The organism is Leifsonia sp. NPDC056665, assembly GCF_042791795.1.
In the GTDB taxonomy this organism is placed as follows: domain Bacteria; phylum Actinomycetota; class Actinomycetes; order Actinomycetales; family Microbacteriaceae; genus Leifsonia.
In genome coordinates, this window is sequence record NZ_JBHTXK010000014.1 from 57154 (window position 1) to 102248 (window position 45095).

A 45095-nucleotide genomic window follows, 5' to 3' on the forward strand; every position below is an offset into this window, starting at 1 on the left:
GAGGCCTCGGCCCCGGCAGGGCGCTTCGTCCGCGCTCCAAGGTCCTCCCGGAGCACGCCCGCAGCCACAACCGCTCGCTCGTGCTCCAGACGCTCTACCGCTCCGGGCAGCGTAGCCGGGCCGACCTCGCCCGCGACACCGGCCTGACCCGCGTCACAGTCTCCGACCTCGTCGCCGAGCTGCTGGCCGAAGGCCTCGTGGTGGAGCTTGGGCAGCGGGAGTCCGCACGCCCGGGCAAGCCCGCGGTCCTCCTGGACATCAACCGCACAGCTCACCAGATCATCGGCGTCGACCTCAGCGACCACGACCGCTTCCGCGGCGCGGTCATGGACCTCGACGGCGCACTGCTCGCCACGGCGGAGGTTCCGCTCGAAGACGGCGCCGGGGAGTCGGCAACAGGGGAGTCAGCGACAGGGGAGCCCGCCACCGGCGAGGCCGCTGTCGCCAAGGTCCGCGCGCTCGTCCTGCGGCTCGTCGGCGCCGCCACCGCCCCGATCCTGGGGATCGGCGTCGGCTCGCCGGGCGTCGTCGACCTGTCCGGCACCATCCTCACCGCACCCAACCTCGGCTGGACGGACGTGCGGCTGCAGGACGACCTCCACACGCTGACCGGCCTCCCCGTCGTCGTCGCGAACGACGCCAACGCCGCAGTGCTCGCCGAGCACAGCTACGGGGGCGCGACCGGCGACATGATGCTCATCCGCGTCGGTCACGGCATCGGCGCCGGCCTCATCATCGCCGGCACGCTCGTCTACGGCAGCCACTTCGCCGCGGGCGAGATCGGCCAGGTCATGGTCGGCACCGACCTCGGACTGGACGCGACCTACACCCGCGAGCAGGTGCTCGAGCACTGGCTCAGCGTGCCGCAGCTCCGGCGCGGCATCCGGGAGGCCGAGGCCGCAGGCCGCGACGCCACCCCTGTCCTCCGGGAGGCGGGCCAGCGGCTCGGCATCTCCCTGGCGCCGGTCGTCGGCGCCCTCAACCTGTCGGAGCTCGTGCTGAGCGGCCCGACCGATCTGCTCGATGGCCCCCTCGCCGAGGCGACCATCCACACGCTCCGGAACCGGACGATGGCGGAGAACCACGCCGACCTCGCGGTCCGGATGACCACGCAGGGGCAGGACATCGTCCTGCGCGGCGCGGCCGTACTCGTCCTCTCCGGACAACTCGGGGTCTCGTAACACAGCACCGTGCACTCCACGACCCCTGCACCGACGGTGTGATGCGACCGCACACACTGACCCACTCAAGAAAGCCCGAACGAATGAAGGGAACAGCAATGAAGAGAAAGCTCGTCGGCCTCGCCGCTGTGGCTACGGCTTCCGCTCTCGTGCTCGCCGGATGCGCCTCTGGCGGAGCCCAGGCTCCGAGCACCGATGGGAAGGGCAAGACGGTCACCCTGTGGCTCGTCGGCTCCGACACCCCGGACGCGCTGCGCAACTACCTGAAGACCGAGTTCAACAAGGAGACCGGGGCGACGCTCAAGATCGAGCAGCAGGACTGGGGAGACATCGTCACCAAGCTCACCACCTCGCTGCCGGACGCCAACAACACGCCGGACGTGACGGAGATGGGCAACACCCAGTCCCCGACCTTCACCAACGTCGGCGCCTTCCTCGACGTCTCCGACATGTACCAGGAGCTCGGCGGGAGCAAGCTGCTCCCGTCCTTCGTCGAGGCCGGCAAGGTGGACGGCAAGAACTACACGCTGCCGTACTACTTCGGCTCGCGCTACATGTTCTACCGCAAGGACGTCTACAGCGCGGCCGGCGCCTCGGTGCCGACCACGCTCGACCAGTTCAACAGCACCGTCGCCGACATCACGGCGAAGAACCCGAAGGGGATCCCGAACTTCTCCGGCTTCTTCCTCGGCGGTCAGGACTGGCGCGACGGCATCTCCTGGATCTTCGCGAACGGCGGTGACATCGCCAAGAAGGAAGGCTCCAAGTGGGTCGCCACGCTCGACTCGGCGAACTCGCTGAAGGGCCTCCAGCAGCTTCAGGGCATCTACAAGAACGCGTCCAAGGCGCCGAACGACGCCAAGGACTCGAACCAGTACATCTACCTGAACGACACCGACCAGACGGTGGACGCCAACGGCAACAAGACCGGTGACACCTCGCTGGCCGCCGCCACCATCATGGCTCCGGGCTGGGCGCACTGGTCGATCGGCGACCTGTCCACCCAGAACGGCAAGGCCGTGCGCACCTGGAACGACAACACCTTCGGCACGTACGTGCTGCCGGGCAACAACGGCAAGCCGGCTCCGGTCTTCGCCGGCGGCTCCAACATCGGCATCTCGGCCAAGTCCAAGAACCCGGGCCTGTCCAAGACGCTGCTGAAGATCATCTTCAGCAAGCAGTACCAGGAGATGCTCGGCAAGAACGGCCTGGGCCCGGCGAACTCGGACTACATGTCCTCGCTCGGCAACGACCAGTTCGCGAAGGCGCTCATCGAGTCGGCCTCCAACTCGAAGCTGACCCCGGCGGCGCCGGGCTGGGCTTCGGTCGAGGCGGCCAACGTGATGGAGGAGTTCTTCTCCAAGATCCGCGACTCGTCCGACCTGAAGGGCCTCGCCCAGCAGTACGACACCAAGATCGACGCTCTCCTCAACGTGAAGAACGGCTGATCGGCACCACCTAGCATCACCCGCAGGCGAGGGCGCGGAAGCAGCACCACCCTTCCGCGCCCTTGCTCCTGCCCCCAGACTTCTCCTAGACACACCGCTTCTCACAACACCTGCTTTGCCCACCACCACCCGGAAGGAGGACCGCCGTGACGACGACCCGCGAACCCGCGACCGCCGCGCCGACCGCGAGCGCACCCGCTCCGTCCGCGCCACGCAAGCGCCGAGGCCGGCTCACCCCCTACGCCCTGCTGCTGCCGGCCATCCTCATCCTGCTGCTCGCCCTCGGTTACCCGATCGTCTGGCAGCTCATCACGTCGATGCAGCACTTCGGACTCGCCCAGCAGTTCGGCCGGCCCGCGCCGTTCGTCTGGTTCGACAACTACGTCACGCTGTTCTCCGACCCCTACATGTGGACCGTGGTCGGCCGCTCCATCGTCTTCTGCCTGACCACCGCTGCCATGACCGTCGTGATCGGCGTCGGCCTCGCCCTGCTGATGTCGGGCATCTCGCGCTTCCCGCGGATCTTCCTCCAGATCACGCTCCTGCTCGCCTGGGCCATGCCCGTCGTCGCCGCCATGACCGTCTGGAACTGGCTGTTCGACTGGCGCCGCGGCGTGATCAACAACGTCCTGACCTCCTGGGGCCTGGACTTCCAGAACCACAACTGGCTGCAGAACCCGCTCTCGTTCTTCTTCGTCGCCGGCATCATCGTCACCTGGATGAGCGTCCCGTTCGTGGCGTTCTCGGTCTACGCCGGGCTCACCCAGGTCTCCACCGAGGTGCTGGAGGCCGCCCAGATGGACGGCGCGAAGGGTCCCCAGCGACTGCGGTACATCATCCTGCCGCTGATCCGCCCGGTGCTCGGGATCGTGCTGCTGCTCCAGATCATCTGGGACCTGCGGGTGTTCACCCAGATCAAGCTGCTGCAGGACAAGGGCTCCATCGCGAGCGAGACCAACCTGCTCGGCACCTACATCTACCAGCTCGGCGTCGGGTCGAGCGACTTCGCGATGGCCAGCGCCGTCTCGGTGTTCGTGCTCATCCTGACCATCGCCCTGAGCTGGTTCTACGTCCGCCACCTGCTCAAGGAGGACCAGTCATGACCACCGTCGCCGGCGACCGCAAGCTGAAGCAGAAGGTCCGCCCCGGTCGCATCCTCCTCGGCGTCCTCGCCGTGGTGCTTGGGCTCATCTGGGTGTTCCCGGTCTACTGGATGCTCAACTCCTCGCTGCTTCCGAACGTCGTGCTGCAGAGCTCCACCCCGACCTGGCTGCCGTTCGGCGGCTCGTTCGACAACTTCACGGCCGTCGTCAACGGCGGGACGTTCTTCCCCGCGCTCGGGATGAGCGTGGTCATCGCGCTGGTCACCGTCGTGTTCTGCCTGGCGTTCGCGTTCCTCGCGGCGCTCGCGATCAGCCGGTTCAAGTTCCGCGGGCGCACCTCGTTCGTGCTGGCCGTGCTGCTCATCCAGATGCTGCCCGCCGAGGGCCTGTTCATCGCGCAGTACAAGCTGATGGGCTCCCTCGGTCTCCTGAACACGGTGGTCGGCGTCAGCATCATCTACATCGCTGCCGTGGTGCCGTTCACGATCTGGATGCTGCGCGGCTTCGTCGCGGGCATCCCGGCCGACCTCGAAGAGGCCGCAATGGTGGACGGGCTGAGCCGCACGCAGGCCTTCCTGCGCATCACCTTCCCGCTGCTCGCACCGGGCCTCGTCGCCTCGGGCGTCTACGCCTTCCTCCAGGCCTGGAACGAGTTCACGGTCGCGCTGGTCATCCTGCAGGACAACAGCAGCCAGACGCTGCCGCTGTGGCTGCGCGGCTTCATCCAGCAGTCCGCGTCGCGGGCGACCGACTGGGGCCAGGTGATGGCGGCCTCCACCCTGGTTGCCGTGCCGGTCATCATCTTCTTCCTCATCGTCCAGGGCCGCATGACCAGCGGGCTGGTCAGCGGGGCGGTCAAGGGGTGAGCGGGATGTCGGTCACCCAGCCGTCCCCGACCGACACCGCCCTCCGCCGCAGCATCGCGGCGACCCTCCTCCCCGGTTTCCTGGGGACCACGCTGCCCGCGTGGCTGGAGGAGCGCCTGCGGAACGGCCTCGGCGGAGTGTGCGTGTTCGGTCAGAACGTGGAGTCCGTCGCGCAGCTTCGCGAGCTCACGGACGCGATCTACGCCGCCAACCCGGACGCCATCGTCGCGATCGACGAGGAGGGCGGCGACGTCACCCGGCTGTACTACGAGACGGGCTCGCCGTTCCCCGGCAACGCCGTCCTCGGCCGGCTCGGGGACGACGCGTACACCGAAGGCATCGCGCGCCGGGTGGGGGAGGAGCTCCACGCCGCCGGCGTGAACCTCGACTTCGCGCCGGATGTCGACATCAACTCCAACGCGGACAACCCGGTGATCGGGGTGCGCAGCTTCGGCTCGCTGCCCGCGGTGGTCGCCGAGCAGGGCGCCGCCTGGACGCGCGGCCTCCAGTCCGCAGGCGTCGCGGTGTGCGCCAAGCACTTCCCGGGACACGGCGACACGGCGGCCGACTCGCACCTGGAGCTGCCGGTCGTCGAGTTGACGCTGGAGGAGCTGCGCGAGCGCGAGCTGGAGCCGTTCCGCGCCGTCATCGACGCGGGCGCGCGCACGGTGATGACCTCCCACATCCTGCTGCCGCGGATCGACCCCGACCTGCCCGCGACCTTCAGCAGCACCATCGTGGAGGGACTCCTCCGCGGCGAGCTGGGCTTCGGCGGCGTGGTCGTCACCGACGCGCTCGACATGCACGGGGCGAGCGGGGAGCGCGGCATCCCGGAGGCCGCGGTGCTGGCGCTCGCGGCGGGCTGCGACCTGCTCTGCATCGGGACCGAGAACACCGACGCGCAGCTCGCGGAGATCGAGGACGCAGTCGTCGCGGCGGTCGTGGACGGACGCATCGGCGTGACCCGGATCGAGGAGGCCGCCGGGCGCGTGCTCGCGCTCGCCGAAGCGGTGCGGGCGGACGGCGCCGCGCACGAGACCGCCTCGCACGGCGGGGCCGGGGTCATCGACCCCGCCGACGTGCGTCGCGCCGTGGAGGCCTTCGACATCTCCGAGCACGCGTCGTCGTGGCTGCGGTCTCACCACGGCCGGTACTCCGTCGTCCGGGTCGACACGGTCGCGAACATCGCGATCGGCGAGGCGCCGTGGGGTCCGTTCGCGGAGGTCGCGGCCGAGGCGGACGGCGAGACGTCGGCCTTCGCGGCCAACCCGCTGGTGGTGTTCACCGAGGGCGACCATCCCGACCTCGTGCTCGCCGCGCAGTCCCCGGTGCTCGTGGTCGGAAAGGACAACCACCGGCACGCCTTCGCCCGCGCGGCGATCGACCGGCTGCGCGCCGAGCGGGACGTGCTCGTGGTGGACATGGGCTGGCCGAGCGACGACCGCCGCTACGCGGACATCGCGACCTTCGGCGCCTCCCGGCTCGTCGGGCGCACGTTGATCGAGCTGCTCGACGGCGAACAGGGGCGCACCCCGTGAGGCTCGGCATCGACATCGGCGGCACCAAGACCGACGCCGTCGCCGTCGACGAGCTGGGCGGGCTCACGCAGCGGGTCCGGCTGGCGACCGGGTTCGGTCACGCGGCGGTCGTGGAGACCGCCGTCACCGCGGTCGCCAGGATCGGCGAGCTCACCGGGCTGCCGGCCGGCGGGTTCACCTCCATCGGCATCGGCATCCCCGGGATGGTGGACAGGGCCTCCGGGCACGTCACCCACGCGGTCAACCTGGGTGTCGAGCGCCTCGCGCTCGGCGGCGAGCTGGCCGGGCGGCTGGGCGTCGGCGTGCGCGTCGAGAACGACGTGAAGGCGGCCGCGCTCGGCGCCTTCCACGTGCTCGGCCTCGGCGGCACGATGGCATACCTCAACCTCGGCACCGGGATGGCCGCAGGCATCGTCGTGGACGGCCGGCTCTGGCGCGGTGCGTCCGGCGTCGCGGGCGAGATCGGGCACCTCCCGGTCGATCCGGCCGGCGCGCTCTGCGCCTGCGGTCAGCGCGGCTGCCTGGAGACCGTCGCGAGCGGTTCCGGCATCGCCCGGCAGTGGCGCACGGACGACCCGCTCCCGGCGCGAGCGCTGTTCGCGGCGGCGGCGGTCGGTGACCGCGAGGCGAGGGCGATCACGGCTAGGCTTGCTGAGGGCATCGCCGCAGCGGTGCGGGTCCTCGTGCTGACCGTGGACGTCGACACCGTGGTGATCGGCGGCGGCCTGAGTCATCTCGGGGACCGGCTGCTCTGCGACGTCCACGAGGTGCTCGACGGATGGGCGGGGACGTCCCCGTTCCTCGCGTCGCTCGCGCTGTCCCGGCGGGTGCGCCTCGTTCCCGAAGGAACACCCGTTGCCGCGCTGGGTGCGGCGCTCGTTGGAGGAGCAGATGGCTGAAGTCGTGGTGGTGGCGGACAAGGACGCGGCGGGCGAGCTCGCGGCGGAGTCGATCCAGGCGCTGATCGCCGCCAAGCCGGACGCGGTGCTGGGGCTCGCGACCGGGTCCACCCCGCTGCCGGTGTACCGCGCGCTGGCCCGCCGGGTCGCGGAGGCCGGAACCGATGTCTCGCACGTGCGCGGCTACGCGCTGGACGAGTACGTCGGCCTGCCCGCGGGCCACCCGGAGTCGTACCGCTCGGTCATCACCCGCGAGGTCGTGGAGCCGCTCGGCCTCACCCCCGCGCTCATCCATGTGCCGAACGGCGCCTTCGCGACGATCGAGCACGCCGGGGCCGACTACGAGAAGGCGATCGCGGAGTCCGGTGGTGTGGATGTGCAGCTCCTCGGCATCGGCACGGACGGCCACATCGGCTTCAACGAGCCGGGGTCGTCGTTCGCGTCGGTCACGCGCGTGAAGACGCTGACCGAGCAGACCCGTCGCGACAACGCCCGGTTCTTCGCCAGCGAGGACGACGTGCCCATGCACTGCATCACCCAGGGGCTGTCGACCATCCTGCGGGCGCGGCACCTGCTGCTGCTCGCGTTCGGCGAGGGAAAGGCGGAGGCGCTTGCCGGTGCGGTGGAGGGCCCGGTTTCGGCCTCCAACCCCGGCTCGGCCATCCAGCTCCACCCGCACGTCACCGTGCTCGTGGACGAGGCCGCCGCCTCCAAGCTGCGCAACATCGACTACTACCGCTACGCCTACGACCACAAGCCCGCCTGGCAGAAGCTGTAACCCCCCCGCCCCCGCGCCCCCTCGTCGCGAACGGAGGACATCCCGCCCCCAGGGCCCCGGATCTCCTCCGTTCACTGCTTTTCGGGGCTGCCACGACGCGAAACTCCTCCGTTACCGACGTCTGTCGGTAACGGAGGAGATCGAGGGTTGCGGGTGCCGGGATGGCGGTTACCGGAGGAGATTCGAGGGTGCGGCGGGGTGGATGTCCTCCGTTGCCCGCAAAAGTAGGAGAGGGGGAGGGGGCTACAGGAGCCTGCCGGCGGCCAGGACGCGGTGGACGTGCCAGTCGTGGTCGAGGAGGACCGCGTCGGCGGCGTAGCCGGCGTGGAGGCGGCCGAGGCGGGATTCTCCGAGGGCCTTCGCGGGGGTCGCGGTGAGCGCGGTGACGGCGGTGACGGGATCGAGCCCGACGCGGGTGATCGCGTTGCGGAGGGCGGCGTCCTGGGTGAGGGTCGATCCCGCGATCGTGGTGGTGCCGGAGAGCACGGCCAGGCCGTCGCGGACGCTGACGTTCAGGCCGCCCAGGCGGTAGTCGCCGTCCGTGGCGCCGGCCGCGGCCATTGCGTCGGTGACCAGGGCGACGCGACCCGGCGCCTCCCGGAACAGCAGGCCCGCAACCGACGGGTGGACGTGGAGGCCGTCGAGGATGAGCTCGAGCGTCACCTCCGGGTTCTCGATCGCCGCCATGACCGGGCCGGGAGCGCGGTGGTGGATGCCGTTCATGGCGTTGAACGCGTGCACCAGCAGCCGTGCGCCGACCTCGAACGCCCGCTGCGCCTGCTCGTAGTCGGCCGCCGTGTGGCCGATGCCGACGACGACGCCGGCCTCGATGAGCACGCCGATCGCCTCCAGGGCGTTGGGCAGCTCTGGCGCGATGGTCGCGGTCCGGAGGGTGCCGCGCGCGGCGCCGATCAGCTCCTCCACCATCTCGGGCCCGGGGTCGCGCAGGAAGGCGTCGTCGTGCGCGCCGCGCCGCTCGCGGTTGAGGAACGGCCCCTCCAGGTGCGAGCCGAGCACCATCGGGTCGACTCTCGTCAGGTCGGCCACGACCCCGAGGCTCTCGCGCAGGGAGGCAAGCGGATTCGCGACGTGCGAGACGAGCGCGCGCGTGGTGCCGTGGGCGCGGTGCGTCGCGAGGGCCGCGAGCATCTCCTCCGGGCCGTCGTCGTACGGGTGGCCGCCGCCGCCGTGGCAGTGCAGGTCGATGAAGCCGGGGGTCAGCCAGTGGCCTCCGGCGTCGATCACCTCGCGGCCGGGGACGCGGGCGGCCTCGTGCCAGCCCGTGCCGGAGCCGGTCGCGACGATCGTGTCGCCGTCGGCGACCAGCCAGAACTCGTCGACCCGTCCGCTCGCATCCACTTTGCGGGCGTCATGGACGACGACGCCGGTCATGCGAACTCGCGCCGCCCGTTGATCACGCCGCTCACGGTCGCCACGACCGCGAACACCAGCGCGACGATCGGCTGCCCCAGACTCCACCAGGCGAAGGCGGCGCAGCCCATCACGACGATCTCCACGAGCGCCTTCACCAACGCGTCGACGTGGAGCACGGCCTTGGGGGAGCGGAACAGCGCCCACAGCAGGATCGCGAGCGCGGGAGCGCCGATGCCGACGACGATGTTCCACGGCAGCGGCCACGCGGCGAAGCCCCAGATGCCCAGCGAGACGATGGCGAACAGCTCCAGCACGAAGCGGAGGATGTCGTTGGGCCCGACCTTGATCGGGGTCTGCTGGTCGTGCGTGGAGGTCACCGGCCCAGTCTACCGATCCGGGTCGGCCGTGGCTGAGCGCCGGCCGATCCCGCTCAGCGGAAGATGATGGTGCGCGCCCCGTCGAGCAGCACGCGGTCCTCCGCGAACCACTTGACCGCTTGCGTGAGGGTGCGCGACTCCTCGTCCTGGCCGATCGCGACCAGCTCCTGGACGCTGCGGGTGTGGTCAACGCGCACGACGTTCTGCTCGATGATCGGGCCCTCGTCCAGGTCGCTGGTGACGAAGTGCGCGGTCGCGCCGATCAGCTTGACGCCGCGGGCGTGCGCCTGCCGGTAGGGGTTGGCGCCCTTGAAGCCGGGCAGGAACGAGTGGTGGATGTTGATCGCCCGGCCGGCCAGCTTCTCGCACAGCGCGGGGGAGAGGATCTGCATGTAGCGCGCGAGCACGACCAGCTCGATGTCGTGCTCCTCGACGGCCTCCAGGACCCGCGCCTCGAACGCGGCCTTCGACTCGGGGTCGCTCACCTGGTGCGACTCGAACGGGACGCCGTAGAAGCCGGCGAGGTCGCCGAGCGCAGGATGGTTGGACAGCACGAGCGGGATCTCGACCGGGAGCTGGCCGGCGCGCTGGCGGAACAGCAGGTCGTTGAGGCAGTGCGCCGCGGTCGACACGAGCACGAGCGTGCGCAGCGGGCGCCCGACGTTGTCGACGCGGTGCGTCATCCCGAACCGCTCCACCACCGGAGCGAGCGCGCGCTCGAACTCGGCGCGGTCGGCCGCTGACTCCACCTGCAGACGCATGAAGAAGCGCCCGGTGTCCGTGCTCGCGAACTGCTGGCTCTCGGTGATGTTCCCGCGGGCGGCCACGATCGCGCCGGAGACGGCGTGGACGATGCCGGGACGGTCGGCGCAGCTGAAGGTCAGCACCCAGTGGTTGGAGGTGACGGTCGCGGGGGCGGAGTCCATCCGTCCAGGGTAGCGGCCCCGCGGGTGAGCTGTTCGACGTCCTAACGCGGGACCGGCGCCCCCGCCGTCCAGACCTGCAGCACCCGGAAGTCGTCGTCCAGCAGCACTGCGTCCGCCGCGTACCCCGGCGCGAGACGGCCCAGGTCGGCGCCGCGGCCGATCGCGGCGGCCGGTGTCTCGGTGAGCGCGCGGACGGCCTCCTCGACGGTCACGCCGACCTCGCGCACCGCGCCGCGCAGCGCGTCGTCCTGGGTCAGCGTGGAGCCGGCGATCGAGCCGCCCCCGGCCAGGCGGGCGACGCCGTCGCGCACCTCCACGCGCAGGGTGCCCAGCAGGTAGTCGCCGTCGGCCTCGCCGGCCGCCGCCATCGCGTCGGTGATCAGGGCGACGCGGCCGGGAGCGGAGGCGAACGCCATCCTGACCACCTCGGGGTGCACGTGGATGCCGTCGTTGATGACCTCCACCGTCACCCCCGCTGTGCGCGTCGCAGCCGCCACGGGGCCGGGCGCGCGGTGGTGGATGCCGTCCATGCCGTTGAAGGCATGCGTCAGGATCGTGGCGCCGGCGTCGAACGCGGCGCGGGTCTGGTCGTAGTCCGCTCCGGTGTGGCCGACCGCGACGGCGACCCCGGCGGCGGCGAAGGCGCGCACCGCGTCCATGCCGCCGGGCAGCTCGGGCGCGAGGGTGACCTGGCGGAGGGTGCCGCCGGCGGCCTCCACCAGCAGCGCGATGTCGGCGGGCGTCGCCGAGCGCAGCAGGGCCGGGTCGTGCGCGCCCTTGTGCGCGATGTCGAGGAAGGGGCCCTCCAGGTGCGAGCCGAGGACGCGCGGGTCGTCCGCCGCCAGCGCGGCCACGCCGCGCACGCGCTCGGCCAGCTCGGGGACCGTCGCCGTCACCAGCGAGACCACGAAGCGCGTCGTGCCGTGGTGCTGGTGCAGGGACATCGCCGTGCGGATCGCGTCCGCGCCGTCGTCGAACGCCGCTCCGCCGCCGCCGTGGCCGTGCAGGTCGATGAAGCCGGGGGTCAGCCAGCCGCCGTGGGCGTCCGTGACGACGGCGGAGGGATCGCCGGCGACCGCGGCGACCCAGTCGTCCCCGACGCCGGTCGCGGCGACGCGCTCGCCGTCGAACAGCACCCAGGCGTCGCGGGTCGTGCGGCCCTCGCTGACGAGGCGGGCGGAGTGGATTACGTGCGCGGACATCCTCACCACACTACGAGACAGCAGGCCGGCTCACGCGACGATGACCTCGAAGCCGGCCTCCACGAACGCCGCCCGCTGCTCGGCCGTGATGCCGTCGTCGGTGATGAGCGTGGTGAGCAGCTTCGGGCCGCCGAGGGTCGCGAACGCCTTGCGGCCGATCTTGCTGGAGTCCGCGACGACGACGGCCCTGGTCGCCCGGCGGGCCATCAGCGAGTTGACGCTGGCCTCGCCCTCGTCGTGCACCGTCGCGCCGACCAGCGGGTCGATCCCGTTGACGCCGATGAAGGCGATGTCCATCGTGATCTTCTCCAGCACGACGTCGCTGTACGGGCCGACCAGCTCGTACGAGCGCGCGTGCACGACGCCGCCCGTGACGACCGTCTTGATCTGCGGGCGCATCACGAGCTGGGCTGCGATGTTGATGGCGTTGGTGACCACGGTGAGGTTGGGATGCGGCGACGGCTCCATGAGGTCGGGCCGCGACCCGAGCACGGTCGCCACGGCGGTGCTCGTCGTGCCGCCGCAGAGCCCCACGACCGCTCCGCGCGGCACGAGCGCGCTCGCCGCCTGGGCGATCCGCAGCTTTTGGGGCGCATGCTGCTCGCGCTTGTAGCGGATCGGGAGGTCGTAGGCGACCGACTGGCCGACTGCGCCGCCGCGGGTGCGCGTCAGCAGCTGCTGGGACGCCAGGGCGTCCAGGTCGCGCCGCGCGGTCGCCGCCGACACGTCGAGCTTCGCCACGATGTCCTCGACCTCCACCTGGCCCGACTCGGCCAGGAGGTCGAGGACGGCGTTCAGCCGTTCCGCTCTGTTCATCTCTGTGCAGTCTCCGTTCCGCTCGCCGCGCCGGTGGCGACGTCGAACAGGGTCATCAGGCGCGCCGCCTCCGCCGCCACGGCCGCACGCCCCTCCCGCACGTACCGCCGGGAGTCCACGACCTCCGGATTCGCGCGCAGGTAGGCGCGGATCGCGTCGGTGAAGAAGCGGTTCAGGTGGGTGGAGACGTTGACCTTGGTTATGCCGGAGCGGATCGCCGCCTCGATCGTCTCATCCGCGACCCCGCTGGAGCCGTGCAGGACCAGCGGAACGTGCACGGCGTGTCGGAGCGAGCCGATGAGGTCGAGGTCGAGCTGGGCGGTCCGTTCGGTCATCGCGTGCGAGCTGCCGACCGCGACGGCCAGCGCGTCGACGCCCGTCTCGGTCACGAACCGGCGCGCCTCCACGGGGTCGGTGCGGACGCCCGGAGCGTGCGCGCCGTCCTTGCCGCCGATCTCGCCGAGCTCGGCCTCCACCGAGACCTCGTTGGCGTGCGCGTACTCGACGACCCGCACGGTGGCGGCGACGTTGTCGTCGTAGGGGAGTTTCGAGCCGTCGAACATGACGGAGCCGAAACCGAGGTCGACGGCCTGCCGCGTCAGTTCGGCGTCCTCCGCGTGGTCGAGGTGGACGGCGACATGGGCGGACGAGTCAGCGGCGAGGGCGAGCGTGCCCCGCGCGATCGGGTCGAGCCCGCCGTGGTAGTCGGCGCAGTTCTGCGAGAGCTGCAGGATGACGGGGCGGCGGGTCTCCTCGGCGGCCGCCACCAGTGCTTCCGCGGTCTCCAGGTGGATGACGTTGAAGGCGGCGACGCCGGTGTGCGCGGCGACCGCTCCGTGCAGGAGGTCGAGCGTGGGGACGAGAGGCATGAGGGGCTCCGGGCGTGTTGGTCGGGGTGGGTCGGGTCGGTTCAGGAGGTCACGAGGCGGGCCTCGTACTCCGGGTAGGCGGGGTCGAGCTCGCCCGCGAGCGGGGCGACGACGGCGGCGGCCGACCAGGCGGTGGCCCGGCGGACGAGGACGGCGGGATCGTTCGTGCCGGCCGCCAGCGCCGTCGCGATGGCGGCGACGGCCGCGTCTCCCGCTCCGGTCGCGTTGCCGGCGAGGGGCCGGGGCAGCCGGGCGGACCAGGTCCGGCTCTCGCCGACGGCGAGCATCCCGTCGGCGCCGAGCGACACGAGCACGAGCCCGGCGCCGGCCGACAGCAGCACGCGGGCGCCCGCGATCGGGTCGTCCGAGCCGACCGTGTCGGCCAGCTCGCGGCGGTTGGGCTTGAGCACGTCGGCTCCCGCCTCGGCGGCGGCGAGGAGGGCCGTCCCGCTCGCGTCGACGACGCTCGGGACGCCGCGCCGCTTGGCGGCCTCCACGAGGTCGGCGTAGAAGCCCTCGGGGGCGCCCGGCGGCAGGCTGCCCGACCCGACGATCGCGGTGGCCGGCACGGCGAGACGCTCGACGGCCTCCCGCAGCGCGGTCCACTCGGCGGGAGAGAGACCGGCGCCGGTCTCGTTGAAGATCGTCGCGACGCCCGAGCCGTCGTCCACGATCGCGACGCTGCTGCGGGTCGGCGCGGCCACCGGGATCAGCTCGGACGGCAGGCCGCTGGCCTCCAGGTCGTCGGCCAGCCGCAGCCCGGACGGGCCGCCCGCCGTGGTCAGGACGAACGAAGCACCGCCGGTCTGCGCGATCACCCGGGCGACGTTCAGGCCCTTGCCGCCCGCGCGCGCCGAAGGAGGCGCGACCCGGTGCGTCTCGCCGGGCTCCAGCGCGGCGACGCGATAGGTGAGGTCGATCGCGGGATTCGGGGTGACGGTGAGGATCATCGGACGGCCTTCAGGACATCGGACGCCGGGGCCAGGAGCTCCCGCGCGCGCAGGGCGGCGCCGATCACCCCGGCGTCCTCGCCGATGCGCGCCGGGATCAGCTTCGGCCGGCGGTGGTAGGTGAGGATTGCGTCGAGGCGCTGGGCCAGCGGCACGAAGAGCTCGTCGCCGGCCTGCGAGAGGCCGCCGCCGATCACGATGGCCTCCGGGGCGAGCAGTGCGACGGTGTGCGACAGGTCGAGCGCGAGGGCGTCGAGGGCGGAGTCCCAGATCCGTTGCGCGGCGGGATCGCCGGAGCGCGCCCGCTCCAGCACCTCCCGCGACCCGGCCACCGGGACGCCGCTCACCGCCGTGTACCGGCGCGCGATCGCCGCGGCGGAGGCCACGGCCTCCAGGCAGCCGCGCCCGCCGCAGGCGCAGTCCGGGCCCTCGGCGACGCGGGAGTGGCCCATCTCGCCGGCCATGCCGCCGCCGGTGAACAACGTGCCGTCGATGAAGATGGCGCCGGCGATCCCGGTGCCGATCGCCATCACGACGACGTCGCGGAAGCCCGCGGCGGCGCCCAGCCGGTACTCCGCCTCGCCCGCGGCGCGCACGTCGTGACTGAACGACACCGGCAGCCCGTACGCCTCCGTGGCGCGGTCCCTGAACGGGAAGTCGTGCCAGCCGAGGTTCTCCGAGAACACGCCGACTCCGGTCTCCTCGTCGACGTGCCCCGGAACGACCAGTCCCGCCGCGACGGGGACCACCTCGGGATGCGCACGCCGGAACCCGGCGGCCAGCTCCGCGGTCGCGGCGATGACCGCCTCGCCTGTGCGCTCGCCGTCGAGCGGGGTGGGGCGGCGGATCAGCTCGACGATGCGGCCGGAGGAGTCCACCAGCGCGGCCTTCAGATCGGTGCCGCCGACGTCGAAGGCGAGCACCGCGACCCCGGAGCCGAGCCGGTCGTCGGTGGCAGTGTGCGCGTTCACGAAGCCAGGATGACAGAGCGGGTCAGGTTGCGGGGACGGTCGGGCTCGAGTCCCGCGCGCCGGGCGCGCTCCAGGGCGACGCGCTGCGCACGGACCAGGTCGGCGAGGCCGTCGATCGGCGCGTCCTCGTAGCGCGCGCCGGTGGCGGCGACGTCTTGGGCGAGGCCGGCGGGGGCCTGGCCCAGCATCCACGTGACACGACCGGGAGCCGCGATCGCGATCGGGCCGTGCCGGTACTCCTTCGCCGGGTAGGACTCCGTCCACGACTGCGACGCCTCGCGCATCTTGAGGGCGGCCTCGTGCGCGAGGCCGACGGTCCAGCCGGCGCCGAGGAAGCTGTACTGATCGGCCGAGACGAGGGCGTCGTCCAGGTCTTCGTCGATCGCGGCGGCGGCCTGCTCGATGGCGGAGCCCAGGTCGTGGCCGAGGGAGGCGCGCATCAGCGCCAGCGCGGTCGTCGCGAAGCGCGTCTGCACCACGGAGGTCTCGTCGGCGAAGGGCAGCAGCACGGTGTCGTCCACGAGGTCGGGCAATGGGGTGCCCGCCGCGCCGACGACCGCGATCGTCCGCGGCCGGCGCGAGCGGCCGCGCAGGCCGTCGACCAGTTCGATGACCTCGGTCGTCGTGCCGGAGCGGCTGATCGCGACGATCGCGTCGTAGTCGCGATCGATCACCGCCTCGGAGGCCGCGTACGCGTCGGTGAGGCCGTGGCCGGCGGACTCGCGCAGCACGGCGTACGACTGCGCCATGAACCAGGAGGTGCCGCAGCCGACGACCGCGATGCGCTCGCCGGACGCGGGGAGCAGCGCCTGCTCCTCGCGGAGGGCGGCCGCGCGGGCCCAGGTCTCCGGCTGCGACCGCAGCTCGGCCTCCATGTGCGCTCCGAGAGGGATGTCCGTCACTGCTCGCTCCTGTTCGCCGTTGATTCGGTCATGACAATGATTGCTTATGAGCGTTAGGTCTGTCTACTGATCAGTTTCAATCGTTATGCCCCGAATATTGCCCGGCTGAGACGGCCTGTGTAAATCCCATGTAACGATCTCCCCGTTGTTCCTTGACGCGCGCCCTGGGTATGCGCAATTATTCGACCATCAATGAGTGCATGTGATCGTTTCTGCACGAAACAAATCACGAAGCATCATCCAGATACGCACCGTCGCGCACCTGCAGTACCTTCAGCGACGGTCCGGAATCCTTGACGAGAGTGAGGAAAGTCGATGAAGAAGTCTCTGCGGTGGGGAGCCGCCGTCGCCTCGGCGGCGGTCGCGACACTGATGCTCGCGTCCTGCGGCTTCAGTGGAGGCTCGGGGGGCTCGGCAAGCGGAAGCAGCCAGCTCAACCTGATGGTCGCCAGCTACTCGGACAACACCAAGGCCGAGTGGCAGCAGATCATCAAGGACTTCGAGGCGGCCAACAAGGGCATCACGGTCAACCTCGACGTCGAGTCGTGGACGGACATCAACAACGTCATCAAGACGCGCATCCAGGGCGGCAAGCAGCCGGACATCCTGAACATCGACGCGTTCGCCGGCTTCGCGGCCGACGACCTGCTCTACCCGGCGAAGGACATCGTCTCGGCCAAGACGCTGGACGACTTCCAGCCCGCGTTCAACAAGAACGCGAGCATCGACGGCACCCAGTGGGGCCTCCCGTTCATCGCCTCAGCACGCGCCCTGTTCTACAACAAGGACGACTTCGCCAAGGCCGGGATCACGGATCCGCCCAAGACCTGGGCGGACTTCGAGGCGGACGCCGCCAAGCTGAAGGCCGCCGGCGTCACGCCGTACGGCATGCCGCTCGGCGCCGAGGAGGCCCAGGCCGAGACCGCGATCTGGTTCTACGGAGCCGGCGGCGGCTACGGCGACGCCAAGACGCTGACGATCGACAGCGCCGAGAACGTCACCGGCGCCACCGAGATGCAGAAGATCATCAACCAGGGCCTGACGGAGGCGAACCCCGGTTCGACCAACCGCACCCCGCTGATGAACGTCTTCATCCAGGGCCAGCTCGGCATGCAGGTCGGCCTGCCGCCGATCGTCGGCCAGATCAAGGACAAGAACCCGTCGCTCAAGTACGGGATCGCCCCGATTCCGACCAAGGACGGCTCCTCGTTCACGCTGGGCGTCGCCGACCACCTGATGGCGTTCAAGAACAAGACGGACAAGAAGGACGCGATCAAGAAGTTCCTCGACTACTTCTACACGCCGGCCGTCTACACCAAGTGGGTCGGTGCGGAGGGCTTCCTGCCCACGACCAAGTCCGGCGCGGACACGATGGGCTCGAACGCGGACATCAAGCCGTTCCTCGACCTGCTGCCGAACGCCAAGTTCTACCCGTCCACGAACCCGAACTGGTCGGCCGCCCAGGGCGCCATCCAGAGCCAGATCGGTCAGCTCGGGCAGGGCGCCAACCCGTCCGACCTGCTGAAGGGCATCCAGTCGAAGGCTTCGGGCCAGTAACAGCGGCATGACTTCGACGATCGAAACGACCACGACGGGGGCGGCCACCGGCCGTCCCCGTCGCGGGGCGCCTCGCGCCAGGCACGGCAACTCCACCACGCTGTGGAACGCCGTGCCGTGGACGCTTCCGGCGCTCATCCTCATCTTCGGCATCGTGCTGTTCCCCGCGGGCTACATGATCTTCAATTCGACGCGGAAGATCTCGGTCGCCGGCGTCGACCACGGATCGGTCGGCCTGCAGAACTACGTCACGGTGCTCTCGCGCCCGGAGATCCCGGGCATCCTCCTCAACACGGTCGTCTGGGTCGTCTCGGTGGTGGTCATCACCGTGGTGATCTCGCTGGCGCTGGCGCAGTTCCTCGACAAGAACTTCCCCGGCAGGCGCTGGGTGCGCATGGCGATCATCGTCCCGTGGGCGGCGAGCGTGGTGATGACCACGACGGTCTTCGTCTACGGGCTCGACCCGTTCTACGGGATCATCAACACGTTCCTGGTCGACATCCACGTGCTCGCGCAGCCGTTCGGGTTCACCAAGGAGCCGGTGCCGGCGTTCCTGTCGTCCATCGCCATCGCGGTGTTCGTGTCGCTGCCGTTCACGACCTACACGATCCTGGCCGGCCTCGCCGGCATCCCGGGAGACATGCTGGAGGCCGCGAAGGTCGACGGCGCGGGCGCGGTGCGCTCCTACTTCGGGGTGACGCTGCCCAACCTGCGGCCCGCGATCGCGCTGGCCAGCCTCATCAACATCATCAACGTCTTCAACTCGCTGCCGATCCTCAAGCTGATGACCGGATCGATCCCCGGCTACAAGGCCGACACGACGACCACCTACGTGTTCAAGCTGCTGCAGAACGAGCAGCGTATCGACCTGTCGAGCGCGCTCAGCGTGATCAACTTCCTGATCGTGCTGGTGGTCGTGGCGCTCTACCTGTGGATCGTGAAGCCGATGAAGGAGGTCTCGTGACCGCGCCCGCCCCCGCCGCGCTCGCCGGAGTGCGCGCCTCCGTCTCGGCTCCCCGCCGGCGGCGCTCCGGATTCTCGTGGCGCATCGCCGGCAAGGTGATCGCGGGCGTCGTCATCGCGCTCGTCTTCATCGCCCCGTACCTGATCATGCTGGTCGGCTCGTTCAAGAGCCGGGACAACATCCTCGCCGTCCCGCCGACCTACCTCCCGACGCAGTGGCACCCGGAGAACTACATCACCATGTGGTCCACTCCGGAGACCCCGCTGCCGCTCAACCTGATCTCGACGATCGTCATCTCGGTGTTCGCGACGGTGCTCGTGCTCCTGGTCTGCGTCCCGGCGGCGTACTACACGGCGCGGTTCCGGTTCCCGGGCCGTGGGGTCTTCCTCTTCCTGGTGATCGTCACGCAGATGCTGCAGCCGACCGTGCTCGCGACCGGACTGTTCAAGGAGATGGTGGCGCTCGGGATCAACGACACCTGGCTGGCGATGATCCTGGTCAACGCGGCGTTCAACCTGGCGTTCGCGATCTGGATCATGCACACGTTCTTCGCGGGCGTGCCCAAGGAGGTCGACGAGGCCGCCCAGCTCGACGGCGCGGGGAAGTGGACGGTGCTGCTGCGCGTCCAGCTCCCGCTGGTCTGGCCGGGCATCGTCACGGCGATCATCTACACGTTCGTCGCCTCCTGGAACGAGTTCGCGGCGAGCCTCGTCATCCTCTCCACGGACGCCAACCAGCCGCTCTCGGTGGCGCTGACCAAGTTCGTCGGCCAGTACGACGCGGCCTGGCAGTACGTGTTCGCGGTGTCGGTCGTCGCGATCATCCCGGTGGTCATCCTGTTCGCGCTGATCGAGAAGCGCCTGGTCGGAGGCCTCACGGCGGGCAGCGTCAAGTAGCGGCGTCGGCCGCCGCCCCGAGCTGGGGCGCCCGCGCGTGTGGCGCGACGCGGGCGCCCCGATGCACCACTGCATCGGCGCGCGGTAGCATCGAGACGATGACGGCCGGTATCACGAGTTCGCTGCACCCGGCGGATCCCGCCGGGCCCGTGATCGAGGCCGCCCGGGTGCGGCTGTTCCGCTGGGAGCTGCCTTGGTGGGCCGGTGTTCTCGGCGTGTACGCGGCCTCCCGGGTGCTGACGACGCTGCTCATGCTCGCGCTGTACCTCGTCGCGGGCGCGATGCACTGGGAGGGCGGCAGCCCGCAGACGCACCCGACCTTCCTCGGCTTCGCGGGCACCTGGGACGCCTCCTACTACTGGCGCATCGTCGAGCATGGCTATCCGTCGGCCCTGCCCGTCGACGCGGACGGCGACGTGCAGCAGAACGAGTGGGCGTTCCTGCCGCTGTACCCGCTGATCGTGCGCGCGCTCATGTCGGCGACCGGGCTCGGGTTCCCGCCGGCGGGCGTGCTGGTCGCGGTGCTCTGCGGGGCGGCGGCCAGCCTCGTGCTCTACCGGCTCGTGGCGTCGCGCGTCGGCGCGGTCAGCGGGCTCTGGGCGGCCGTGTTCTTCTGTTTCGGTCCGCTCTCGTTCGTCCTGCAGATCGCCTACGCCGAGAGCCTGTTCTTCCTCCTGCTGTTCGCGGCGCTGCTGGCGACCATGACGCGGCGGTACTGGACGGTCATCCCGTTCGGGGTCGCGGCCGCCTTCACCCGCCCAGGGGAGCTCGCCCTCCCGCTCGCCCTCGGGATCGTCTACGTGATCCGCGCGGTGCGGGCGCGCCGGGGGCGGGAGACCTTCGGCGTCCGGGAGCGGGTCGCGATGGTCGTCGCCGGGGCGGTGACCGCGGTGGCGGGGCTGGCCTGGCCGCTGATCGCGGCCACCGTCACCGGGACGCCGGGGGCCTACGTGGAGACCGAGCTGTCCTGGTGGACGGGCTTCATCGGACGGGTCGCCTTCGTGCCGCTGACGCCGTGGTTCCTCTTCACCTGGCGGTATGCGAGCGTCGCGGGCGCCCTCCTCGTCGTGGCGGCGATCGGCGGCTACGCCTGGCTGCTGAACCGGCCGGGCATCCGCGCGCTCGGCACCGAGGTCGTCGCTTACGCGGCCAGTTACGCGCTCTACCTGTTCGCCGTCTTCCTGCCGCAGCAGAGCCTCTTCCGGCTGCTCATGCCGCTGGCCCCGCTCGCGGGGGCGCCGGGGTTGACCCACAACCGGCGTGCGCGCACGATCGTCCTGTCGGCGGGGATCGCGCTGCAGCCCGTGGCGCTCGTGCTGTTGTGGTTCATCGGCTACCCGTGACCTGACCTCGCTCACGGCGCGAGCCGGAGGGCGACGGCGACGAGCTCGCCGCGGTTGGCCGCCGAGGTCTTGCGCATCACCCTGCTGACGTGGCTCTCGACGGTGCGGACGCTGAGGACGAGCCGGGACGCGATCTCCGGGTTGCTGAGTCCGGCGGCCACGAGCCGGGTGATCTCGCGCTCGCGCTCCGTCAGCGCGATCGGCGTCGAGAAGAACCCGCCGCCGCCGTCGGAGCCGTCGCCCGCAGGGTGTCGGAGCGCGGCGGCCGGGCCGGCCCGCCCGGTCGAGGCGAGACGCTCCGCGAGCGCCCCCAGGTCCGCGTCGCCGGGCTCGGCGCGGGCCGCGACGAAGGCGAGGTGCGCGTCGTGGAGCTCGGACTGCTGAGGCTCGAGGAGCGCGCGTGCCTCCACCAGCCCGGCGTCGTCGATCGCGTGCTCGAGCGACGTGAGCAGCGCGAGTGCGGCCGTGGGCAGCTCGCCGTGCGCCGTGAGGGTCGAGGCGAGCCGGCGGAGCAGCCCGGCGGCCTCGTCCGGTCGCCCCCTGCCCGCGGCGAGCTGGGCGTCGATCCAGCGCACGCCTGCGCCGACCGCGGACAGGGCGTCCCCGTCCGAGGACGCAGGGAGCCCGGCGGCGAGCTCGTCGCGGACGCGCTCGGCGAGGGCGGTGTCGCCCCGGCGCACCGCGATGACGGCGGAGAGGACGTGGAGCGCGACCTGGACGGCGGCGCCGGGCACCGCGGGTGTGCCGAGCGCCGACGCCGTCGCGATCGCGCAGGCGGCGTCGGCGGGGCGGTCGGCGAGCAGGTGGCACAGCCCGAGCGCGACGCTGTGCGCGCGCACCGCTCCGGCGTCGAGCCGGTCGCGCGCCGACGCGGCGCCGCGTTCGGCCCAGGCGACGGCCTCGGCGTGCCGGCCGACGCCGAGGAGCGCGAAGGCGTGCGCGGCCCCTTCGGTCGCGGGCGCCGACGCGCCGGGCAGGGCGGCGAGCTCGTCGAGGAGACGGACGGCGTCCTTGAAGCGCCCGCAGCGGAGGGCGACGGCCCGGGCGGCCTCCAGCAGCCGTGACCGCACGGGCGGCGGGAGGGCGCTGTCGTCGCGCAGGCGCTCCTCGGGAACGGCAGGCTCGGCCCCGACCTCGACGGCGAGCATCACCGCGGCGGCGTCCGCGAGCCGTGCGAAGGGGCCGAGCCCGGCGACCTCCGTGCGCAAGGCCGCGAGGGCGGCGGCGAGCCCGTCACCGGCGGCCAGCGATCGGCGCGCGCGGAGCACGGCGAGCTCGGCCGCGTCCATCGGGTCGCCCGGCAGGCCGGCGGACGCGGCCAGCATCCGGTCGAGCTCGGCGGCCGAACCCGGCGCCATCCCCGTGTCGGCCATCAGGGCGCGCGCGAGGCCGAGCGCGGATCCCGGCGACGGCGCGGCGTTCCACGCCCGCGACGCCTCCTCGCGGCGGGAGTCGGCCGCCGCGTGCACGAGCTGCACGAAGGCGGCGTCGGTGGGCGGGGCGTCCACCTGGGCGCGGTCCCGGAGGTGATCGGCGAGGACCGGGGGATCGAGGGCGATGAGCCTGCGCCCGCGGTGCGGCACGATCCGGAGGACCCCGGCCGCGGCGAGCCCGTCCAGGGCCGCGGGGTCGACCAGGCCGCGCGTCGACGCCACGTCGCCGACGCCGGTCACGGCGATCCTCTCCAGCGCGATGCGCTCGGCCGGCCCGAGCCCGGAGAGCTGCGCTTCGAGGGCGCCGCGGAGCGCCCTGCTCCACAGCTCTCCGGTCGCGGACCACGCGCCGGAGCCCCTGACCAGCCGGCCCTCCAGCACTGCGAGCTCCGCGAGCGCGAGCGCGAGTCCGACGTTGCCGCCGCACAGCGCGTACACGCGGCTCATCGCGCCCGCGTCGACCGGACCGCCGAGCCGCTCGGCCACGACCGACCGGAGCTCCTCGTACTCGAGCGGCACGAGCTCCACCACGTATGCCGTCGACGGCCCATCGTCCCGGTGTGCGCGGGTGCGCAGCAGTGGCGTGCGCGTCGCGCGGCGCACCGCGTCGATGGCTCCGGTGGACGCGTCGTCGAGGAGGTCGGCGTCGTCCACCAGGAGCGCGGCCGCGCCGGACCCGATCGCGGTCGCCAGGGCGTCGATCGCCTGCTGAAGGGCGGACGCCGTGCGGCGCTCCGGTGACGCCAGCACCCCGATCCCCGCCGCGTGGAGGGCGGCGAGCGGGCTCTCGCGCAGCGACCGGACGCCGTTCACGCGCACGACCGTCCGGCGCGCGTCGGCCGCGGAGGACGCCACCGCGTCGACGACGGTCGAACGCCCGCTCAGGCGCGGACCGACGAGGTCGACGTCCGCGTCGCTGGAGAACAGGAGCTCGCGCACGAGCGTCAGGACACGGTCCCTTCCTGCGAGCGGAACGGAGTCCGCGGCGCGGGGATCGATCATCGGCTGGCTCCAGGGGACGAGGGTGAACTGCTGGAATCCAACGGTAATACGCAAGATGTAAGGCGCTCCACGTAAGGTCGGGCGAACCGCACGGAACATCGACCGATCCGCACGTAAATCCCCGGATCGACGATGGGCCGCCCCGATACCGACGACAACATGGGTCCCAATGTCGAAGGGAGTCGGGGCCTATGAGCGGTCGATCGCGCCGCCGTGCGAGAGCGGCCGAGCGCGCACGCGTCACGCGTGTCGTGCTGATCTCGCTCGGCGCCGTCGCCCTCGTCGTCGTGGTGTGCGCCGCCTGGGTGGGCGTCAGAGCGGCCATCTCCTACGGTCAGGTGTCGGCCGCCCGCGCCGAGGCCAAAGCGACCGTCGCCGCCGTCGCGGCGGACCCGGTGTCGGCCGCCTCCCGCGCCGACCGGCTCCGTGTGGTGGGCGACCGCCTGGACGACGCCAGGAACTTGACGGGCGATGTCGTCTGGCGCGCGTGCGAGTACATCCCGTTCGCCGGGGCCAACCTCCGCTCCTACAGGCTGACCGTCGAAGCGCTGCACGAGACCGTCGGCGGGGGACTGGCGCCCGTTGTCGCCGACCTCGCCAAGCTGGAGACCGCCGTGTCGCTCGCGGACCGGACGGTCGACACCGCGGCCGTCGCGAGCACGGCCACCCACCTCCGCACGGTGGAGCGCGCGCTCGAGCTCGGCCGCACCACGCTGCGCGAGGCCTCGACCGGCCCGCTCGTGCCGCCGCTCGCCTCCGGCGTCACGGAGGCCCAAAGTCTGGTCGACAGCCTCCACCGGACCGTCTCCTCGCTCTCGGTCGCCGCGCGCGTGCTCCCGGCCGCGATCGGCGCGAGCGGTGCGAAGAACTATGCGCTGCTGTTCAACAACAACGCCGAGCTCCGGACCACCGGCGGGATCGCGGGCGCCATCTCGGAGCTGACCGCCGACGGAGGGCGCATCGAGCTGGGACAGCAGCTCATCCCCGATCAGGTCAACCCCGCCGAGGGGGCCGGGCTCCCGGTGAGTCCGGAGGAACGGGCGCTGTACGGGCCCCAGCTGGGCGAGTACATCCAGAACGTCAACCTCACGCCCGACTTCGTCCGGAGCGGCGAGCTCACGGCCGCCCACTGGCGCGCGGCGCTCGGTCAGGAGCTCGACGGGGTGGTCTCGATCGACACCGCGACGATCGGGCTGCTGCTGTCGGCAACCGGCCCGATCACCGTCGCCGGGCGCGAGCTGAACAGCGAGAACGCGTCCCGTGTCCTGCTGCGGGACGTCTATCTCGAGATCGAGAGCCGCGACGAGCAGGACGTGTTCTTCGGCGAACTCACGCGCGCCATGTTCGACAAGCTCTTCGGCTCGGGGACCGGCACCGTCCCTGTGCTGAAGGCGCTGGGCACGGCCGTGGATCAGGGCCGCATCTCGCTCTGGTTCGCCGACGCCGCGCTGCAGCGCGAGATCGCGGGCGGCCCGCTCGCCGGACCGCTCGCTCAGCTCACCGACCGCGGTGCGCCCGTCGGCGTGTTCCTGGCCGACGGGACCGCCGGCAAGATGGACAGCTACCTCGAGGGTTCCGTCACCGCCACCTGCCACGCCCCGGCGAAGAGGGACGCGAAGAAACCCGCGAAGGTCGGCAGCACCGTCACGGCCACCGCGACGCTCGCCTCCACGGCGCCGGCGGACATCGCCTCGTTCCCCTGGGTCGTGACCGGGTACGGCGTCCCCGACCTGCCGGCCGGACACATCCGGACCCTGGTGCAGTTCGCCGCGACCGACAGCCTCCGTCCGCAACGTGTGAAGGTCGACGGCGCGGAGGTCACCGCGCTCTCCCGGATGATCGACGGCCATCCCGTGTCCGTCGTCCAGGTCGACCTCGCCCCGGGGGCCGTCTCGGTCGTCGTCGCCGAGTTCGCCGCCCTGCCCACCCGGTCGCCGACCGTCGACCGCGTCGTCGCGACCCCCACCGCCACCGAGTTCGAGCACTTCGCCGAACCCGGGACCTGTGGCTGACCGAACCGCTCCGGTCGGCCAGTGACACCCATCCCCTACGAAGGAGAACCCATGAAGAAGAAACTGTTCGGAGGCCTCGTCGCCCTGGCGCTGGCGCTCGCGCCCGCGGCGGCAGCCCACGCGGACTACCCGCCGGTCGTGGGGCCGCACGGCTCACTCGACAAGTACACCGCAGCCCCGGGCGAGACGGTCACGTACACCGCTCCAGCGAGCGCCTACCTTCCGGGCGAGACCCTGACGCACACCCTCACCGGCGTGAACGGGCACACCGCGACCACCGCCTCGCTGCGCACGGCCCCGGTCACGCCGACGGTCGGGCAGTTCACCGCGACGGCGGAGGACGACGGCTCGCACACGTTCGCGTTCGTCATCCCGGCCCAGGCGGGCGCCAGCTACACCTACCAGGTCCTCCGCGCCGACAGCTCGGTCTGGGACACGTTCGACATCTCGGTCGTGAACCCGGTCATCCCCCCGGGCGGTGGGGGCGGCGACACCGGTGACGGCTCGACGGGTGGTGCCGGCAACGGCTCGACCGGTGGCTCCGGAAGCAACGGCGGCCTCGCGATGACCGGTTCGGACATCGCGATCACGAGCATCGCCGGCGCGGCCGTGCTCCTGGTCGGCGCGGGCGTCGTCCTGCTGGTCGTCCGCCGTCGCCGCCGCAGCGCGGAGACCGCTGCCGCGTGATGATCGCGACCCGGTGAGCCTGACACTCGCCGGATGAAAGGAGCCGGTGGCCTCGCGGGGTCACCGGCTCCTTTCGCGTTCGCCTTATGGGGTCGGTCGGGCCGCGGAGGCTCAGCGCGTCGCGTCCTCCGGCCACGGCACCTCTGCGACGCGGCGATAGGAGGTTCCCAGCGCGTCCCAGTGCTCGGCGAGCCGGGCGACCCTGGCCGCGAACTCGTCGAAGTCGCGCATGGACGCCACCTCGGCCGTGTCCGCGGGAGCCTCCGACCAAGCGATCTCGGCGACGGCGGCGAGCCGGGGGAACACCATCCGCTCGACCTGCTCGATCGTCGCGATGGTCTCCGTCCACACCGGAGCCTCGACGCCGAGGATGTGCGCGTCGCCCAGACCCGGCACGATCCGCGCCGGGTCCCACTCGTAGGCGCTGCGCAGGTCCGTCGGGCCGTCGGCCCAGTCCTGACCGATCGGGTCGCCCTCCTCGTACACGATGTCGAGGTAGGCGACGTCGGCCGGGGACATGATCACGGCGCCACCGCCGCGGACGAACGCCAGCGTCTCCTCGGCCGCGTCGTCGCGCGGGACGCGGAACGACCAGTACTGCCCGACCGTCCCCTCGGGGAGGCTCGCCGCACGGCCCATCTCGTGCCAGCCGACCGGGATCTTGCCGGCCTCGGCGACGAGCTGCGCCGCCCGCCGCACGAAGGCCTGGAAGTCCGCCTCCGGGGTGCTGAGGCACTCGTCGCCGCCGATGTGGAGGTACGGGCCGGGCGTGAGCGCCGCGACCTCGTGGACCACGTCGCGCACGAAGCCGTCCGTGACCGGGTCGCCGGTCCGCAGCGTGCTGAAGCCGACCTCCGACCCGGTGTAGAGCGCGGGTGCGACGCCGTCCGAGTTGAGCTCGGGGTAGGAGGCGAGCGCCGCGTTCGTGTGCCCGGGCATGTCGAGCTCGGGGACGATCGTGACGTGCCGCTCGGCCGCGTAGGCGACCAGCTCGCGGAAGTCGTCCGCGGTGTACCAGCCGCCCCGGCTGCCGTCGCTGCCCGCGGAGCCGCCGATGCGCGTCAGCTCCGGCCAGGAGGGGATCTCCAGGCGCCAGCCCTGGTCGTCGGTCAGGTGGAGGTGGAGGTGGTTGACCTTCAGCAGGACGATCGCGTCGATGAACCGCTTGACGTCCGCGACCGGGAAGAAGTGCCGCGCGACGTCCAGCATGGCGCCCCGGTAGGCGAATCGCGGGTGGTCGGTGATCCGGACCGCGTCGACCGTCAGCGGGTCGCCCTCGCACTCGGCCGGGACGAGCTGGCGCAGCGTCTGAACGCCCCAGAACGCGCCGGCCGCCGTGGCCGCGCCGATCCGCACGCCCTCCGCCGCGACCTCCAGCGTGTAGCCCTCGGCCGGGTGCCCGGCAGGACCTTCGTCGTCCGCGATCACGATGGCGATGTCGCCGAACGCCGGAGGCTCGTGGACGACGGCCAGCTCGCGCCGGCAGTCCGTGGCGAGCTCGACGTGGAGCAGTCGGCCGACCGCGTCGGCGCCCGGTCCCGCGACGATGATCCTGGCGCCAGGGAGCAGCGTGAAGGGCGCGTCGCCCGTGTTCTCGAGCTGGGCGGGGCGAGGCACGACCACGGATGTTCCTAACCACGTCAGGGGGATTCTCGGGGTTCGGCCGACGCTGCCCACCCGCGGGACGGCCATGAGCGAGTATCGCAGCCCTCCTAACTAATCAGCAAGGCCTCCAGCGGATGAGCGCGGGCCTGTCCGTCACCCCTTTGCTATGCTTGCTCACGTCGCGACTGGCGCTCAGATGGTCACCATCGGGGAGCGACAACGGTTACCTCGAACGAACGGATGGATTCGGCCGCGCGCCTGGGTCGATGCACGACGATTGTCCATCCCTGTTTTCAAGGAGCCGATAGTGACCGACACCCTTCCCTCCACCTTCACCGCCCCCCTGGCGGAGGTCGATCCCGAGATCGCGGAGGTGCTGCAGCTCGAGCTCGGCCGCCAGCGCGACTACCTCGAGATGATCGCCTCCGAGAACTTCGTGCCGCGCGCCGTTCTCGAAGCCGTCGGCTCGGTGCTGACGAACAAGTACGCCGAGGGCTACCCCGGCCGCCGCTACTACGGCGGCTGCGAGTACGTCGACATCGCCGAGCAGCTGGCGATCGACCGGGCCAAGAGCCTGTTCGGCGCCGAGTACGCCAACGTCCAGCCGCACTCCGGCGCGTCCGCGAATGCGGCCGTCCTGTCGGCCATCGCCACCCCCGGCGACACCATCCTCGGTCTGGAGCTCGCGCACGGCGGCCACCTGACCCACGGGATGAAGCTCAACTTCTCCGGCAAGCTCTACAACGCGGTCGCCTACGGCGTCGACCCGGAGTCCTTTACCGTCGACATGAACGTCGTGCGCGACAAGGCCATCGAGCACAAGCCGCAGGTCATCATCGCCGGCTGGTCGGCGTACCCGCGCCAGCTCGACTTCGCCGCGTTCCGCGAGATCGCGGACGAGGTGGGCGCCAAGCTCTGGGTGGACATGGCGCACTTCGCCGGCCTCGTGGCCGCCGGCCTGCACCCGTCGCCCGTTCCGTACGCCGACGTCGTCAGCTCGACCGTGCACAAGACCATCGGCGGCCCGCGCTCCGGCTTCATCGTCAGCCGCGACATGGAGCTCGCCAAGAAGCTCAACTCCAACGTGTTCCCCGGCCAGCAGGGCGGCCCGCTCATGCACGTGATCGCCGCCAAGGCGACCGCGTTCAAGCTCGCCGCGACCGAGGAGTTCAAGGACCGTCAGGAGCGCACCATCCGCGGCGCGAAGCTGCTCGCCGAGCGCCTCACCGCCGACGACTCGCGCGCGGTGGGCGTCGACGTGCTCACGGGCGGCACCGACGTGCACCTCGTGCTCGCCGACCTCCGCCACTCCGAGCTCGACGGCCAGCAGGCGGAGGACGTCCTCCACGAGGTCGGCATCACCGTCAACCGCAACGCGGTGCCGTTCGACCCGCGTCCGCCGATGGTGACCTCCGGCCTCCGCATCGGCACGCCGGCGCTCGCGACCCGCGGCTTCGACGACACCGAGTTCACCGAGGTGGCCGACATCATCGCGCTCGCGCTGCGTCCCGGCGCCGACACCAAGGCGCTGCGTGCCCGCGTCGACACGCTGACCGCCGCGTTCCCGCTCTACCCCGGCCTCACCCCGTCCGGCCAGGAGGGCTTCCCCGTCGAGCTCCCGTCCTCGATCTGACCCCGCCGAAACGGCGCAAAATCAGGCAAAACCCGCGAGCGGGCGGATTATCCGCCCACTCGCGGGTGCGAAGCGAGTGTGGAGGCCGGCGTGACGGCGAAGATTCTGGATGGCAAGGCGACGGCCGGCGAGATCAAGGCGGAGCTGAAGGAGCGGGTGGCGCGGCTGCGCGAGCAGGGCGTCGTGCCGGGGCTCGGCACGATCCTGGTCGGTGACGACCCGGGCTCGCAATGGTACGTCGCGGGCAAGCACCGCGACTGCGCGGAGGTCGGCATCGCCTCCATCCGCCGCGACCTGCCCGCTGACATCTCGCAGGCCGAGCTGGAGGCCGTGATCGAGGACCTCAACGGCGACCCGGACTGCACCGGCTTCATCGTGCAGCTCCCGCTGCCGTCGCACATCGACACCGACGCGATCCTGGAGCTGGTCGACCCGGGCAAGGACGCCGACGGCCTCCACCCGACGAACCTGGGCCGGCTGGTCCTCAACGTCAACCGCCCGATCACCACCCCGCTGCCGTGCACCCCGCGCGGCGTCATCGAGCTGATGCTGCGGCACGGGATCAAGCTGAACGGCAAGCACGTCGTGGTCGTCGGCCGCGGAGTGACCGTGGGCCGCGCGATCGGCTCGCTGCTCACCCGCCGCGAGTACAACGCCACGGTGACCCTCACCCACACTGGAACGGTCGACCTCGACGGCATCCTGCGCAGCGCCGACGTGATCGTGGCCGCTGCGGGCGTCGCGGGCCTCGTGACCGCCGACAACATCAAGCCGGGCGCCATCGTGCTCGACGTGGGCGTGAGCCGCGTGGAGGACCCGGTCACCGGCAAGAGCAAGGTCGCCGGCGACGTGGCGGACGACGTCGCTGAAGTCGCCGCGTGGGTCTCGCCGAACCCGGGCGGCGTCGGCCCGATGACCCGCGCGCTGCTGCTGCAGAACGTGGTGGAGTCCGCGGAGCGTGCGCTGGCATGACCGCCGAGGACCGCACGCATCCCGCGGTCGAGCGGGTGGAGGCGGCGCTGCTGGAGGCCGGGATCGAGCCACGCGTGCGCTGGTTCGAGTCCGCGACCCCGACCGCGGTCTCGGCCGCGGCCGAGCTGGGCGTAGAGGTCGGCGCGATCGCCAACTCCCTGGTCTTCACCATCGACGGCGAGCCGCTGCTGGTGATGACCTCCGGCGCGCACCGCGTCGACACCGCCTTCCTCGGCGAACGGCTGGGCGGCCGCATCCGCCGCGCGGACGCCGAGACGGTGAAGGCGGCGACCGGCCAGACCATCGGCGGCGTCGCTCCGCTCGGGCATCCGGAGCGCCTGCGCACCGTCGTGGACGTCGCGCTCGCCGGCTACCCCGAGGTCTGGGCCGCCGCCGGCCACGCGCACACGGTCTTCCCGACGACCTTCGCCGAGCTCGTCCGCATCACCGGCGGCACCCCCGCCCCCGTCGAACCCACCCCCACCGAGTCCTGACACCGCCGAGGGGCACGTTGTTGTCACTTTTCGAGCCTGAAAGTGACAACGACGTGCCCCTCGGCGCGCGGGTCACCCGGCCGGGTGCTCGGTGACGTGGGTGAGGTAGGCCTCGGCGTTGTGGAGGATGCCGGCGCGCTCCTCCTCGGTCAGCTCGCGGCGCACTTTGCCCGGCACCCCGGCGACCAGCGACCCGGGCGGGATGACCGCGCCCTCCAGCACGACCGTTCCGGCGGCGAGCAGCGAGCCCGCGCCGACGACCGCGCCGTTGAGCACAGTCGCGTGCATCCCGACCAGCACGCCGTCCTCGATCGTGCAGCCGTGCAGCACGGCGTTGTGCCCGACCGATACTTCAGCGCCGATGGTCAGCGGGTAGCCGTGGTCGACGTGGCAGGACACGTTGTCCTGGAGGTTGCTGCGCTCGCCGAGGACGATGTCCTCCGCCTCCGCCCGCAGCACAGCGTTGTACCAGACGCTGGAGCCGGCGAGCAGTCGAACGCGCCCCGCGAGCACGGCGCCGGCCGCCACGAAGGCATCGTCCGCGACGCTGGGGGTGGACCCGTCCGTGAGCGTGATAATCGTCATACCCACCACCCTAGAGCGCCCGTTCGCCCCTCGGAGGCCGGGTCCGCTCAGTCAGCGGCGACGACGAATCTCCTGCGGACGACCCGCTCGCCGGGCTCGCCGCGGAACTCGTCCAGCGCCGCCAGCACCCGGTCGAGGATGCGCGGCGGGAGCGGCAGCGGCAGCTCGTCGGGCTGGTCGACCGTCCCCGGCGGGTAGATCACGCCTGGCGTGTGCGACATCTCGACGTGCGCGCCGCGCAGCTCGCGCACCGGAGCGGTCGGCGCATCCCTGAAGCGGATCAGCCGCTCGATCGTCGCCCGGTACTGCGCGCGGTCGCGCACATAGAGGTGGCCGGGCAGCACGGTGTCGCCGCTGAACAGGATGCCGGTCTCGCGGTCGAAGAACGCCACCGCGGAGGGCTCGTGGCCCGGGCCGCCGATGACGTCGATAGTGCGGCGCCCGAGCGAGAACTCCACCGTCTCGTCCGGCCAGGAGTGGAAGCCGAAGAAGGAGATCACCTGCGCGGGGGTGGTCCCGACCAGCGTCGTCCCCGGCCGGCCCGCCAGGAGCGGGTCGCCCGCGATGTGGTCGCGGTGCGCGTGGCTGTGCGCCACGACGAGCGGATACGGCCGGGTGAAGACGGCGCGATTGCGGCGCAGCCAGTCCTCGGTGAGCGCGTCGATCGCCGCCCGGAGCGGGAACACCTGCTCGTCGTTCGTCGCCCCGGTGTCGATGAGCAGCGCGCGCTCCCGCCCGAAGAGCAGGAACAGGAACGGCGCCTCCCAGTGCGACGACTTCGGCTGACGGAGCTGGACCGTGTCGGGACTCAGCCAGGTGATCTCCGGTTCGCTCATCGTCCCATTCTGGCGGAGTCCGGTGACGCGGGGATGAACTCGCCTCAGCTCTCCCGCAGCGCGCCCTCCGACGCGTTCACCGTGAACAGCTCGGGCTGGCCGAAACCGTGCTCGGCGAAGGCCCCGTCGAGCGCGACCTGCACGCGGCTGAGCGCGTCGACCGGCACGAGTGCGATGGCCGAGCCGCCGAAGCCGCCGCCGGTCATCCGCGCGCCGATCGCGCCGTTGGCCTGCGCCGTCTCGACCGCGAGGTCGAGCTCCGGGACCGAGATCTCGAAGTCGTCGCGCATGGAGACGTGGGAGGCGTCGAGCAGGTCGCCGATCGCCGTCGGGCCGCTCTCCCGGAGGAGGCGGACGGTGTCGAGGACGCGCTGGTCCTCGGTCACCACGTGCCGAACCCGCCGGAAGGTCACGTCGTCGAGGATCTCCCTGGCGCGCGGGAGGTCGTCCACGCTCACATCCCGCAGCGACTCGACCCCGAGGGCCGCAGCTCCGGCCTCGCACGACGCCCGCCGCTCGGCGTAGCCGCCGGTCGCGTGCGCGTGGGTGACACCGGTGTCCACGATGAGGACGGCGAGGCCGGCCTCCTCGAGCCCGAGCGGCACGATCTGCGACTCGAGCGAGCGGCAGTCGAGGAACACCGCGGAGTCCTGCCGGCCGAGCAGCGATGCGGACTGGTCCATGATGCCGGTCGGGGCGCCGACGACGATGTTCTCGCTGCGCTGGCCGACGCGGGCCAGCGTCTGGCGGTCGAGGCCCAGCTGCCACACGTCGTTGAGCGCGAGCGCGGTCGCGCCCTCGATCGCCGCGGACGACGACAGGCCGGCGCCGACCGGGACGTTCGAGTCGAGCAGGAGGTCGAAGCCGGGCACCGCGGCGAGGTCGGCGCCGAACTCGCCCAGCGCCCAGGCGACGCCGAGCGGGTAGGCCGACCAGCCGTCGAGCGCGTCGGGGGAGAGCCGGTCGAGGTCGATCTCCACCAGCTCGTCGGCGAACGTGCTGCCCACCCGGATAGTCCGGTCCTCGCGCAGCCCCAGCGCGGCCACGGTGCGGCGGTTGATCGCGAACGGCAGCACGAAGCCGAGGTTGTAGTCGGTGTGCTCGCCGATGAGGTTCACCCGACCGGGGCTCGACCAGACGCCGTCGGGCTCCCGGCCGAAGATCGAGACGAAGTCGTCGCGGACGCCGGTGCGCAGGTCGGTCATGCGGGGATCTTTCCTTCGGGGGCGGAGGCAGGGGTGGAGGCGGTGGACGGCACGGTCACGAGTCCGGCGATCCCGTCGGGCAGCTCGCCCACCGGGTTCTCGCGGTCGGCGCGGGCGACGGCCTCCCGGAGCGCGGCCGCGGCCTGCTCCGGCGGGATGTCGCCGATCCACGCGCCCATCGCGGACTCGGAGCCGGCCAGGAACTTCAGCTTATCCGCGGCGCGACGGGGGGAGGTGAGCTGCAGCATGAGCCGGATGTCGTCGCGGTGCGTGTGGACGGGCGCCTGGTGCCAGGCCGCGATGTACGGCGTGGGGGAGTCGTAGAGAGCGTCGACGCCGCGCAGCACGCGCAGGTAGAGGGTGGCGAGCTCGTCGCGCTCGGCGTCCGAGGTGGCGGCGAGGTCGGGGATGTGGCGGTGCGGCAGCACGTGGATCTCGATCGGCCAGCGCGCCGCGAACGGCACGAACGCCGTCCAGTGCTCGCCGGCGAGGATGACCCGCTCCGATGCGCGCTCGCGCTCCAGGATGTCCGCGAACAGTGTCGGCCCGTAGCTCTCCAGCGACCGGATGAGGGCGCTGGTGCGCGGGGTGATGTACGGGTAGGCGTAGATCTGCCCGTGCGGGTGGTGCAGGGTGACGCCGATGGCCTCCCCGCGGTTCTCGAACGGGAAGACCTGGCGCACGTTCGGGAGGGCGGAGAGCGCCGCGGTGCGGTCGGCCCACGCCTCGATGACGGTGCGCGCGCGGGTCGGCGTGAGGCTGCCGAACGAGCCCGTCGTGGCGGGACTGAAGCAGACGACCTCGCAGCGGCCCACCGAGGTGCGGGTTCGCTCCAGCCCGACCGCGGCCAGGTCATCGAGCCCCTCCGGCTGGTTGGCGTCCTCCAGCAGGGGCCCGAACGACGGCGACTTGTTCTCGAAGACCGCGACGTCGTAGAGGCTCGGGATCTCGGACGGGTTGCCCGGGGTGGCCGGCGCCAGCGGGTCCCGTTCGGCCGGGGGGAGCATGACGCGGTTCTGGCGGGCGGCGGCGATGGAGACCCAGTCGCCGGTCAGCGGGTCCTGGCGCATGGTCGCGGTAGGATGCCGCGGCGCGGGCTCGCGCAGGTCGGGCGCGCGCTCGGGGTCGAGCGCCGTGTCCGGGTCGTCGTAGTAGATGAGGTCGCGACCGTCGGACAGGCGGTGCGGGCGCTTCGTGATGGCGGCCATGCTTACCTTTCGTTTCCGAAAGCAAATGTACCGACTAGCTTGCGGATTGACAAGTAAACGCAAGCGCTGGAGCATTGCCGGTATGAGCGAACCGCTGCCAGCCGCCCTCCGCCGCGAGAGGATGCTCGACCTCATCGGCAGCACCGGGTTCGTGCGCGTCGCCGAGCTGAGCGAGGCGTTCCACGTCTCCGACGTCACCGTGCGCTCCGACCTCGACACCCTCGACGCGCAGCAGAGCATTCGCCGCGTCCACGGCGGGGCGGTGCTGCGCGGCGCGGGCACGCGGGAGGCGAGCTTCGAGGAGGCGCTGGAGTCGTCCGCCGAGGAGAAGCGGAGGATCGGCGCGGCCGCGGCGGCGCTGGTCGAGTCCGGCAGCAGCGTCCTCCTCGACGTCGGCACCACCACCGCCGCCATCGCACGGGCGCTCGCCGACCGCGACGACCTGGAGGACGTCACCGTCATCACCAACGGCCTCACCATCGCGCTGGAGCTGGAGCGCGCCATCCCGCGCTTCCAGGTGGTCGTCACCGGCGGCACGCTGCGGCCGCTGCAGCACTCGCTGGTCGAGCCGCTGGCCTCCGTCCTCCTGGAGCGCGTGCACGCCGACCTGGCCTTCATCGGGTGCACGGGTGTCGACCCTGTCGGCGGGATCACCAACGTGAACCTCCCGGAGGCCGACCTCAAGCGCGTCATGGTGGCGTCGTCCGGCCGTGCGCTCGTCGTCGCCGACGGCTCCAAGCTCGGCCGCACGCACGTCGGCCGCATCGCCGCGCTGGAGGATGTCGCCGGTCTCCTCACCGGGGAGTCGGCCGACGACGGCGCCGTTCGGTCGCTTCGCGAAGCGGGCTTGCCGGTGACCGTGGCCTGAGGAATACGCTGGTCCCATGCGCGCACCGACCGGAGAACAGTACGAGCTCGAGTTCGGCGACCTGACCGCCACCGTCACGCAGGTTGCGGCCGGCCTCCGCACCCTTCGGTACGGGGGAGCGGACATCCTGGAGCCCTTCCCGGAGGACTCCACCGCGCCCTCGGCCGACGGCATCGTGCTCATGCCCTGGCCGAACCGGGTGAAGGACGGCGTCTGGGAGCTGGACGGCGTCCCGCAGCGGCTCGCGCTCACCGAGCCGTCGCTCGGCAACGCCTCGCACGGCCTCCTCCGGTACCGGCCGTACACGCTGGTCGAGCGCTCCGACTCCGCGGTGACGCAGGCGGCCACGATCTACCCGGAGGCCGGCTACCCGTTCATCCTCGACACCACCGTCACGCACGAGCTCGACACGGAGGGCCTGACGGTCACCCACACCGTGACGAACCGCGGCGAGCGGAGCGCGCCCGTCGCCATCGGCGCGCACCCGTACTTGCGCATCGGCGACGTCCCGGCCACCCAGCTCACGCTGACCGTCCACGCCGGCACCCGGTTCGAGACCGACGACCGCCTGAACGTCACCGGCGAGACCCCGGTCGCGGGCACGAGGTACGACCTCTCGGAGGGCGGGATCGTGGCCGACCTCGACCTCAATGACGGCTTCGGCGACCTCCGCGCGCCCGCCGAGCACGTGCTCGCCGCCGCGGACGGCCGCACAGTCACCCTCTGGGGCGACGCGTCCTTCGCCTACGTCCAGGTGTTCACCCACCGGGCCTTCGCCACGAAGGAGGCAGGGGAGGTCGCGCTCGCCGTGGAGCCGATGACCGCGCCGGCGAACGCCCTCAACACCGGTCAGGGCCTGCGCTGGGTGGAGCCCGGCGAGACCTGGACGGCGCAGTGGGGCATCCGCCCGCGCGGCTTCGCGTCGGACTCCTACCTGGCGAGCTGGGGGTAGAGCACGCGCACGTCCTGGTGGAGGACGGACTTCACCTGCTGCGCGGTCTCCCCGACGATCGCCTCCGCGTCCCCCGCGGCGACGGCGTCGAGCGCCTCGGCGACCACCTGCGCCGGCGGCACCTTGTAGCCGTCCGCGTGCGCAGCCATCTCGGTGTCGACGTAGCCGACGTGGACGCCGACCACCTGGATGCCCTGGGGAGCGAGCTCGACGCGCGCGGAGTTGCTCGCCGACCAGAGCGCGGCCTTGCCCGCGCTGTACGAGCCGATGGCGTACCAGCTCAGGGCGGAGTGCATGTTGACGATCGCGCCGCCGCCGTTCGCGGCCAGGATCGGCGCGAAGGCGCGGGTCACCAGCACCGGCCCCCAGAAGTTGGTGTCGAACTCGCGGTGGATGTCGGCCAGGTCGCCGCTCACGAGCGACTGGTTCACGCCGATCCCCGCGTTGTTGACGAGCACGGTCACGTCGGTGGCGGTCTCGACGGCGCGACGGATGCTGTCCGCGTCGGTCACGTCCAGCTCCAGCGGGACGACGCGCGGGTCGGTGACGTCGACCGACTCGGGACGGCGGGCGGCGGCGTAGACCTTCGACGCACCGCGCTCGAGGAGCTCGGCGACGAAGGCGGCCCCGAGGCCGCGGTTGGCGCCGGTGACGAGGGCGACGCGTCCGGTGAGATCGGTCATGGTGATCCTCCAAAAGTAAACTGATCTGTTTCCGATAATGTACACAGATCGGTTTACTTTGCGCAACCCGGCCTCTAGAATCGACCCATGACCTCGACGACCCTGCCGCGCCCCAAGCCCCGGGAGCGCGTGCTGGACGCCGCAGCGCGGCTCTTCATCCGCGAGGGCGTCCACGCGGTCGGCGTCGACCGGCTGGCGCAGGAGGCCCAGGTCTCCAAGCGCTCCATCTACCAGCACTTCGAGAGCAAGGACGCCATCGTCGCCGAGATGCTGACGGAGTACGGCCCGCGCGTGGTCGCGGGCTACTTCAGCCAGGGCGACGACGGACGCACCCCGCGCGAGCGGGTCCTGCACGTCTACGACGCCCTCCACCGCGCGGCGGAGGCCGGCGACTATTTCGGCTGCCCGTTCGTCAACGTCGCCACCGAGCTGCGCGACCGCGAGCACCCCGCGGCGCAGGTGGCGCAGCACTTCAAGGGCGAGCTGACCGCGTACTTCCAGCGCCAGGCCGAGGCCGCGGGCGCCGCGTCGCCGCACGTCCTCGCCGTGCAGCTCACGCTCCTGTTCGACGGCGCGTCAGCGAGCGCCGCGCTGTGCGGCGGGACGCCGCTTGCCGCTCGGCTTGCGGCGGAGACGCTGTGGGACGCGGCGGTGCGGGACGCCGCGGTGAGCGACGAAGCGGTCAGCGCCGGCCGGTGAGCCTCCGCGCCACCGTCACGGCACGATCGACAGGAAGATGAACGCCGCGAAGATGATCAGGTGGATGCCGCCCTTGATGCGCGCCGCCTGCCCCGGCATGATCGTCAGGATGCTGACCACCACGGTGAGCATCAGCAGCACGATCTGACTCGCGCCGAGCCCGAGGTGCAGCGGACCCGGCAGCCAGATCGACGCGACCGCGATCGCCGGGATGGTGAGCCCGATGCTCGCGATGGCCGAGCCGAGCGACAGGTTGAGGCTGGTCTGCATCCGGTTGCGGCGCGCGGCCTTCGACGCGGCGATGCCCTCCGGGAGCAGCACCAGCAGCGCGATGATCACACCGACGAACGACTGCGGGAGGCCGATCCCGGTCACCGCGCGCTCGATCGGCGTGGACTCCAGCTTGGCCAGCCCGACGACGGCGACGAGCGCGACGAGCAGGAGGCCGACGCTGATCAGCGCGGTGCGGGTCGTCGGCGCGTCGGCGTGGCTGTCCTCCGTGAGCGGCTTCCCCTTGGGGGAGACCGGGAGGAAGAAGTCCCGGTGCGCATAGGTCTGCGTGAAGACGAACATCCCGTAGAGCGCGACCGACGCGATCGCGGCGAACGCGAGCTGGCCGGTCGAGAACTCCGGCCCGGGTGTCGCCTCGGTGAAGGTCGGCAGCACCAGCGTGAGCGTCGCCATCGCCGTCACTGTGCCGAGCGCCGCGCCGCTGCCCTGCGCGTTGAAGGTGGTGGTCTCCCGCCGGGAGGCGCTGAGCAGGAGGCTGAGGCCGACGATGCCGTTCATGGTGATCATGACGGCGGAGAAGACGGTGTCGCGTGCGAGCGTGGCGGAGTCCTTGCCCGTGGTCATCAGCGTCACGATCAGCGCCACCTCGATGATCGTCACTGCCACCGCGAGCACGAGTGATCCGAACGGCTCACCGACCCTGTGGGCCACGACCTCCGCGTGCTGCACAGCGGCCAGCACTGTCCCGGCCAGCACGACCGCGATCACCGCGACGGCGACCGGCTCCAGTTCGACCGTCCAGAACGCGATCAGGACGACCACCCCGATGGCGGGGACGAAGACCGTCCAGTAGCGTGTCAGCCAGGTCCCGAGCGCTTTCATGCCTTCATACTGCCAGTGCAACTCGGCCAGGGGCGGCGAGTCCTTGCCGGGCGGACCGCCTCGGCGTGCTGACAATAGGGCATGTCCGACTCGACGCGCCGCTCCGTCATCGCCAGGCCCGCTCTCGCCCTCGCGCTCGCCGCGGCGTTCGCGCTGGGTCTCGCCGGCTGCTCCGCCGGCGCGAGCCCGTCGGCGTCCCCCGCCTCGGCGGACTCCACATCGGGCACGGACTCGGCCTCGCCGCGCCCGACCGCGACCAGCACCTCCGAGCCCATCCAGGGCCAGTGCGCCACCTCGAGCCTCTCGGGCAGCATCGGCCAGGGCGGAGGCGGCGCTGCGGGCAGCGTGGAGGTCACCATCGTCCTCACCAACACCGGCTCGACCCAGTGCTCGCTGCAGGGCTGGCCCGGCGTCTCGTTCGTGGGGGACGGCAACGGCACCCAGCTCGGCAACGCGGCCCAGTTCGACAGGACCACCCCGCACGACACGGTGGTCCTGCAGCCGGGCGGCACCGCGCAGGCGCCGCTGAAGATCACCCAGGCTGTCAACTACCCCGACGCGGACTGCAAGCCGAAGCCGGCCGACGGCTTCCGCGTGTACCCGCCGGGGTCGACCGAGTCGCTGTTCGTGAAGGCCGACAACTACACGGCGTGCACGACCACGACGGTGAACCTCCTCACGGTCGGAGCGCTCGCGGCCCCGTGAGCCGCCCCGCCCCGTGAGCCGCCTCACGGGAGCGCGACCCGGCTGGCAGTAGCCTGGGAGCGTGCCCACCTCCCGACGCGTTCCCGCGCGCGCGACGCCCGCCTGGCTGGCCAGGCTCGTCGTCGTCACGGCGCTCGTCGGCGTCGGCGCCGGAGTGGGCGGCGGGCTGGTCTACCTCGGCCTGCACACCATCCAGCACCTGGCGTTCGGCTACTCGGAGGGGACCTTCCTCGAGGGGCTGCTGGACGCCCCGCCGGTGAACCGGGTCGTCGCGCTGGTCCTCGCCGGCGTCCTCGGCGGGGTCGGCTGGTTCTTCCTTCGCCGCTGGGGACGCCGGAGCCCCGCGCGCGCCATCGTCTCGGTGGAGGCCGCGGTCAACGGGCGCAGGATGCCCGGCGTCGTCACGTTCCTCAACGCCGCCCTCCAGGTGATCATCGTGGGCCTCGGCGCCTCCATCGGCCGGGAGGTCGCCCCGCGCGAGATCGCGGCCTGGTGGGCGTCGTGGCTGTCGGAGCGCGCCGGCGTGGGCGCCCGCGAGCGCCGCATCCTGGTCGCGTGCGGCGCTGGCGCCGGACTCGCCGCCGTCTACAGCGTCCCGTTCGGCGGCGCGGTGTTCGCCGTCGAGATCCTGCTGGCCGAGATCAGCTTCGCGACCGTGCTGCCCGCCCTCGCCACCTCGGCGATCGCGGCGCTCGTCGCCCGGCTCGTCGTGCCGGCCAACCCGCTGTACCTCGTGCACCAGATCCCGCTGCGCCCGCAGATCGTGGTGTGGGCGATCCTCGCGGGCCCGCTCATCGGTTTCGCGGCCGTCGGCTTCGTGCGGCTCACCCGCCTCGCCCAGAACCACCGCCCGACGTCGTGGGGCATCCTCATCGTCATGCCGCTGGTGTTCGCCGCGGTGGGCGTGGTGTCGCTCTGGCTGCCCGCGATCCTCGGCAACGGCCGCTCGCTCGGCCAGCTCGCGCTGGAGGCGACGCTGCCGGTCGCGGTGATCCTCCTAACCACCGTGGTCAAAACCGCCGCGACCGTCGGCACCATCGGAGCGGGCGCGGCCGGCGGCACCCTCACCCCGTCGTTCGCGATCGGCGCGGGCCTCGGCATGACGCTCGGCGGCGTGTGGGAGCTGCTCTGGCCCGGCGAGCCGCTCGCGGCCTTCGCGCTGCTCGGCGCGGCGGCATTCCTCGCGGTGACCATGCGCGCGCCGCTGACCGCGCTGATCCTCGTGGTGGAGTTCACGAACCAGGGCCCGGACATGCTGGCGCCGATGATGCTGTGCATCGCGGGGGCCGTGGCGGTGGGGTACGTGCTGGAGCGGGGGCGGGTCACCGGGGTGGCGTGAGCCCGGCGCGTGCCCTGGCGGCGTGACCCTCCCGTGACCCGATTCATAGGAATCTCTAGTTTTCTCCCGGCGAAGTCAAAAGCTGCGCATCATGGCCTCCCACTCGCGTGCGGTGTGCTGTCGACATCAAGCCTGAAGTCGAGAGGACCACAGTCATGGACGAGGTCGAGGGAGTTCCCCCCGTAGCAGCAGACAATGGTGCGGCGCAGCCCACCGCAGCCGCACCCACGCACGCGCCGAGGAGCCGACGCCGGCCGGTGATCGTGGTGTCCACCGCGGTCGCCGCGACCCTCGCGGTCGGCTCGGCGTTCGGGCTCGGGGCGCTGGCGTACACCGCCGGGTCCGCCTCCACGACCGCCTCCACCGCGTCGAGCAGCGTCCACAACACGCTGAGCCGCAACGGATTCGGCTCGGGCGGGTACGGGTACGGCTACGGCTCCGGGAGCAGCGGCGGCTCTGCCGGCTACGGCGGCTCGGGCTCGGGATCCTCCTCCGCCGGCTCCTCCACCCTCGCGAGCGCCACCGCCGCCGAGGAGGTCGGTGTCGTCGACATCACGTCGCAGCTCACCTACGCGCAGGCCGAGAGCGCAGGCACCGGCCTGGTGCTCACCTCCAACGGCGAGATCCTCACCAACAACCATGTGGTGGAGGACGCGACCAGCATCAGCGTCACCGTCGTCGCCACCGGCGCCCAGTACACCGCGACCGTGGTCGGCACCGACACCACCGACGACATCGCCGTCCTCCAGCTCAGCAACGCCTCGGGCCTCAGCACCGCGAACCTGGACACGTCGGGCGACGCGGCCGTCGGTGACACGGTCACCGGCGTCGGCAACGCGGGCGGCACGGGCGGCACTCCGTCCGCCTCACCCGGGACCGTGACGGCCCTCGACCAGACCATCACCACGCAGGCCGAGCAGACCGCCGTCTCCGAGACGCTGAACGGCCTCATCCAGACCGACGCCGACATCCAGGCCGGCGACTCCGGCGGCCCGCTATTCAACTCCTCTGACCAGGTGATCGGCATCGACACCGCCGCCGAGCAGGGCGGCACGGCGACCGCCGGCTACGCCATCCCGATCCAGAACGCGCTCACCATCGCGGGTGAGATCACCTCGGGCCAGGCGTCGTCCACGGTGACGATCGGCTACCCGGCCTTCCTGGGGGTGGAGGTCGCGTCGAGCGACAGCGCGGCGAGCGGTTCCGGATACGGCTCCTTCGGGTCGTCGGGCACTGCGACCGGCTCGGCCGCCGGCGCCACCATCTCCGGTGTGGTCTCCGGTGGTCCGGCCGAATCCGCCGGGCTGGCCGCAGGCGACACGATCACCGCGGTGAACGGCACCACCATCGACTCGGCGCAGGCACTCACCACCGCGCTCGCCGCCCTCCACCCGGGCGACAGCGCGACCATCGCCTGGACCGACGCCTCCGGCGCGTCGCACACGGCGCAGGTGACCCTGGCGCAGGGACCGGTCGCGTAGGCGGCGGCACGAGGGCTCGCGAACGGAGGACATCCCGCCACCACGGCCCCGGATATCCTCCGTGCACTGCGTTTCGGGGGTGCCGCGGCGCGGATGTCCTCCGTTCGCGACAGGTGTCGGTAACGGAGGAGATCGGCGCTGGCGGGTGCAGGGATGTCGGTTATCGGAGGAGACGCGGGCTCGGGTGGGGTGGTTGTCCTCCGGTAGCCGCGGATGTCCTGGGTGACTGTGGATGGGCGCGGCGACCCGAGGAAGGAAGGCCCGAGAGCAAGCATCGGCGCCCGGACCATGCGGTCCGGGCGCCGAGGCACGTCTAGCTCAGGTCAGCGACCCAGCATCCCGCTGGTCCCGTTGAGACCCTTGAGGGCATCGCTCACAGCGCTGTTGACCGAGTCGGTCACCGACGCGCCGAGGTTGCTCAGCGAGGTGCCGGTCGTGTTGCCGGAGCCGACCGGAGCCGAGACTCCGGTGCCGTTGCCGGCGGACGTGTTGTTGCCCGAGCCGACCGGGGTGGTGTTGCCGCTGGCGACCGGGGTCGAGTCGTTGCTGCCGACCGAGTTGCCGTTCGCCTGGTTGCCGCTGGCGACGGGGTCGCCGCTCGCGACCGGGCCGACGGTGTTGCCGCTCGCGTTGCCGCTGGCGACGGGGCCCTGAACGACGGGGCCGACCGTGACCGGAGCGGAGACGCTGTGCAGGATGTCCGACAGGCTCAGGTAGTCGAGCGTGTGCGGCGCCACGGCCGTGGTCGTGGTGGGTGCGGTGTCGGTGTTGTTGCTCGTCTCCGCGTTCGCCGGAAGGGCGAGACCTCCCACGATCAGACCGGAGGCGACCACAGCCGCTCCACCGAGGATCCCGACGCGCTTGGTGACGTTGTTCATTCCGAACTCCCTTGCGTTGTGCGGCCGGAATGTTTCCGGCCGTCAGGAGTGTTCCGGAGGCATCGGCGGATCGGATTGGATCGACGTCCCCCGTCGGAGGGGTCCAGGTGGCGCGCGCCGAGTCGGGGACTGCCCGCAGGGTGCGTACTTTCGACGCGTCGTGGATGATCGACGCGATCCGAGCTGAGGCCGTTCTCGGGGCGGCTAGTCGCACGACCTCCCAAAGGATGAGGCCGCCCCACACGTGTTCATGGCCGTGAAGATGCTCCCGAGCTCGGCGCGGGCACCAGCGGTGTGGGCACCGCCCTTCCACGGAGCCTCATCGCGGGTTTCTCCACACCGAACCAGGATGCAGCGGCGACGAGGAGCGTGAGCGGTATCGCGATCGACGCGAACAGGGGCACGCCGAGCCGGTACAGTCCTGCGGATGCGAGGACCTGCTGGACAGGGAACGCGTAGATGTAGGTGCCGTAGGAGATGTCGTTCCGGAGTCGGAGCGCGCGGATGCGCAGGAGCGCCCCCGCGGCGATGAGCAGGTACGCCAGGGGCAGCGCGGCGGCGAGACGGTAATCCGGCAGCAGCGATGCGGCGGCGACGATTCCGGCAGTCATGACCAGGTCGACGGCGCGGGCGGGGAGCCGATCGCGCAGTTGGTAGATGAGGGCGCCGGCCGCGAACATGAGCCCGAACCTGGACCCGTTCACGAGGTAGTAGTTGTGCACGAGCCGGACGTCCGCGAGCACCGTCACGGTCAGACAGGCGGCGAAGATGATCGGGATGGTGGCCCGGTACCTCAGGAACCGCGTGAGCCCGAGGGCGAGGACGCCGAGGTAGCAGAGGAACTCCCAGCAGAGCGTCCACAGGCTGCCGTTCCACACGCCAGGGTAGGGGACGCCGGTGGGTGTGCCGCTGATGCCGTACTCGTTGATCTTCAGCAGCGCATTCTTCCCCACGTACAGCGCAGCATCGACCGGGTACCCGTCCGGGAGGTCCTGCCCGGCGAGGTAGATCCCAAGCGGCGCGATGATCGCGGCGGTGACGATGAGGCACATCCAGAACGCAGGGAGGATGCGCAAGAACCGGGCTTTCAGATACGGCCACCAGCGCGGGCGACGCATCCAGGAAGACACGATGAGGAACCCACTGATCGCGAAGAACCCGTCGACACCACCGTCCCCGAGCAGTTGCGCGACAGCCGGCCCGGGCCGGGCGGCGCCGGTGAGCGGGACGGAGTGCCAGACGATCACGGAGACGGCGAGGAGCAGTCGGATCGTGTTGAGCGCGTTCAGCTTCGGGTCGAATGCGGTTGAAAGAAATGATCCCCCGTGTTCACCTCGGAGCCCCTGGCGGGTTTCCTGAGAATGACTCATGCTCGTCAGGGTAGGCCAACCTGTCCACCGGTCTTCCCCCCAATCTGGGGGCGTGGACATCAGCGGAGGCCAGCGTTTTCTACGGTGGGCCCCGTGGGGCTCGAACCCACGACCCGCGGATTAAAAGTCCGCTCGGCTTGCGCGCCAGGGGACGATGGCACGCGAAAATCCGCGGAATTCCGCGGGTTTTGAATCACACTAAGTCACCGTCATCTCAAGAGATCTCAACCAAGTGTGGGCAAAGTGTGGGCAGAAGATCTGGATTTGCGACCTCGGGAACTGTGCAACTGACGGAGGCCTATGACAGCGGGTCCTGTGTTTTCTGCTTGAGTCGCTCGTAGGGGGTTTGGCCTGCGAGGGCTCCGTGTGGTCGAT

The 45095-nt window shown here is 71.5% G+C and carries 41 protein-coding genes and 1 tRNA gene (1 of these 42 running past the window's edge); 22 read left to right on the forward strand and 20 right to left on the reverse strand.

Annotation, left to right across the window (positions count from 1 at the left end; translation table 11 throughout):
- The 7 genes from ACFQ9V_RS13870 to ACFQ9V_RS13900 form a co-directional block, all read left to right on the forward strand.
- Positions 1–1181 carry the 3' portion of an ROK family protein gene (locus ACFQ9V_RS13870; RefSeq protein ID WP_382459713.1) on the forward strand. Its footprint begins 31 nt before the window's first position, so the window shows 1181 of its 1212 coding nt (coding positions 32–1212); its start codon lies beyond the left edge, outside the window; the stop codon is at positions 1179–1181.
- Between the two features lie 98 nt (positions 1182–1279).
- On the forward strand, positions 1280–2629 hold the full coding sequence (locus ACFQ9V_RS13875) for an extracellular solute-binding protein (protein ID WP_382459714.1): 1350 nt from the start codon (positions 1280–1282) through the stop codon (positions 2627–2629).
- 146 nt (positions 2630–2775) lie between these two features.
- The gene (locus ACFQ9V_RS13880; protein ID WP_382459715.1) at positions 2776–3732 is read left to right on the forward strand and encodes a carbohydrate ABC transporter permease; all 957 of its coding nucleotides are present in this window, start codon (positions 2776–2778) and stop codon (positions 3730–3732) included.
- Positions 3729–4598, forward strand: a complete 870-nt coding sequence (locus ACFQ9V_RS13885) for a carbohydrate ABC transporter permease (protein WP_370054525.1) — start codon at positions 3729–3731, stop codon at positions 4596–4598. The genes ACFQ9V_RS13880 and ACFQ9V_RS13885 overlap by 4 nt, the downstream gene beginning before the upstream one ends.
- 5 nt (positions 4599–4603) lie before the next feature.
- Complete coding sequence (nagZ, locus tag ACFQ9V_RS13890; protein WP_382459716.1) at positions 4604–6136, forward strand: beta-N-acetylhexosaminidase; 1533 nt, start codon at positions 4604–4606, stop codon at positions 6134–6136.
- Positions 6133–7035, forward strand: a complete 903-nt coding sequence (locus tag ACFQ9V_RS13895; protein ID WP_382459717.1) for an ROK family protein — start codon at positions 6133–6135, stop codon at positions 7033–7035. Before nagZ ends, ACFQ9V_RS13895 begins: the two co-directional genes overlap by 4 nt.
- Positions 7028–7813: a glucosamine-6-phosphate deaminase gene (locus tag ACFQ9V_RS13900; protein WP_382459718.1), complete on the forward strand. Its 786-nt coding sequence runs from the start codon at positions 7028–7030 to the stop codon at positions 7811–7813. The genes ACFQ9V_RS13895 and ACFQ9V_RS13900 overlap by 8 nt, the downstream gene beginning before the upstream one ends.
- Positions 7814–8056: 243 nt before the next feature.
- On the opposite strand, the gene nagA (ACFQ9V_RS13905) is transcribed toward ACFQ9V_RS13900, so the two are convergent.
- From nagA (ACFQ9V_RS13905) to ACFQ9V_RS13945, 9 genes are read right to left on the reverse strand one after another with little or no spacing between them, the layout of a single operon-like run.
- Positions 8057–9205 carry an N-acetylglucosamine-6-phosphate deacetylase gene (nagA, locus tag ACFQ9V_RS13905; RefSeq protein WP_382459719.1) on the reverse strand — a complete coding sequence of 383 codons (1149 nt, stop codon included), beginning with the start codon at positions 9203–9205 and terminating at the stop codon, positions 8057–8059.
- Positions 9202–9564: a YrdB family protein gene (locus tag ACFQ9V_RS13910; protein WP_382459720.1), complete on the reverse strand. Its 363-nt coding sequence runs from the start codon at positions 9562–9564 to the stop codon at positions 9202–9204. Before ACFQ9V_RS13910 ends, nagA (ACFQ9V_RS13905) begins: the two co-directional genes overlap by 4 nt.
- Positions 9565–9617: 53 nt before the next feature.
- Positions 9618–10490 (reverse strand): formyltetrahydrofolate deformylase, encoded by an 873-nt coding sequence (gene purU, locus ACFQ9V_RS13915; RefSeq protein ID WP_382459721.1) that lies wholly within the window; start codon positions 10488–10490, stop codon positions 9618–9620.
- A 41-nt stretch (positions 10491–10531) separates the two neighbouring features.
- A complete protein-coding gene (gene nagA, locus ACFQ9V_RS13920) occupies positions 10532–11692 on the reverse strand; it encodes an N-acetylglucosamine-6-phosphate deacetylase (protein WP_382459722.1) in 1161 nt (386 codons plus the stop codon).
- Between the two features lie 30 nt (positions 11693–11722).
- The gene (locus tag ACFQ9V_RS13925) at positions 11723–12508 is read right to left on the reverse strand and encodes a DeoR/GlpR family DNA-binding transcription regulator (RefSeq protein ID WP_382459723.1); all 786 of its coding nucleotides are present in this window, start codon (positions 12506–12508) and stop codon (positions 11723–11725) included.
- Positions 12505–13377 carry a ketose-bisphosphate aldolase gene (locus ACFQ9V_RS13930; RefSeq protein WP_382459724.1) on the reverse strand — a complete coding sequence of 291 codons (873 nt, stop codon included), beginning with the start codon at positions 13375–13377 and terminating at the stop codon, positions 12505–12507. Before ACFQ9V_RS13930 ends, ACFQ9V_RS13925 begins: the two co-directional genes overlap by 4 nt.
- A gap of 41 nt (positions 13378–13418) precedes the next feature.
- A complete protein-coding gene (locus ACFQ9V_RS13935) occupies positions 13419–14327 on the reverse strand; it encodes a 1-phosphofructokinase family hexose kinase (RefSeq protein WP_382459725.1) in 909 nt (302 codons plus the stop codon).
- Positions 14324–15298, reverse strand: coding sequence for an ROK family protein (locus ACFQ9V_RS13940; RefSeq protein WP_382459726.1), 975 nt, complete (start codon positions 15296–15298; stop codon positions 14324–14326). Before ACFQ9V_RS13940 ends, ACFQ9V_RS13935 begins: the two co-directional genes overlap by 4 nt.
- Positions 15295–16200, reverse strand: coding sequence for an SIS domain-containing protein (locus tag ACFQ9V_RS13945; protein ID WP_382459727.1), 906 nt, complete (start codon positions 16198–16200; stop codon positions 15295–15297). The genes ACFQ9V_RS13940 and ACFQ9V_RS13945 overlap by 4 nt, the downstream gene beginning before the upstream one ends.
- A 315-nt stretch (positions 16201–16515) precedes the next feature.
- Here ACFQ9V_RS13945 and ACFQ9V_RS13950 point away from each other — a divergent pair, with 315 nt between their 5' ends.
- The 4 genes from ACFQ9V_RS13950 to ACFQ9V_RS13965 all read left to right on the forward strand — a co-directional run bounded on the left by ACFQ9V_RS13950 (position 16516) and on the right by ACFQ9V_RS13965 (position 20960).
- Complete coding sequence (locus ACFQ9V_RS13950) at positions 16516–17757, forward strand: extracellular solute-binding protein (protein ID WP_382459728.1); 1242 nt, start codon at positions 16516–16518, stop codon at positions 17755–17757.
- Between the two features lie 7 nt (positions 17758–17764).
- The gene (locus ACFQ9V_RS13955) at positions 17765–18721 is read left to right on the forward strand and encodes a carbohydrate ABC transporter permease (RefSeq protein ID WP_382459729.1); all 957 of its coding nucleotides are present in this window, start codon (positions 17765–17767) and stop codon (positions 18719–18721) included.
- A complete protein-coding gene (locus ACFQ9V_RS13960; RefSeq protein WP_382459730.1) occupies positions 18718–19617 on the forward strand; it encodes a carbohydrate ABC transporter permease in 900 nt (299 codons plus the stop codon). Before ACFQ9V_RS13955 ends, ACFQ9V_RS13960 begins: the two co-directional genes overlap by 4 nt.
- A gap of 98 nt (positions 19618–19715) precedes the next feature.
- Entirely contained in the window at positions 19716–20960 is a 1245-nt protein-coding gene (locus tag ACFQ9V_RS13965; protein ID WP_382459731.1) for a mannosyltransferase family protein, read from the forward strand.
- Positions 20961–20971: 11 nt separating this feature from the next.
- Here the strand turns inward: ACFQ9V_RS13965 and ACFQ9V_RS13970 are convergent, their stop codons facing one another.
- A complete protein-coding gene (locus ACFQ9V_RS13970) occupies positions 20972–23395 on the reverse strand; it encodes a LuxR C-terminal-related transcriptional regulator (protein ID WP_382459732.1) in 2424 nt (807 codons plus the stop codon).
- A gap of 191 nt (positions 23396–23586) precedes the next feature.
- Here ACFQ9V_RS13970 and ACFQ9V_RS13975 point away from each other — a divergent pair, with 191 nt between their 5' ends.
- Together ACFQ9V_RS13975 and ACFQ9V_RS13980 are read left to right on the forward strand one after the other, a co-directional pair.
- Positions 23587–25407 (forward strand): DUF4012 domain-containing protein, encoded by a 1821-nt coding sequence (locus tag ACFQ9V_RS13975; RefSeq protein WP_382459733.1) that lies wholly within the window; start codon positions 23587–23589, stop codon positions 25405–25407.
- 51 nt (positions 25408–25458) lie between these two features.
- Positions 25459–26094: a hypothetical protein gene (locus ACFQ9V_RS13980; protein WP_382459734.1), complete on the forward strand. Its 636-nt coding sequence runs from the start codon at positions 25459–25461 to the stop codon at positions 26092–26094.
- 111 nt (positions 26095–26205) lie between these two features.
- Here ACFQ9V_RS13980 and ACFQ9V_RS13985 read toward each other — a convergent pair whose 3' ends face one another.
- On the reverse strand, positions 26206–27717 hold the full coding sequence (locus ACFQ9V_RS13985; RefSeq protein ID WP_382459735.1) for a family 20 glycosylhydrolase: 1512 nt from the start codon (positions 27715–27717) through the stop codon (positions 26206–26208).
- A 289-nt stretch (positions 27718–28006) separates the two neighbouring features.
- Here ACFQ9V_RS13985 and glyA point away from each other — a divergent pair, with 289 nt between their 5' ends.
- The 3 genes from glyA to ACFQ9V_RS14000 all read left to right on the forward strand — a co-directional run bounded on the left by glyA (position 28007) and on the right by ACFQ9V_RS14000 (position 30798).
- Positions 28007–29332, forward strand: a complete 1326-nt coding sequence (gene glyA, locus ACFQ9V_RS13990) for a serine hydroxymethyltransferase (RefSeq protein WP_382459736.1) — start codon at positions 28007–28009, stop codon at positions 29330–29332.
- Between the two features lie 90 nt (positions 29333–29422).
- A complete protein-coding gene (locus tag ACFQ9V_RS13995; RefSeq protein WP_382459737.1) occupies positions 29423–30304 on the forward strand; it encodes a bifunctional methylenetetrahydrofolate dehydrogenase/methenyltetrahydrofolate cyclohydrolase in 882 nt (293 codons plus the stop codon).
- On the forward strand, positions 30301–30798 hold the full coding sequence (locus ACFQ9V_RS14000) for a YbaK/EbsC family protein (protein WP_382459738.1): 498 nt from the start codon (positions 30301–30303) through the stop codon (positions 30796–30798). The genes ACFQ9V_RS13995 and ACFQ9V_RS14000 overlap by 4 nt, the downstream gene beginning before the upstream one ends.
- A 72-nt stretch (positions 30799–30870) precedes the next feature.
- Here ACFQ9V_RS14000 and ACFQ9V_RS14005 read toward each other — a convergent pair whose 3' ends face one another.
- The 4 genes from ACFQ9V_RS14005 to galT are packed head-to-tail and all read right to left on the reverse strand — an operon-like array spanning position 30871 to position 34632.
- Positions 30871–31383 (reverse strand): gamma carbonic anhydrase family protein, encoded by a 513-nt coding sequence (locus ACFQ9V_RS14005; protein WP_382459739.1) that lies wholly within the window; start codon positions 31381–31383, stop codon positions 30871–30873.
- Between the two features lie 47 nt (positions 31384–31430).
- Positions 31431–32219 carry an MBL fold metallo-hydrolase gene (locus tag ACFQ9V_RS14010; RefSeq protein WP_382459740.1) on the reverse strand — a complete coding sequence of 263 codons (789 nt, stop codon included), beginning with the start codon at positions 32217–32219 and terminating at the stop codon, positions 31431–31433.
- Between the two features lie 44 nt (positions 32220–32263).
- A complete protein-coding gene (galK, locus tag ACFQ9V_RS14015; protein ID WP_382459741.1) occupies positions 32264–33424 on the reverse strand; it encodes a galactokinase in 1161 nt (386 codons plus the stop codon).
- On the reverse strand, positions 33421–34632 hold the full coding sequence (galT, locus tag ACFQ9V_RS14020; protein WP_382459742.1) for a galactose-1-phosphate uridylyltransferase: 1212 nt from the start codon (positions 34630–34632) through the stop codon (positions 33421–33423). The genes galK and galT overlap by 4 nt, the downstream gene beginning before the upstream one ends.
- An 82-nt stretch (positions 34633–34714) precedes the next feature.
- Here galT and ACFQ9V_RS14025 point away from each other — a divergent pair, with 82 nt between their 5' ends.
- Both ACFQ9V_RS14025 and ACFQ9V_RS14030 read left to right on the forward strand, forming a co-directional pair.
- Complete coding sequence (locus tag ACFQ9V_RS14025) at positions 34715–35500, forward strand: DeoR/GlpR family DNA-binding transcription regulator (RefSeq protein WP_382459743.1); 786 nt, start codon at positions 34715–34717, stop codon at positions 35498–35500.
- A 16-nt stretch (positions 35501–35516) separates the two neighbouring features.
- Entirely contained in the window at positions 35517–36452 is a 936-nt protein-coding gene (locus tag ACFQ9V_RS14030; RefSeq protein ID WP_382459744.1) for an aldose 1-epimerase family protein, read from the forward strand.
- On the opposite strand, the gene ACFQ9V_RS14035 is transcribed toward ACFQ9V_RS14030, so the two are convergent.
- Positions 36431–37135, reverse strand: coding sequence for an SDR family oxidoreductase (locus ACFQ9V_RS14035; RefSeq protein WP_382459745.1), 705 nt, complete (start codon positions 37133–37135; stop codon positions 36431–36433). The genes ACFQ9V_RS14030 and ACFQ9V_RS14035 overlap by 22 nt on opposite strands.
- An 87-nt stretch (positions 37136–37222) precedes the next feature.
- Here ACFQ9V_RS14035 and ACFQ9V_RS14040 point away from each other — a divergent pair, with 87 nt between their 5' ends.
- Positions 37223–37834 carry a TetR/AcrR family transcriptional regulator gene (locus ACFQ9V_RS14040; protein ID WP_382459746.1) on the forward strand — a complete coding sequence of 204 codons (612 nt, stop codon included), beginning with the start codon at positions 37223–37225 and terminating at the stop codon, positions 37832–37834.
- A gap of 15 nt (positions 37835–37849) precedes the next feature.
- Here the strand turns inward: ACFQ9V_RS14040 and ACFQ9V_RS14045 are convergent, their stop codons facing one another.
- On the reverse strand, positions 37850–38947 hold the full coding sequence (locus ACFQ9V_RS14045) for a calcium:proton antiporter (protein ID WP_382459747.1): 1098 nt from the start codon (positions 38945–38947) through the stop codon (positions 37850–37852).
- 81 nt (positions 38948–39028) lie between these two features.
- Between ACFQ9V_RS14045 and ACFQ9V_RS14050 the strand changes: the two genes are divergently transcribed.
- From ACFQ9V_RS14050 to ACFQ9V_RS14060, 3 genes are all read left to right on the forward strand, one after another.
- Positions 39029–39652: a DUF4232 domain-containing protein gene (locus tag ACFQ9V_RS14050; RefSeq protein ID WP_382459748.1), complete on the forward strand. Its 624-nt coding sequence runs from the start codon at positions 39029–39031 to the stop codon at positions 39650–39652.
- 61 nt (positions 39653–39713) lie between these two features.
- The gene (locus ACFQ9V_RS14055) at positions 39714–40991 is read left to right on the forward strand and encodes a chloride channel protein (protein ID WP_382459749.1); all 1278 of its coding nucleotides are present in this window, start codon (positions 39714–39716) and stop codon (positions 40989–40991) included.
- 155 nt (positions 40992–41146) lie between these two features.
- Positions 41147–42472: a S1C family serine protease gene (locus tag ACFQ9V_RS14060; RefSeq protein WP_382459750.1), complete on the forward strand. Its 1326-nt coding sequence runs from the start codon at positions 41147–41149 to the stop codon at positions 42470–42472.
- A 323-nt stretch (positions 42473–42795) separates the two neighbouring features.
- Here the strand turns inward: ACFQ9V_RS14060 and ACFQ9V_RS14065 are convergent, their stop codons facing one another.
- The 3 genes from ACFQ9V_RS14065 to ACFQ9V_RS14075 form a co-directional block, all read right to left on the reverse strand.
- Entirely contained in the window at positions 42796–43350 is a 555-nt protein-coding gene (locus ACFQ9V_RS14065; protein WP_382459751.1) for a hypothetical protein, read from the reverse strand.
- Positions 43351–43598: 248 nt separating this feature from the next.
- Positions 43599–44720: an acyltransferase family protein gene (locus ACFQ9V_RS14070; RefSeq protein ID WP_382459752.1), complete on the reverse strand. Its 1122-nt coding sequence runs from the start codon at positions 44718–44720 to the stop codon at positions 43599–43601.
- Positions 44721–44805: 85 nt separating this feature from the next.
- A tRNA-Lys gene (locus ACFQ9V_RS14075) sits at positions 44806–44871 on the reverse strand.
- Positions 44872–45095: the final 224 nt, after the last annotated feature.

Coding starts and splice junctions, on each gene's coding strand:
- ACFQ9V_RS13875 (WP_382459714.1), top strand. CDS start 1,280: ATGAAGAGAAAGCTCGTCGGCCTCGCCGCTGTGGCTACGGCTTCCGCT.
- ACFQ9V_RS13885 (WP_370054525.1), top strand. CDS start 3,729: ATGACCACCGTCGCCGGCGACCGCAAGCTGAAGCAGAAGGTCCGCCCC.
- nagZ (WP_382459716.1), top strand. CDS start 4,604: ATGTCGGTCACCCAGCCGTCCCCGACCGACACCGCCCTCCGCCGCAGC.
- ACFQ9V_RS13900 (WP_382459718.1), top strand. CDS start 7,028: ATGGCTGAAGTCGTGGTGGTGGCGGACAAGGACGCGGCGGGCGAGCTC.
- nagA (WP_382459719.1), bottom strand. CDS start 9,205: ATGACCGGCGTCGTCGTCCATGACGCCCGCAAAGTGGATGCGAGCGGA.
- purU (WP_382459721.1), bottom strand. CDS start 10,490: ATGGACTCCGCCCCCGCGACCGTCACCTCCAACCACTGGGTGCTGACC.
- nagA (WP_382459722.1), bottom strand. CDS start 11,692: ATGTCCGCGCACGTAATCCACTCCGCCCGCCTCGTCAGCGAGGGCCGC.
- ACFQ9V_RS13925 (WP_382459723.1), bottom strand. CDS start 12,508: ATGAACAGAGCGGAACGGCTGAACGCCGTCCTCGACCTCCTGGCCGAG.
- ACFQ9V_RS13930 (WP_382459724.1), bottom strand. CDS start 13,377: ATGCCTCTCGTCCCCACGCTCGACCTCCTGCACGGAGCGGTCGCCGCG.
- ACFQ9V_RS13935 (WP_382459725.1), bottom strand. CDS start 14,327: ATGATCCTCACCGTCACCCCGAATCCCGCGATCGACCTCACCTATCGC.
- ACFQ9V_RS13950 (WP_382459728.1), top strand. CDS start 16,516: ATGAAGAAGTCTCTGCGGTGGGGAGCCGCCGTCGCCTCGGCGGCGGTC.
- ACFQ9V_RS13955 (WP_382459729.1), top strand. CDS start 17,765: ATGACTTCGACGATCGAAACGACCACGACGGGGGCGGCCACCGGCCGT.
- ACFQ9V_RS13965 (WP_382459731.1), top strand. CDS start 19,716: ATGACGGCCGGTATCACGAGTTCGCTGCACCCGGCGGATCCCGCCGGG.
- ACFQ9V_RS13970 (WP_382459732.1), bottom strand. CDS start 23,395: ATGATCGATCCCCGCGCCGCGGACTCCGTTCCGCTCGCAGGAAGGGAC.
- ACFQ9V_RS13975 (WP_382459733.1), top strand. CDS start 23,587: ATGAGCGGTCGATCGCGCCGCCGTGCGAGAGCGGCCGAGCGCGCACGC.
- ACFQ9V_RS13980 (WP_382459734.1), top strand. CDS start 25,459: ATGAAGAAGAAACTGTTCGGAGGCCTCGTCGCCCTGGCGCTGGCGCTC.
- ACFQ9V_RS14000 (WP_382459738.1), top strand. CDS start 30,301: ATGACCGCCGAGGACCGCACGCATCCCGCGGTCGAGCGGGTGGAGGCG.
- ACFQ9V_RS14005 (WP_382459739.1), bottom strand. CDS start 31,383: ATGACGATTATCACGCTCACGGACGGGTCCACCCCCAGCGTCGCGGAC.
- ACFQ9V_RS14010 (WP_382459740.1), bottom strand. CDS start 32,219: ATGAGCGAACCGGAGATCACCTGGCTGAGTCCCGACACGGTCCAGCTC.
- galK (WP_382459741.1), bottom strand. CDS start 33,424: ATGACCGACCTGCGCACCGGCGTCCGCGACGACTTCGTCTCGATCTTC.
- galT (WP_382459742.1), bottom strand. CDS start 34,632: ATGGCCGCCATCACGAAGCGCCCGCACCGCCTGTCCGACGGTCGCGAC.
- ACFQ9V_RS14025 (WP_382459743.1), top strand. CDS start 34,715: ATGAGCGAACCGCTGCCAGCCGCCCTCCGCCGCGAGAGGATGCTCGAC.
- ACFQ9V_RS14030 (WP_382459744.1), top strand. CDS start 35,517: ATGCGCGCACCGACCGGAGAACAGTACGAGCTCGAGTTCGGCGACCTG.
- ACFQ9V_RS14035 (WP_382459745.1), bottom strand. CDS start 37,135: ATGACCGATCTCACCGGACGCGTCGCCCTCGTCACCGGCGCCAACCGC.
- ACFQ9V_RS14040 (WP_382459746.1), top strand. CDS start 37,223: ATGACCTCGACGACCCTGCCGCGCCCCAAGCCCCGGGAGCGCGTGCTG.
- ACFQ9V_RS14045 (WP_382459747.1), bottom strand. CDS start 38,947: ATGAAAGCGCTCGGGACCTGGCTGACACGCTACTGGACGGTCTTCGTC.
- ACFQ9V_RS14050 (WP_382459748.1), top strand. CDS start 39,029: ATGTCCGACTCGACGCGCCGCTCCGTCATCGCCAGGCCCGCTCTCGCC.
- ACFQ9V_RS14060 (WP_382459750.1), top strand. CDS start 41,147: ATGGACGAGGTCGAGGGAGTTCCCCCCGTAGCAGCAGACAATGGTGCG.
- ACFQ9V_RS14065 (WP_382459751.1), bottom strand. CDS start 43,350: ATGAACAACGTCACCAAGCGCGTCGGGATCCTCGGTGGAGCGGCTGTG.
- ACFQ9V_RS14070 (WP_382459752.1), bottom strand. CDS start 44,720: ATGAGTCATTCTCAGGAAACCCGCCAGGGGCTCCGAGGTGAACACGGG.